Genomic DNA, 56,918 nt, shown 5'->3' with positions numbered 1-56,918 from the left:
TGCGCGACATGATCGACCCGAGGCGGCGTACGTGATGGACACGCGCGTTCCCCTGCTGTCCGTCGAATCGCTCGGCGTCGAGTTCCGCACGCGCGGCGGTATCGTCCATGCGCTCGAGGACATCTCGTTCTCCGTCGGCAAGGGCGAGACCGTCGGTATCGTGGGTGAGTCAGGGTCCGGAAAGTCGGTACTGTTCTATGCCGTTCTGGGCATTCTCGACGCGGCGGGCCGCATCACCGGCGGACGGGCGGTGTTCGGCGGGCTCGACCTGGTGCGCGCGAGTGCGGCGGATCTGGAGGAGATCCGCGGCCGCGAGGCTGCGATGATCTTCCAGAATCCCCGGGTCGCGCTGAACCCGATTCGCAAGGTCGGGCACCAGGTCGAGGACGTACTCGCGCGTCACACCAGCACGCCTTCCGCCGACCTGCGGCGCCGCGCGATCGAGGCGCTCGCTTCGGTGCGCATCCCCGATCCGGAGCGCCGCTACCATGCGTATCCGTTCGAACTGTCCGGCGGCCTGTGCCAGCGCATCATGATCGCGATCGCGCTCGCCTGTACGCCCTCGCTGCTGGTGGCGGACGAGCCGACCACCGGCCTGGACGTCACGACCCAGGCAGCGGTGATGGACCTGATCGGTGAACTGGCGCGCCAGCGCAACATGGCCACCGTTCTGATCACGCATGATCTCGGGCTGGCGGCGGAACATTGCGACCGGATCGTCGTGATGCATGCGGGCCATGTCGTCGAGACTGCGCCGACGACCGAGCTGTTCGCGCACCCGCGCCACCCGTATACGGCGCGTTTGATCGCCACGACGCCGCACGCCGGCAGCGACCTGCGTTCGCTGGCCGCGATTCCCGGTTACCTGCCTGACCTTCGGCGCAGCGACCTGCCGGCTTGCCGGTTCAGCGAGCGTTGCGAGCGTGCGGAGCCGGCGTGCGGCGAGCGTCCGCTGGCGCGGCTGGATACCGGCGGCGTGCATTCCGTTGCCTGCAGGAGGCCGTTGTGAGCGACGATACGCAGCCGCTGCTGCAGGTCGAGCAGGTGCGCAAGCTGTTCCCGCTGAAGACGGCGGGAAGCCTGGTACCGTTCCGTGCTGGCCGGCGTACGCCGCTTCTGCATGCCGTCGACGGCGTCGATCTGTCGATCGGCCGGGGCGAGAGCGTCGGCCTGGTGGGCGAATCGGGCTGCGGCAAGTCGACGCTGGTCCGCCTGATCACGCGTACCCTCGACCCGACCGAAGGCAGCATCCGCTTCCGGGGCGACGATATCGGTGGCATCCCGGCGAGCCGGTTCGCACGGGTGCCGCAGCGCAAGCTGATCCAGATGGTGTTCCAGGATCCGACCGACAGCCTCAACCCCCGCTACACCGCGTGGGACACGATCGCCGAGCCGTTGCGCCTGCTCGGCAACCTCTCCGGTGCCGCCCTGTCCGACCGGATCGAGACGATCGCGGCGCTGGTGCAGATGCCGCGCGAACTGCTCGGTCGCTTTCCGCACCAGTTGTCGGGCGGCCAGAAGGCGCGGGTCGGCATCGCGCGCGCGGTCGCCCTGGAGCCTTCGCTGCTGATCCTCGATGAGCCGACAGCCGCGCTCGATGTGTCGGTGCAGGCGGTGATCCTCCACCTGCTCGCCGACCTCCGGGAAAAGCTCGGCATGAGCTATCTGTTCGTGTCGCACGACCTCAACATCGTCCGCCTGCTGTGCGATCGGGTGATGGTGATGTATCTGGGCCGGATCGTCGAGTCGGGACCGGCGCGCCAGGTCTTCGAGGCGCCGCGGCATCCGTATACGCGGGCGCTGCTGTCGGCCATCCCGGGTCTCGGCGGAGAAGCGTCCCGGCGCATACGGCTGGAAGGGGACCCGACCAGCCCGGTGGATCCCGATCAGGGGCGCTGCCGTTTCCATGGCCGCTGCCCGAAGGGGCAGGATGCCTGCACGCGGTCGTCGCCATCGCTGGTGCAGATGGCACCAGGCCATGCGGTGGCCTGTCATTTCCCGGAACCTGGATGACGAGGTCGCAGGGATGAATGCTCCTGCCGGACAGCATCTGTCCGAGGTCGCCTACGAGCAGATCAAGCGCGATGTGTTCGAGTTCCGGCGCCTGCCTGGCGATCGCTTTACCGAGAATGAAGTCGCGCGTGAGCTCGGCATGTCGCGTACCCCGGTGCGCGAGGCATTGAACCGGCTGGCCCAGGAGGGGCACCTGTCGGTGGTGACGCGCAGCGGCTGGATGGTGCGACCACTCGATTTCGCACTGTTCGACCAGCTCTACGACACGCGTATCGTCCTTGAACTCGCGGCCGTGCGCCGGCTGTGCGAACAGGAGGGCGCCGAGGCGCTCGGCTCGCTGCGCGATGCATGGATGGTCCCGGCAGCGTCCCGCCTGTCCGACGAGCGTGCGGTGGCTACCCTCGACGAACAGTTCCACGAGCGGCTGGTGGTGGCGACCGGAAACCTGGTGATGGCGCAGATGCATCGCGAGGTCACCGAACGCATCCGAATCATCCGCCGGCTCGACTTCACCGAAGCAGGTCGCGTGGCGGTGACCTACGACGAGCATGCCCAGCTGCTGCGCAGCATCCTGCGGCGCAAGGGCGATGAGGCGTGCCTGCTGCTGAAGTCACATATCGAGACGAGCAAGCAGGCAGTGCGCAAGATCACGCTGCACCGCCTTTTCGTGGCCCGCAATGCAGGCGCGCCCGGGGGCACCGAAGGCGCCTGTCCGGGCGCGTATGGCGCACCACCGGTCGCGAGTCCGCGTCCGCCAGGTCAGACCGTATAATGACGGCATGGCGAAGAAGATCATCAAGCCGACGCCGGCGGATGCATCCGGCGAGGGGCCGCGCATCGCGCTGGTCACCGGTGCCAATCGCGGACTCGGCTTCGAGATCGCGCGCCAGCTTGCGCGGCGCGGGCTGAAGGTGCTGCTGGCGTCGCGTACTCTTGCCAAAGGGCGCGCGGCAGCGAAGCTGCTCGCGGTGGAAGGGCTGGACGTGGAGCCGGTCCGGCTCGACGTCACCGATCCCGACCAGATCAAGACGCTGGCGCGCGACCTGCGTACGCGGCTCGCGGGGCTGGACGTTCTCGTCAACAATGCCGGGGTGCTGCTCGATCCGCGGGGTGGCCGCTTCCTCGATTCGCGCCAGGCGACTTACGAGCGCACGCTCGCGACGAACGTGCTGGGCCCGCTGATGCTGTGCCAGGCCGTACTCCCGATGATGATCGAGCGGGGCTACGGCCGCATCGTGAACCTGTCCAGCGGGCTGGGGCAGCTCGACGAGATGGGCAGTGGAACACCCGCCTACCGCATCTCCAAGACCGCGCTCAATGCACTGACGCGCATCGTTGCGTCGGACACGCGCGGCAGCGGCGTGCTGGTGAATTCGGTCTGTCCCGGCTGGGTACGCACCGAGATGGGTGGTGCGGAAGCGCCGCGCACGGTCGCCCAGGGCGCGGATACCGCGGTCTGGCTGGCAACGCTGCCCGGCGACGGACCGAGCGGTGGTTTCTTCCGCGATCGCAAGCAGATCCCCTGGTAGATCGGAGCGAGCTGCCGCGCGATGGATGCCTCGATCCTGGTGGTGCTGGTCTGCGGTGCGATGTGGGTCGGCGTGATCGGCTGGGCAGTCGTGCGCTGGAGACGCTCGCGTGATGAGCGGGAGCGTGAACGGTCGCTGCGTTTCGAGCATCTGATCGGCCCTGCGTCCAAGAGCGGCGGCCGGCTGGCGCCGCACAGTGGCAGCGCAGGATTGCCGATATCCCAGGCCTCGACCCTGCAGGCGCCGCCTTTCCGGATACGCGATCGCCTGCTCGACAAGCCAGCGACGCTGGCGCTGTACGCGATACGGGCCGCCGTGCCCGACCATGAAGTGTTCGTCCGGGTCAGCCTGACCGAACTGCTCGACGTGCCGGGGGCCGTTCAGGGCTACGACCGTGCTCAGCGCCTGAAGAAGCTCGCGCCGCTGACGGTGGATTTCGCCGTGGCGAACAAGAAGATGCAACTGGTCGCGGTGATCGACCTCGAGGATATGCATGCGACGGTCGAGGAGCGCGCGCTGCTGCGGACGAAGGCGGAGTGCCTGCGCGAGTTGCCGATACGCCACCTCACGTTCTCGCGCGTCCGTCTGCCGAAGTACCAGGACATCCGGCAGCTCCTGCAGGCCCCGGGCTGAGACAGTGGCGGCCGGCACAGGCAGCTCTCCCCCGCCATCCGTGAAGCCGCGGGCACTGGCCGGTCTGCGTTCTGCCTCCGGTGGCGCCGGTCCCTGCGCACCGCGTTCCCGCATGGAGGAGGACGGCGTCATCGGCGACGGCGGCTCCAACGCGAGGTGCGGCCATGGCGGGAGCAGCGCGCGCGGGCAGCGATCGCTCGAGGCGTGACCGTGCACGCCGCTGTCCCGCTCGACCGCGATTGGCTGGCCTGGCGCCTCGCCGGCGCGGCGTCGCGCGAAGCGCTGGTACCTGGGGATGTGCGCGTGCCGGCGCCCGGTGCGGGGCAGTCGTCGCAGCCCGCCGGACCGGGGCATGCACCCGGTAACGAGGTAGCCTTCGAGAAGGCGCGTATCCCGGCCGCCGTGCTGGTGCCGCTGATACCGCGTCCCGAAGGCGTCGCCGTGCTGCTCACCGAGCGCGCCGGCCACCTGTCGCGGCATGCGGGACAGGTGGCGTTTCCGGGCGGGCGCTGCGATCCGGACGACGATTCGATCGTGCATACCGCGTTGCGCGAGGCACAGGAGGAAGTCGGTCTAGATCCTGCCCGCGTCGACGTGCTGGGGGTACTGCCGCAGTACCGGACGCGGACCGGGTTCCTGATCACCCCGGTGGTCGGCTGGATCGAACCGCCATTCAGCCTGTTGCCCGATCCCGGCGAGGTGGCCGATGTGTTCGAGATGCCGCTCGCGTTCGTGCTCGATCCAGCCAACCACGAACGGCACCATCGCGATGCCGATGACGGACGACGCTACTTCTACGTGCTGCCGTTCCAGGACCGTTACATCTGGGGGGCTACCGCCGCGATGCTGGTCAACTTCCATCACGTGCTGACGTCCGGCTGAGTGCCAGTGACATCGACCCGATGACCGCGGAAATCCTTTTCCTGATCGCCTGTGCAGGGCTGGGCGCGTTCTGGTTCGACTCGATGCGTGCCCGCGAGGCCGCCCTCGACAGTGCGCGCCGCTCGACGGAGGCTGCTGGCTGCCAGCTGCTCGACGCGACGGTTTCCCTCGCGTCAGTGCGGCCGGTGCGAGAGCAGGGGGGGATGCTGCGGCTGCGCCGGACCTACCGCTTCGAGTTCAGTGATGACGGGATGCGCAGGCTTCAGGGCTGCGTGACCCTGTCTGGAAGCCGACCAGAACGGGTCGAGCTCGAGCCGCACCGCGAGCAGCCGCCGACCTGGACGGTGGTCCGCGGTGGACGCGACCTCGACGACGAATCGTACTGAGGCGCGCCCCGAGGCGAACGGTCAGCCGAACGGCTTGCCGCCGAGGAGCGATTCGAGCCCCTGTGGCACCAGCGATTGCAGGTCGCCGACCGTGCCATCCGGTGTGAGCTTGTCGACCACATCGGGCAACAGCGAAGCGACCGACTGCGACGCCTGTTCCGGCGACGTCCCGATCTGCGCGGCGAGCGCGGAAATCCAGTCGCCGCCGAGCGCCTGCTGCAATTGCGCGGGATCTACCGGCAGGTTCGACCCGGTTCCGACCCAGGACGCCGCCTGCTCTCCCAGGCCGCCCTGCTGGAGTCGATCGATGAGGCCCTGCAGACCGCCCGGCTGCTGCAGCAGGCCCAGCGCCATCTGCAGCAGAGGATTCTGCTGTCCGCCGCCGCCCAGTTGCTGGAGGAGTTGGCCGCCGATGCCGCCGGCGAGTTGGTCGAGCAGTCCCATGCATGTCTCCTTCACGATGATGGTTCAGCGTCTCATGAATGCCGGGGTAGTTCAACCGTCCTGGTCATGCGCATGCCGGCGCCAGATCAACGCCATCGATGCCGTCACCACCAGGCCGAATACCATCACGGCGCCGTGCACGCCGATTCCCGCGCGGATCATCAGTGCGTAGGCGCCCAGCATCAGCAGGATGCTCAGGTTCTCGCTGAAGTTCTGCACCGCGATCGAACGGCCGGCACCCATCAGACGCTGGCCTCGATACTGCAGCAGGGCATTCATCGGCACGACGAAGTAGCCGCCGAACGCGCCGATCAGCACCAGCAGCGGGATCGCAGCCAGCGAGGAGGTGACGAAGGTCATCGCCAGCACGGCCAGGCCCATCGCGATGCCGACCGGCAGCACCTGCACCGATTGTTCCAGCCGCACCGCGCGCGCCGCTATCGCGGCACCCAGTGCAATGCCCACGGCTACGACCGCGGTGAGGCGCGTGGCTTCCTCGAGCGAGTAATCCAGCGCAAGGGCAGCCCATGCAAGGATGATCAGGCGCAGCGTCGCGCCGGCACCCCAGAACAGCGTCGTGACCGCCAACGACACCCGACCGAGCGGGTCGCGCCACAGCAGCCGGGAGCAGTGGACGAACTCGCGCACCAGCGCGACTGGCCCGGGGCCGCCCGGCCGGCGTGTCGGCTTCGCCGAGGGCACGTACAGGTTCGCGACCGCTGCTGTACCGTAGATCGCCAGCAGGAAGAGCAATGCGATCTTCGGCGCGCTATCGAGGTGCAACTGCAGCAGCGGCAGGTGCGACAGGCCGGCCCACGCGGCGAGCGCGCGGTCGCCGATCAGCGCGCTACCGAGGATCGCGCCGAGGACGATGGCGGCCACGGTCAGGCCTTCCATCCAGCCATTGGCCATCACCAGCCGCTCGGTCGGCAGCAGTTCCGTGAGGATGCCGTACTTGGCCGGCGAGTACATCGCCGCGCCGAGGCCCACCAGCGCGTAGGCGGCGAGCGGATGCCCACCCCACAGCATCGCCGCGCAGCCTGCCATCTTCAGGGCGTTGCTGATGGACATGACGCGGCCCTTGGGCATGCAGTCGGCGAGGGTTCCGACGAAGGGTGCCAGCAGGATGTAGGAGAAGACGAAGCATTGCTGCAGCACCGGGACCTGCCAGGCTGGCGCGGCCTGCTGGGACAGCAGTGCGATCGCCACGAACAGCAGCGCGTTGTCGGCCAGTGCGGAAAGGAACTGGGCTAGCAGCAGCGTGCGGAAGCCGCGTCGTGGCCGGGCGGGGCGGGCGTCCTTGGTCAGCGCCAGGGAACTGTGGTTGAATGGATCATCGTTTTCCGTTCCCGCTGCCATGGCCGATCGCCGTCTCCAGGTGTTCCATGCGGTTGCCCGCCTGATGTCCTTCACGCGCGCAGCCGAAGAACTCTGCATGACCCAGCCAGCGGTGACGTTCCAGGTGAAGCAGCTCGAGGAACAGTACAACACCCGGCTCTTCGATCGCAGCCACGGGCGCATCTCGCTGACCGCCACCGGCCAGATCGTGTTCGATTATGCGGGCCGTATCGTGAGGCTGAACGAAGAACTCGAAACCCGCATCGGCGAAACGACCGGTGGCGTACGTGGCCCCCTGATGCTCGGGGCGAGCCTGACGATCGCGGAGTTCATCCTGCCGCGCATCCTCGGCGAATTCAAGGCGCGCTACCCCGAGGTTCGTACGCAGATGACGGTAGCCAATTCCGAATCGATCGAAACGCGCGTGGCCGATCACGCGCTGGATGTCGGCCTGATCGAGTCGCCATCGACGTTGCCCAGCCTGACCACCGAGGTATGCTGCGAGGACGAACTGGTACTGATCTGCGCCGCATCGCACCCGTTCGCCAGCCGGGTTTCCGTGACGCCGCAGGATGTCGCAGCGCAACCGTTCATCAGCCGCGAGACGGGCTCAGGTACGCGCGAGTTCACCGACCAGTATTTCCGGCAGGCGGGTGTTGCACCCGACGATCTCAACCTGGTGATGGAGCTGGGCAGTCCCGAGGCGATCAAGGGGCTGGTCGAGACGGGACTTGGCGTGTCGATCATGTCTCGTGCGTCGATCGCCAAGGAATTGCGCCTGGCCTCGGTGGTCGCGCGGCCGCTCGAGCCGCCCCTGATCCGCATCCTGTCTCTGGTGCGCCCGAAGGACCGGTTCCAGTCGCGCCTGGTCGCCACCTTCATCGATTTTGCGCTGACTCGCATGAGGCAGTCGATGCGCGGGCACGACGAGGCACGGGCCGTGGCCGGCGCGAGGGGCGCCTGATGCCGCGCCCGCTGCAGGCCGTGATCGACCTGGCCGCGCTGGCTGCGAACCATGCGCTCGCCAGGGCGCTTGCGCCGCGCGCACGCGTGCTGGCGACGATCAAGGCGAATGGCTACGGCCACGGACTGCCCCGCGTCGAACGCGCGCTGGCCGATGCCGACGGCTTCGCGGTATGCGAGATCGACCAGGCGGCGGCGCTGCGCGAGCGGGCGCGCTCGGCACGCTGCGACCGGCCGGTACTGCTGCTAGAAGGCTTCTTCTCGACGCCGGACCTCCTGGTGTGCGCCAGCGAGGGCATCTGCCCGGTCGTGCACGACCAGGCCCAGGTCGATATGCTCGAACAGACGCGGCTGGAATCGCCGATCGATGTCTTCGTCAAGATGAACAGCGGCATGAACCGCCTCGGCTTCGCCCCCGAGCGATTCGGCGTCGCGGTCGAGCGGTTGCATGCGTCGCACTCGGTGCGCTCGATAACGCTGATGACCCATTTCGCGGCGGCCGACGAGGCCGAGGGCGTCGCAGCGCAACTCGAGGTGTTCGAAGCCCATGCCGCGCCGTTCGGCGCGCTGCGCCGGTCGCTGGCGAACTCGGCGGCGCTCCTGCGCTATCCGCAGACCCATGCCGATTGCGTACGGCCGGGCATCATGCTTTATGGCGTATCGCCGTTCGCCGATCGCACCGCGGCTTCGCTCGGCCTGCGTGCGGTGATGTCGCTCGAGGCAGAAGTGATCGCGGTACAGACGCTCGCCGCGGGCGACCGCGTCGGCTATGCGGGTGTCTTTCGCGCCGAGGCGCCGATGCGCGTTGGCATCGTCGCCTGCGGCTATGCCGACGGCTACCCGCGCCATGCGCCGACCGGCACGCCGGTGCTGGTCGACGGCCGGCGCAGCCGCACCCTTGGCCGGGTATCGATGGACATGCTGGCGGTGGACCTTACCGGCATGCCTGAGGCGGGCGTGGGTACGCCCGTCGTTCTCTGGGGAGGGGCACTGCCGGTCGAGGAGGTGGCGGCGGCAGCCGGCACGATAGCCTATGAACTGCTGTGCGCGCTGGCACCGCGCGTGCCCGTGCGTGAAGCGTTCCCCGATACCCCGACGGTCGCCACCGTCGAAGCGGGCTGAGCTGCCGCGGTGGCGCGCGACCGTACCCTCCATGTCTGCAGCGCCTGCGGTGCGCAGTCGACCAAGTGGCAGGGGCAGTGCCCGGGCTGCAACGAGTGGAACACGCTCGTCGAGACGGTTGTCAGCAGCCACCCCGGCGCGGCCGGAGGCAAGTCGGCTGCGGGCGCTGCCGGCAGTTCGCGTCCGGTGTCTTCGCTGTCGCAAATCACGCCACATGCCGAACCGCGCTTCGAAACCGGCAGCACCGAGCTCGATCGCGTGCTCGGCGGCGGACTGACCCGGGCTAGCGTGGTGCTGATCGGCGGCGATCCCGGGATCGGCAAGTCGACGCTGCTGCTGCAGGCCATGGCAACGATGTCGGCGAACCGCCGCTCCCTGTACGTGACCGGCGAGGAGTCGATGGAGCAGGTTGCACTGCGCGCACGCAGGCTCGGCGTCGATGCCTCCGACCTCGGGCTGCTCGCGGAGACGCAGCTCGAGAACATTCTGGCGACGCTTTCGGCCGAGCACCCTGACGTGGCGGTGATCGACTCGATCCAGACCGTCTATTCGGGGCAACTGATGTCGGCACCCGGATCGGTGTCGCAGGTGCGCGAATGCGCGGCGCAGTTCACCCGTTTCGCGAAGGCATCCGGCTGTGCGCTGGTGATGGTCGGCCATGTCACCAAGGAAGGCGCGCTCGCCGGTCCGCGCGTGCTCGAGCACATGGTCGATACGGTGCTCTACTTCGAGGGCGAGACCCATTCCAGCTTCCGGCTGATCCGCGCGTTCAAGAACCGCTTCGGTGCAGTCAATGAACTGGGCGTGTTCGCGATGACCGAGAAGGGGCTGAAGGGCGTCTCGAATCCTTCGGCAATGTTCCTGTCCCAGCACGAAGCGGAGGTGCCCGGTGCCTGTGTCACCGTGACGCTGGAGGGCACCCGGCCGCTGGCGGTGGAACTGCAGGCGCTGGTCGACGATGCGCACGGGTCGAATCCGCGTCGGCTGACCGTCGGCCTGGAAAACAACCGGCTGGCGATGCTGCTTGCCGTGCTGCACCGCCATGCCGGCATCGCCTGCAACGACCAGGACGTATTCGTCAACGCGGTGGGGGGCGTGCGGATCGGCGAGCCGTCCGCGGACCTGCCGGTGCTGCTCGCGATCGTGTCCTCGCTGCGTGGGCGAGCGGTGCCCGGCAAGCTGATTGCGTTCGGCGAGGTCGGACTGGCCGGCGAGATCCGCCCGGTGGTGCGCGGCCAGGACCGGATAAAGGAAGCGGCCAAGCTCGGGTTCACCCGGGCGATCGTGCCTGCCGCGAACCGGCCGAAGCAGCCGATAGATGGCATCGAGATCGTCGGCGTCAAGCGCATCGAGGAAGCGCTCGCGGCGCTGCGCGGCTGAACGATCGCGCCGACCCGGCTGGTGCGCGAGGCACGGCGCCGCCGTTCGGCACCGGCATTGCAGGCCGGGCGTCCGCGCGACCGGCTATAATCGCGGGCTGTCTTTGGTCTCCCGGGGGGCGGTTCCAGATGAAGGTGCTGGTCGCAGTCAAGCGCGTGGTCGATTACAACGTCAAGGTGCGGGTGAAGGCCGACGGTACCGGCGTGGACATCGCCAACGTGAAGATGTCGATGAATCCCTTCGACGAGATCGGTGTCGAAGAGGCGATCCGTCTCAAGGAAGCCGGTGCCTGCAGCGAGATCGTGGTCGTCTCGCTCGGCGTCCCGCAGTGCCAGGAGACCTTGCGCACCGCGCTTGCGATGGGCGCCGACCGTGCCATCCTGGTCGAGACCGATGCCGAACTGCAGCCGCTGGCGGTGGCGAAACTGCTCAAGGCGGTGGTCGATCGCGAACAGCCGAAGCTCGCGATCCTCGGCAAGCAGGCGATCGACGATGATGCGAATCAGACCGGACAGATGCTCGCCGCACTGCTCGACTGGCCGCAGGCCACGTTTGCCTCGAAGCTCACGATCGTCGGCGAGCGCGCCGAGGTGGTTCGCGAGATCGATGGCGGCCTCGAGTCGCTGTCGATCGGCCTGCCGGCGGTGATGACCACCGACCTGCGGTTGAACGAGCCGCGCTACGTCACGCTGCCGAACATCATGAAGGCGAAGAAGAAGCCGCTCGAGGTGCTGAAGCCCGATGCGCTCGGGGTTGACCCGGCGCCTCGGCTCGCCACGCTGAAGGTGGAAGAGCCGCCGAAGCGGCAGGCCGGCGCCAAGGTCGCCGATGTGAAGGAACTGGTCGCGAAGCTCAAGGGCGAAGCGAAGATCATCTGAGCGGGGACGAGACATGGCTATCCTGGTCGTTGCAGAACACGATGAGGGCGTGCTGAAGTCAGGCACGCTGAATACGATCACAGCGGCCACGCAGATCGGGGCCGACGTGACGGTGCTGGTCGCAGGCGACGGCAGCGCGGCGGTCGCGGCCGAGGCGGCCAAGGTCGCCGGCGTATCGCGGGTGCTTGTCGCCGACGCGCCGCATTACGGAAAACCGACGGCGGAAAACATCGCGGCACTCGTGCTGTCGGTAGCCGGGCACTACGGCCATGTAATGGCGCCGGCGACCAACTTCGGCAAGAACTTCATGCCGCGCGTTGCCGCGCGCCTGGACGTCGCGCAGATTTCCGAGATCTCCGCGGTGGTGTCGCCCGATACTTTCGTGCGCCCGATCTATGCCGGCAATGCACTGGCAACGGTGCAGTCGAAGGATGCGATCAAGGTCCTCACCGTCCGCCCGACGGCGTTCGAGCCAGCCGCCACCGGTGGCAGTGCGCCGGTCGAGGCGGTCGCCGCCGTCGCCGATACCGGACAGTCGACGGTCACCGGCCGCAACCTCACGAAGAGCGAGCGGCCGGAACTGGCAGCGGCACGCATCATCGTGTCGGGCGGGCGCGGCATGGGCAACGGCGAGAACTTCAAGCTGCTGGAAGCGCTGGCCGACAAACTCGGCGCAGCGGTCGGTGCCTCGCGGGCTGCGGTCGATGCCGGTTTCGTCCCCAACGACTACCAGGTCGGACAGACCGGCAAGGTGGTCGCGCCGGAACTGTACGTGGCTGTCGGCATCTCGGGGGCGATCCAGCACCTCGCCGGCATGAAGGACAGCAAGGTGATCGTCGCGATCAACAAGGACGCCGAGGCGCCGATCTTCCAGGTCGCAGATTACGGATTGGTCGCCGACCTGTTCCAGGCCGTGCCGGAACTCACCGCGGAACTGGGCTGACCAGGTCGAGCGTGCGTCTCGCCGCCGGGACGGATCCCGGCGGTGCCTTCGCGAAAGATGCCCGGATCAGCGTACCCCGGCCGGCCGGACCATCGTCGATCGTCACGCGGGCAGCGTGCACGTTGGCGATCTCTTGTACGATCGCGAGCCCCAGGCCGCTCCCGTCTCCGATCGTACCGGGAGCCCGGTAGAAGCGTTGGAACACCTGTTCACGCTGTCCTGACGGTATCCCCGGACCATCGTCGACCACGCTCAGCACGGCGTTGTCGGACTCTACTGCCGTGCGTACGGTGATCGAGCCACCTGCTGGCGTATAGCGGATCGCGTTCTCGATCAGGTTGTCGAGCAGGTCGCGCAGCAGCCGCGCGTCGCCGACGATCGGGGCCGCCTCCAGTTCGAAGCCGAGATCGAGATCCTTCGCGAGCGCGCGCGGCACCCAGAGGGACGCCGCATCCTGGGCGACCGAACGCAGGTCCAGGGCGCGTAGCGCGTCCGGTCGGTGCCCGCCGGGTTCGGCTCGAGACAGGGCCAGCAACTGGTTGGCGAGGTGCGCGGCGCGCACCGTCGCGCTGCGCAACTGGTGCAGGCTGCGCAGCATCGGTTCCGGCGCCGGTTGCCGCAGCGCGAGCTCGACCTGGGTCTGCAGCCCCGCCAGCGGCGTACGCAACTGGTGCGCGGCGTTGGCGGTAAAGCGCTGCTGGGCGTCGAGCGCGTCGCGCAGGTCGCCGAGGAGGTCGTTCAGGGTGGCGACCAGTGGCCGTACCTCGGTGGGCGCGTAGCTCCCGTCCAGTGGCCGCAGATCGCGCGCAGAGCGCTGGGCGATTTCCGAGCGCAACCGCTCGAGCGGCGCGAGGCTGCGCAGTATGCCGAACCAGACCAGAACCATCGCCATGGTTGCCACCATCAGGTCCGGGATCGTCTCGCCGATCAGTATCTCGCGCGTGAGGCGGTTGCGCTTGACCATCGTCTCGGCGACCTGGATGACGACCGGGCCGTTCGGCTGCGGTACGTACAGTGCGGCGATTCGCACTCGCTCCGCGTTGACCGTGCCGTCGTAGAACGTACGGTGCCCGACCGGTACCACCGGCGGCGGTGGCGGCAGTTCGGGCTGGCCGGCCAGCAGTTCGCCGTTCAAGCGCGAGACCGAGAAGTAGATCCGGTCGTAGCTGTCGATGCGCAGCACGTCCTGCGCCACTTTCGGCAGGTCGAGCACGGTGTTTCCGCTCTCGCTGTCGACATGCTCGGCCAGCGCCAGGGCCGGGTCGAGGAGTGCCCGGTCATAGGTTATCGTAGCGGAGCGCAGCGCAACCCAGTACGAGAACAGTGTCCCGGCGACCAGCAGCAGTGCGAGCGGGATCGCCAGCCAGATCAGCAGTTGCTGACGCAGGCTTTGCCCGCGCAGGCCCGCGACACCCTCCGGCGACCGCGCGGGATGTGCCGTATCGGGGCGTGCGGCGTTGCCGACTTCGCGCGGCCTGGTCTCCGGTTCCGACCGGTCAGCCGGGCTCATTCTGCTCTTCGAGCAGATAGCCGAACCCCCTTACCGTCCGGATGCGCACGCCGCCTGCTTCCACTTTCGCGCGCAGACGGGACATGTAGACCTCGATGGCATTCATCGACAGTTCCTTGTCCCAGTTCGACAAGGCCTGCATCAGGTTTTCCTTGGACACGACCTGGCCGGCACGCAGCATCAGATTCTCGAGCACGCTCCATTCGCGGCTGGTCAGGTCGATGGCCTGGCCGCTGAGGGTCGCCCGTCGCGCCACGGTATCGAGCAGCAGCGGCCCGTTGCGCAATTGCGGATTCTTGTTCGCCTGGCCCCGGCGCAGCAGCGCGCGCACCCGCGCTTCGAGTTCCGGCAGCGCGAACGGCTTGGGCAGGTAGTCGTCGGCACCCAGGTCCAGCCCGTGGACGCGATCCTCGATTGCGTCTCGTGCGGACAGCACGAGCACCGGCACGTACTCGGGCCGCTTGCGCAGCCGGCGCAGGACTTCGAAGCCGTCGATGCCAGGCAGGCCGATGTCCAGTACGATGAGATCGTAGCGCTCGCGCAGGAGGGCAGCTTCGGCGGCCTCGCCGGTCACCACATGTTCGACCCTCAGTTCGGACTCGGTGAGGATGCGTGTCAGTCCGTCTGCCAGCGTAGCATCGTCTTCAACGATCAGGATCTTCACGCAGCACCTCTCCCTGGGTAGTGTCAGTTGATCGACGGGATGATGCACCTGCTACCTTGCTGCAGGCTTTCTTGGCTGACGGCGGGCGGTGAGGCAGGTTCACGCACGGAGCGCAGACGCCGCGCCGATGACAACCAGCTTTCGATTGCAATGGATGTACCCGGCGGCTAACCTGACCATATCGTCATCAGAAAGGAACATCGTTCGTGCATCGTCGAGCAGGTTCGTGCCTGAAGCGCGGCGCCAGGGCGTTTGTGGGCATGCTGGCCGTGGTGCTGTCGGGTACTTGCATCGCCGGCGCGCCCCCGTTGACCCTGGTCGACGCGCTGGGGATGGCGGAACGCAGCAATGCCTCGCTGCAGGCGGTGATCGCACGTCAGGATGCCGCACGGGCTGCGTCCGTCACCGCGCGCCAGTTGCCGAACCCCGACATCGAGGTGATCGCAGGTCCGGTCCGACCGCGCAGCATCGGTGGGCCGGACGGACATGCACTGGCGATCAACTTCGGGCAGCCGCTCGACTATGCCGGACTGCGTGCGGTCCGCGCCAGGCTGGCCGATCTCGGCAGCGATGGCGCGGAGGCCGCCGTCCGCACCTTGCGGCGCTCGCTGTATGCCCGGGTACGCGTCCACTTCTACCAGGTGCTGCAGCGACAGGAGCAACTGCGGATCGCCGAAGAGGAACTCCTCGCGCTGCAGCAGATCCGTGAGCGGGTGAACCTTCGGGTGCAACTGGGCGAGGCGCCGCGCCTTGATCTGATCCGTGCCGACACCGAGCTGCTGAACGCCCGGCGCAACCGTGATTCTTCAATCGTCAGGGTGGAGCAGGCGCGGGGCGCGCTGGCTTCGCTGATCGGCATGCCGCCGGGCGAACTGCCGCGTATCGAGGGCGCGCTGCCCTCGCTCACCGCCGTGCCGTCGCTCGTGGAGATCCGCGACCAGGCTCTGCGCAGCAGTCCGGAGCTCGGGCAACTGGAGGCGGAACAGCGGCGGGCTCGCGCCAGGGTTGAACTGGAGCAGGGCCTGCGCAGACCACAGGTCCGGATGCTGGTCGGCCACGACACCGAGCCGGACCAGACCCGTTGGCGCCTCGGGCTTTCGGTGCCGTTGCCGCTGTTCAACCAGCGCCAGGGGCAGATCCTGGAAGCGCAGGCCGACGCCTCATTCGCCGATGCGCAGTTCGCGTCGCGCCGGCAGCAACTGCTTGGCGAGATCGACTATGCGATTGCCGGCTACTCGATCGCGCGGCAGCAGGTCGACGCCTTCGAGAGCGGGCTGATCCGCCAGGCCGAACAGACAGTGCGCGTGGCCGAGGCCGCCTACCGTTTCGGTGAGCGCGGGATCATCGACTACCTCGACGCACAGCGGACGCTGCGTGGCGTGCGCCAGGAATACATCAATGCGCTGTACGAGGCGCGCTACGCGCTGATCGAAGTCGAGCGCCTGGTGGGCGTCGACGTGCTCGGAGGAATCAAATGAGCATCTGTCCGGAACGACGCCTGCGAACAGGAGCCGTGCTGGCCTGCGTCGCGCTTTCGATGCTGGCCGCCTGCGGGCGCGAGGCCGCGAAGCCGGCCCCGGTCACTGCGGCCACGCGCGACCCGATGCACGTGAAGGTCGATGCGGAACTGTTGAAGCGGCTGCAGGTGGTCCCCGCATCGCGCGCCGAGATCCAGGAGTACTTCCGGGTGGCCGGCAGCGTGCAGGTCGACGAAGACCGCGTGGCCCGCATCGGCTCATCGGTGACCGGCCGGATCACGGATGCACCGGGCTCGCTCGGCCTCGACGTGCGCGTGGGCCAGACGCTCGCGACGCTCGACAGCGCGGAACTCGCCTCTGCCCAGCGCAACTTCCTGAAGGCCGGGCTTGACCTGGAACTCGTGCAGCGCGCGGTGGAAAGGGCGCGCCTGCTGGTCAATGCGGACGTGATCGGCTCGGCCGAGCTGCAGCGCCGTGAGAACGAGCAGTTTTCCGCGGAAGCGGAGCTGCGTACCGCGCGTGGCAACCTGCTGATCCTCGGCATGAGTGGACAGGCCATCGAGCGGCTCGAGAACACACGCGCGATCAGCCCGGTGATCTCGATCGCGTCCAAGCTCTCCGGCACCGTCATCGAGCGGCGCGTGACGGTCGGCCAGGTGGTGCAGCCGGCCGATCAATTGTTCACGATCGCTGACCTGTCCCAGGTCTGGGTGGTGAGCGAGGTGCCGGAGGAGCAGGCTTACGGCGTTCGCGTAGGCGATCCGGTCGAGGTGGTCATTCCGGCGCTGCGCGACCGCAGACTCGAGGGCAAGGTGACGTTCGTCGGCAACACGGTCAATCCGGAGACGCGCACGATCACCGTGCGTACCGTGCTGGCCAACGCGGATCGGTCGATCAAGCCGTCGATGCTCGCATCGATGGCGATCCGCGAGCCGTTGCGGCGGGCGCTGGCAGTGCCAGCCGCGGCGGTGGTACGCGACGGAAACCGTGACCATGTATTCGTGCAGGCAAAGCCCGGCCTTTTTCACCTGCGCCCGGTCAACCTCGGCCCGGAGAGTAACAACGGCCTGCGGCCGGTACTCGGCGGGCTGACCGAAGGAGAGTCCGTGGTCGTCGATGGTGCCTTTCACCTCAACAACGAGCGCAACCGCCAATGATCGAAGCGATCGTTCGTGCGAGCCTGCGGCAGCGGCTCGTGCTGCTGGTGATCTTCGTCGTGCTTGGCCTTTTCGGCGCGCGCTCGGTGCAGAAGCTGTCGCTCGACGCCTTCCCCGATGTCACGACCATCCAGGTGCAGGTGGCGACCGAGGCCCCTGGCCGCTCGCCCGAGGAGGTCGAACGGTTCGTCACCGTGCCGATCGAGATCGCGCTGACCGGCCTTCCCGGACTGCGCGAGATGCGTTCGCTCAATCGCGCGGGGCTGTCGCTGGTGACGCTGGTGTTCAGCGACGCGACCGACGTGTATTTCGCGCGCCAGCTGGTGCTCGAGCGCCTGATCGAGGTGCAGGCGAGGCTGCCGGGCGACACGGTGCCGGTGCTCGGGCCGGTGTCCACCGGCCTGGGGCAGGTCTATCAGTACACGCTGGAGCGGGCCGACGATGGCCGGCGCGCACTCACGCGCGCAGAACTCACCGAGCGGCGCATCGTGCAGGACTGGGTGGTACGTCCGATGCTGCGCGGCATCTCCGGCGTGGCCGAGGTCAATTCCCACGGGGGCTATGTACGGCAGTACCAGGTGCTCGCCGATCCGCAACGCATGCGCGGCTTCAACGTGCGCCTGGCCGAGATCTACACGGCACTGGAACGCAACAATGCGAACAGCGGCGGCGGGATACTGCCGCGCGGCGCCGAACAGTACCTGATCCGCGGTGTCGGTCTGGTGCGCACGCTGGAGGACATCGGCAACATCGTGATCAAGGAAATCGGCGGAACGCCGGTATTCCTGCGCAGCGTGGCCACGATCACCCTGGGCGAGGAGGTCAGGGTGGGCGCGGCGGTCAAGAACGGCGATACCGAGGCGGTGGCCGGCATCGTCATGATGATCCGTGGCGGCAATGCGCGCGATGTCGTCAGCCGGGTCAAGCAGCGGGTGGACCAGATCAACGAACAGGACCTGCTGCCCGGAGGCCTGAAGATCGTCCCGTTCTACGACCGCACCGAACTCGTCGATTCGGCCCTCTACACGATCGTCAAGGTGCTGCTCGAGGCGATCGTGTTCGTGGTGATCATCCTCATGGTTTTTCTCGGCGACATCCGGTCCAGCCTGATCGTCGTGGCGACGCTGCTGCTGACGCCGCTGTTCACCTTCATGGTGATGAACCAGTACGGCATCTCGGCGAACCTGATGTCGCTCGGCGGGCTGGTGATCGCGATCGGCCTGATGGTCGACGGTTCGGTCGTGGTGGTCGAGAACACGTTCAAGCGGCTGGGCGAGGCGCGCGACTCCGGCGAGAACCGGCTGCGTATCGTGCTGCGCGCCGCAGGCGAGGTGGGCGTTCCGGTGGTGTTCGGCGTAGGCATCATCATCGTCGTGTTCATGCCGCTGCTGACCCTGACCGACATGGAGGGCAAGATGTTCGGCCCGCTGGCGCAGGTGATCGGCATCGCGCTGGCGATCTCCCTCGTACTGTCGCTCACGCTCACGCCCATCCTCGCGTCGTACATGCTGAAGGGTGGTGCCGACCACGACACGCTCGTGATCCGGATGATCAAGCCCGGCTACCTGCGCCTGCTCGACTGGTCGGTCGCGCACGAAAAGTCGGTGGTCGCGATCGCGATCGGACTGCTCGCCGCTGCCGGCGCGGCGTTCCCGTTCCTCGGCACGGCCTTCGTCCCGGTGATGCAGGAGGGCGCGGTCACGCCGCAGATCATCCGCGTACCCTCGGTATCCCTGGAGGAGTCGCTGCGTACCGAGTTCGAGGCGATGAAGCTGGTGTCGCAGGTGCCGGGCGTGAAGATGGCGGTGTCCACCCTTGGCCGGGGCGAGAGCCCGGCCGACCCCGCCGGGATGAACGAATCGGGCCCGGTGGTGAGTCTGCTGTCGCCCGACGAGCGCCCGGAGGGTTTCAAGCGACAGTCCGACATCGAGCGCCGGATCCGCGAAGTCCTGTCCGTGCTGCCCGGCGTGCAATTGGTGATGAGCCAGCCGATCCAGGAGCGGGTCGACGAAATGGTCACCGGCGTGCGCTCGCAGGTTGCGATCAAGCTGTTCGGCGAGGACCTCGCCGTGCTGCGTCAGAAGAGCGAGGAGATCGCGCGCGTGCTCAACGGCATCGAGGGCACCCGCGACCTTCGGCTGGACAGGGTGAGCGGCCAGCCTTACCTGACCATCGACATCGATCGCACGGCGATCGCGCGCTACGGCATCAACGTGTCCGACGTGCACGACGTGATAGAGACGGCGATCGCCGGCCGCCAGGCTACCGAGGTGTTCGAAGGGGAACGCCGCTTCGCAGCCGTGGTGCGTTATCCGGAGCCCTACCGCGACAGCATCGAGGCGATCGGCAATATCCTGTTCACTTCGCCCAATGGTGCGATGGTGCCGCTCAAGAGCCTGGCGACGATCACGGTGGTCGACAGCGCACCGGTGATCGCGCGCGAATCGGGGCGCCGCCGGATCGTGATCGGGTCCAACGTGGCCGGTCGCGACCTGGGCGGCTACGTAGCCGAGGCCCAGACGCGCATCGCGGAAAAAGTCGACTTGCCGGACGGTTACACGCTGGAATGGGGCGGCCAGTTCGAGAACATGGAGCGGGCGCTGGGCCGGTTGTCGGTGATCGTGCCGATCACGGTCGCGACCATCTTCTTCCTGCTCTTCATCCTGTTCAAGTCCTTGCGCTGCGCAGCACTGATCATCCTCGTGCTGCCGTTTGCGTCGCTGGGTGGCATCTTCGGCCTGCTGCTGTCGGGCGAGTTCCTGTCGGTGCCGGCATCGGTCGGCTTCATCACGCTATGGGGGATCGCGACCCTGAACGCGGTGGTGCTGGTCGAGTACATCCGTCACCTGCGCGGCGAAGGGCTGGACGTTCGCGAGGCCGTGGTCGAGGGCTGCAAGGCGCGCCTGCGGCCGGTGCTGATGACTGCTTCGGTGGCGATGCTCGGATTGATCCCGATGCTGTTCGCCACCGGCCCTGGTTCTGAAGTCACCCGTCCGCTGGCGGTGGTGGTGATCTCCGGCCTGGTCACCTCGACGTTGCTCACGCTGGTTGTGGTTCCTGCCCTGTTCAAGTGGTTCGACGAGAAGCCGATCGAGGCGTGACCGCGAGGGCTGCCCGGGCCGATGACGGCGCCGGGCCTGTGCATGGCATGCTTCCGGAGAGGAGAGGCGATGAAGGAGATAAAGGCAATCGTGAGGCCGGCGCGGCTCGACCGGGTGAGCGACGCATTGCGCAAGCTGCCCGGCTTCCCCGGCATGAGCGTCGGCAAGGTCGAGGGTTGCAGTCGATTTCCGTCCGGTCAGAATCCGCGCAATCCCAAGGAGGCGCTGACCGAATTCTCCAGCAAGATGCGTATCGAGATGGTCTGTCCCGACGAGATGGTCGATCCGATCATGCGGCTGATCGCCGAACATGGGTTCACTGGCCAGGCGGGTGATGGTCTGGTCTGGGTGACCGATGTCCTGCACCGGGTACGTCTGGTCGAGAGGGAGCGCGACCTCGCGGCGATGGAAGCGTCCGCGTTACCCGGTACCGGCCCGTACTGACGGGCAGCGCCGGCTTTGGCTTGCCACCCGATTCAGTGGCGGGTGCGGCTGCCAGGTGACCGGGTGCCGCCGACGAAGAGCTGTGCCGCATCGACCGGATCGAAGCGGTACGCTCGATTGCAGAACTCGCAGGTCACCTCGATGCGCCCCTGCTCGGCGAGCACCGACTCGACCTCCTCCGGCCCGAGCATGGTGAGCATCGATTCGACGCGTGCCTTCGAGCAGGCGCATCGGAAGGCGAGTGGCTGGGGCTCGAACAGGCGGACGTCCTCTTCATGGAACAGCCGGCGTACGACATCCAGGGGCGCGAGGCCGAGCAGCTCCGCGGCTTCGACCGTACCGGCCAGCATGCAGACGCGGTCCCAGCGGTCGGCATCGTCGTCGGCCGACTCGGGCAGCCGCTGCAGCAGCAGGCCGCCGACCCGCATGCCGTCTGCCGCGACGGTGAGCGTGGTCTCTATCTGTTCGGAGTGCCTCATGTAGTGCATCAGCATCTCTGCCACGTTGTCGCCGACGACCTCGACCACGCCCTGGTAGCTCTGGGAGCCGTCCGGCTGTATCAGCGTGATCGCACAGCGCGCATCGCGCAGCAGGTCTGCAAAGCCGGCCTGCTCTGGCAGCGCATCCCACTTCGCGGTGGCCCGCAACGTGCCGGCGCTCGTGCATTCGACCACCAGCAGACGCAGTGGCCCGCTACCCTGCACCTGCAACAGCATCGCGCCGTCGAACTTGAGTGTCGCGGACAGCAGCGCGCTCGCCGCCATCATTTCGCCGAGCAGCGTCTGCAGCAGCGGCGGGTATTCGTGGCGCTCGAGCACCGCGCGCCATGTCGCGTCGAGCTGAACGATCTCGCCGCGAATCGGCGCACCTTCGAACATGAACCTGCGTATGGAATCGGACATCGTTGCCCCGTCGTTCAGCGGGTGCCGCCGCCGGCGGGAAGGTCGCCGCCCGGCTGTACCTCGGGCACCAGGACCAGCGCCGCCAGCGGCGGCAGTTTCAGCCACATCGATGCAGGCTGGCCCGACCATGGTTCGGTCGACGCATCGACAAAGCCCGCGTTGCCCAGGTTGCTGCCGCCATAGAGCGACGCGTCGGTATTGAGTATCTCCCGGTAGCGCCCCGCCTGCGGCACGCCGAGCCGGTGCGCGAGGCGCGGCACGGGGGTGAAGTTGAGCGCGACCACTGCATGACGGCCGTTGCGGGCGCGGCGGATGAATGTCAGCACCGACTGCTCCGCATCGTTGCAGTCGATCCACTCGAAGCCGGCGGATTCGAAATCGAGCTGGTGCAAGGCCGGTTCATCGCGGTAGAGCCGATTCAGGTCGCGCACCAGCGAATGGACGCCCTGGTGCCAGTGCAGCGAGAGCAACGGCCAGTCGAGCTCGCGCTGGGAGTTCCATTCGCGGCCCTGCCCGAACTCGTTACCCATGAAGGACAGCTTGCGCCCCGGGGTGGTGGACTGTAGCGCGAGCAGCAGGCGCAGGCCGGCAAAGCGCTGCCAGTCGTCACCGGGCATCCGGTCCAGCAGCGATCGCTTGCCGTGCACTACCTCGTCGTGCGACAGCGGCAGCAGGAAGTTTTCGCTGTACGCGTACAGTTGTCCGAAGGTGAGCCGGTCGTGGTGGTAGCGCCGGTGGACCGGATCGAGGCGCATGTACGACAGCACGTCGTGCATCCAGCCCATGTTCCACTTCATCGAGAACCCGAGCCCGCCGAGCCAGGTCGGGCGCGAAACCATGGGCCAGGAGGTGGATTCCTCCGCGATGGTCAGTGCACCGGGGAACTGCCCGTGCACCATCGCGTTGAGTTCGCGCAGGAAGTCGATCGCGCCGAGGTTCTCGCGGCCACCGAAGCGGTTGGGCAGCCACTGGCCGGGCTCGCGCGAATAGTCGAGGTAGAGCATCGAGGCCACCGCGTCCACTCGCAGCGCGTCGAAGTGGAACTCTGCGAGCCACCACGCAGCCGAGGAGAGCAGGAAGCTGCGCACTTCGTTGCGCTCGAAGTTGAAGACGCAGGTACCCCAGTCGGGGTGCAGCCCGAGGCGCGGGTCGTCGTGCTCGTACAGTGCGGTGCCGTCGAAGCGGGCGAGCGCGTAGGGGTCGCTGGGGAAATGCCCGGGCACCCAGTCGAGGATCACGCCGATGCCGGCGCGATGGCAGCAATCGATCAGGTACTTCAGGTCGTCCGCACTGCCGAAGCGACTCGTCGGCGCGAAATAGCCGACGCTCTGGTAGCCCCAGGATTCGTCGAGCGGGTGCTCGGTCAGCGGCAGGAATTCGATGTGCGTGTAGCCGAGGTCGCACACGTACGGCAGCAGCGTCTCGGCCAGTTCGCGGTAGCCGTAGAAGCGGCCGTCGGGATGGCGTCGCCAGGATCCGGCGTGTACCTCGTAGACATTCATCGGACGTTCCAGCCACGGCGTATCTGCCCGCTGTTTCATCCAGGTGCCGTCGCGCCATTCGTGGTTGCCGCGCGCCGGCGTGACGCTGGCGTTGCCGGGTCTGACTTCGCAGGCGCGCCCGTACGGATCGCTGCGGGTGAACACCGCGCCGGTGTCGCGGTTGCGGATCTCGAAGCGGTACAGCATGCCCGCCGGCAGGTCTGGCATGAACAGCTCCCAGACGCCGGAGGCACCGCGCGGACGCATCGGATGCACCATGCCGTCCCAATGGTTCCATTCCCCGACCAGACTGACCCGCTCCGCGTTGGGTGCCCACACCGAAAATCGATAGCCGGGAACGGCGCCGGCAGGCGCCGGCACGCAGCCGAGCGTCCGCCACGCCTGGGTCAGCCGTCCTTCGTTGAACAGGTACAACTCGTCATCGGAGATCTGTGCGGCGAACGAATACGGATCGCACCACTCGCGCTGCGTGCCGTCGTCGAAGGCTGCGCGCAGCCGGTACGGCCACGCCGGGGCGGTGCTGCCGTGCCACTCGAACAGGCCGCGTCTGTCGTGGCAGGCTAGCAGTTCGCCTGCGTCCCCCGCCGTGCCGCTCGCCTGCGCAGGCAGCAGCCGCACCTCGCGTGCCCGTGGTTCGTAGACGCGGACCACCCACTTCTTGCCGTCAGGATGCAGGCCGAGCAGGCTGAACGGATCATGCAGCCTGCCTTGCAGCAGGCGCTCGAACGCGCCCCCGGGGTCGTGCTGCGGGTTGTCGCAGGCCGGAAAGGTCGGAACCGGAGCCCGGTCCGGCGAATCCAACATTCCGTTGACTTGCGTCGGCAGGTCGTGTCTCATGGTCGCGCCTAGCATACAGGACTGTTCCGGGCCCTCCACCATGATGGTCACCCCAGAAAACAGAGAACGGGCCGCAGCTGCGATCGCGCTTGCTGAGGGAGCTTCTACCCCCCGTTTCGTGAGCCAGCTCACGAAGAATGCGTTCGCACTGATCCTCGCCGGCGGGCGGGGCTCGCGGCTGAAGCAGCTCACCGACTGGCGCGCGAAGCCCGGGCTCGCGTTCGGCGGCAAGTTCAAGATCATCGACTTCGCGCTGTCGAACTGCGTGAACTCCGGTGTGCGGCGCATCGGCATCGCCACCCAGTACAAGTCGCACAGCCTGATCCAGCACATCCAGCGTGGCTGGAGCTTTCTCGACGGCCGCTTCGACGAGTTCGTGCAACTGCTGCCGGCACAGCAGCGGGTGGAAGAGGCCTGGTATCGCGGTACGGCCGACGCGATCTTCCAGAACCTGGACATACTGCGCGAACATGCGCCCGAGCATGTCGTCGTGCTGGCCGGCGACCACATCTACAAGATGGACTACGGCAAGCTGCTCGCCTGGCACGTGAGCCGGCAGGCCGACCTCACCGTTGCCTGCGTCGAGGTGCCGCGCCTCGAGGCCCGCGGGTTCGGTGTGATGCATGTCGACGAGAACGACCGGGTCACCGAATTCCTCGAGAAGCCCGACGATCCGCCGTCGATCCCCGGCGATCCCGAGCACGCGCTCGCCAGCATGGGCGTGTACGTGTTCAACGCGGCCTTCCTGTACGAGCAGGTGGTCCGCGATGCCGACGAGCCGAAGTCGACTCACGACTTCGGCAACGACATCCTGCCGCATCTGGTGCCGCGCTATCGCGTGTTCGCGCACCGCTTTGCCGACAGTTGCGTGCGCGCGCCGGGCGAGTTGCCCTACTGGCGGGACGTCGGCACGATCGATGCGTTCTGGGAAGCGAACCTCGAACTGACGCGCGTCACGCCCGCGCTCAACCTTTACGACAGCCGATGGCCGATCTGGACCAACCAGGAGCAGTTGCCACCGGCCAAGTTCGTGTTCGACGAGGACGATCGGCGCGGCATGGCCGTTGATTCGTTGATTTCGGGCGGTTGCATCATCAGCGGCTCGCTGGTGCGCGGATCGCTGCTCTACTCCAGCGTGCATGCGCATTCCTATTCGTCGGTCGAGCACTCGGTGCTGCTCTCGGGCGTCGATGTCGGGCGGCATGCGAAGCTGCGCCGCGTGATCGTCGACGAGGGCGCCCGCATCCCCGAGGGCATGGCGATCGGCTTCGACGCTGCCGAAGACCGCCGGCGCTTCTACGTTTCCGAAGGCGGGGTGACGCTGGTCACCGCCGAGATGCTCGGTCAGCCGCAGCGCCGCGGGCGCTGAGCGGCAGATGGTCCAGCGTCTCGACCTCGTGCTGTTCTGGCACATGCACCAGCCGGACTACCGCGACGCGGCCACCGGCGAGTTCCTGCTGCCCTGGGTGTACCTGCATGCGCTGAAGGATTACAGCGACATGGCCGCCCACTTCGAGCGGCACCCGGCGATGCGCGCCGTGGTCAATTTCGTACCGGTGCTGACGCGGCAGGTCGACGACTACCTTGCCCAGTTCGCCAGTGGCGAGTTCCGCGATCCGCTGCTGCGTGCGCTGGCGATCGAGGATCCTGCGCAGCTCTGCGCGCGCGATCGGGCGCAGGTGCTGGACCTCTGCTTCCGCGCCAACCCGCGAACGATGATCGAACCGTTCGCCGGCTATGCACGGCTGGCCGAGCTGCACCGTCGCTGTACATCCGATGGCGTCGACCTTACCGACTATCTGTCCGGCAGCTACCTGACCGATCTGGTCACCTGGTACCACCTTGCCTGGACTGGCGAGACGCTGCGCCAGGAGCAGCCGTTGCTTCGCCGGCTCTTCGCCCAGGGGGCTGGCTACGGCCCCGGCGAGCGGCGCGCGCTGCTGTCCCTGGTCGGCCGCGAACTCGAGCGGGTGCTGCCGCGCTGGAAGGCGCTCGCCGAACGCGGACAGGTCGAGCTGTCCACCACCCCGGATTGCCACCCGCTGGCACCGCTGATGTTCGATTTCGGCGCTGCCCGCCAGGCGCAGCCGCGGGCTGCACTGCCGCGGTCGGTGGCCTATCCTGGCGGCGCGGAGCGGGTCGCGGCGCATGTCGATCGCGCATTCATCGAGCACGAGGCACGCTTCGGTACGCCTCCCACCGGGACCTGGCCGGCGGAAGGCGCACTGTCGTGCAGCGTCGTCGACGCGCTCGCGGCGCGCGGCAGCCGCTGGGCTGCCAGCGGCGAGGCGGTCCTGATGAACAGCCTGCGGATCGGGGGGGGCGAGGTACCCGACCGTGCTGCGGTCCTGTACCGACCCTACCGGATGTCCAATGCACCCGGAATGCAGCTGTTCTTCCGCGACGATCGGCTGTCAGACCTGATCGGGTTCGACTATTCGCGCCGCCACAGCGGCGAGGCAGCCGCTCAGTTCGTGCAGGAACTGGAGGCGATTGCCGCCAGCTGGGCAGGGGATGAACCGCCGGTGGTCAGCGTGATGCTCGACGGCGAGAATGCCTGGGAGCACTTTCCCTACAACGGACACTACTTCCTCGACGAACTCTACCGTCGGCTGTCGTCGCATCCGGTGATCCGGCCGACGACGTTCGAGGCATTGATCGCGCGCGACGTTCCTGCCGCGCCGCTGCCGGCACTCTGCGCCGGCAGCTGGGTCTACGGAGACTTCGCCACCTGGGTCGGCGCGCCGGAGAAGAATCGCGCCTGGGACCTCCTGGTGGATGCTCGAGCCGCGTACCTGCGGGTCGCCGGAACGTTGCCGGATACGCAGCGGAGCGAGGCGACCCGGCGGCTGTCGATCTGCGAAGGGTCCGACTGGTTCTGGTGGTTCGGCGATTACAACCCGCAGCAGACGATCGCGAGCTTCGATTCGCTGTTCAGACTGCATGTCACCCGGCTGTACGAATCGCTCGGCCTGCCAGCACCTGCAGCACTGTCGGAGCGGATCAACAGTGGTACCGTCGGTGGCGAGGCTGAAGGTGGCGGATCGATGCGCAGGAGCTCGGTGGGCTGATCCGCGCGCCCGCCTGGTCACTGCCGGCGTGTCGAGCGGATTCAGTTTGCAGCGACTGGCGCAGGATCGCGCCGGTAGATTCGGTAAAGTTCCCTGCGATCGCCCGGTCGTGCGCCTTCCCAGACCTTCACCCAGGGCTCGCCACGTGAATCGGCGTCTCCCGCCCATCCCTGCCAGAGCAAGACGTTGCATGCCTGCGCAGCGGACGGCGTGCGCTCGATGCGCTGCGTCTTCACGCCCGCGAAGTAGTCGAACAGCGCGCGCTGGCTCTCGCCCAAGGCCTGGCTGGCCACGCAGCCCTCGGCGGGCAGGTGCACCTTCACCGCCTCGATCATCCCGCGGTAGGTCTTGCCGTAGTCGATGAACGCGAGGAGGAACAGGTTGGTGAGCACCCAGAACAGCGTGATACCGGATGCCCAGTTGATGATCGCGCGACGGTTCGAACGCCCGATGCGCCAGACCAGCCCGATCCAGAGCAGCGTCGCCGTCGCGCCGACGACGAGCGTGAGCGGGTCGAATCGGGCGTCGAAGCCGGGGTGGAGCTCGGACAGGCGGGCCGCGAGTGGTGTCGGCCATCCGGTCATCAGCGCGATATAGACCGTCCACAGCACGATGGCCAGCAGACCGAAGGTCATGATGCCGAACCAGTCGAGGAAGTTCGCCGCGCTCCGCTTGAGGGCGTCGATGGAAGCGGCTGCCAGCAGCGACAGCGGCAGCAGCATCGGCATGGCGTAGAGCTCGCGCGCGTCGGCCGACAATGACAGCGTTACGAACGTCACGCCGAACAGCAGCACCGGAAGTTGCAGTTGCGGCGTCACGAACGCCTCGCGCCCCCGCTGCCAGAGTACCCATGCTGCCAGCGGCAGCGCTGGCCAGGCGTACCAGAGCAGCATCACGAAGTACTCGCCTGGCGCCGATTCCGGTCCGAGGTCGTTCAGCCCGAGAAAGCGGCCGAAATCGTTCGTCAGGAACCATTCGTCGAAGAGGTCGGGCGAGCGGGCGTGCAGCGCGGCCGGCCAGACCGTCATCCATGGCAGGATCGCCAGGCCTGCGGCCAGCAGCACGAGAAGGTATCCGCGCCTGCGCCAGGTCGAGAACGCGACGGGCAGCAGCAGTGCGCAAAGCCCCAGCAAGGCCGGGGCGAGCAGCCCCTTGGCCATGAAGCCGAGTCCGGCACCGGTCCCCAGGGCGATGCCGGCCAGCACCGGCCGACGGGCGCTCAGGCACAGTCCGTACAGACCGATCGCAAAACCGGCGAGCAGAGCGGTATCGGTGATCATCTGGTGTGCGCGGATCAGCAGTCCGACGCAACCGATCAGGGCGAGGGGCGCGACCCAGCCATGCTCGCGGCCGTAGAGTTCCCGTGCCGAAAGCGCGATGAAGAAGAGCACGATCGACAGGTAGAAGGCCGTGGCGAGGCGGGCTGCGTCGTGCACTTCGAGCACGCCGCCAAAGAGGGATGCAAATGCGGCCGCCGTGACGAAGAAGGCCGGTGGCTTCTCCATGAACGGCTCGCCGGCCAGCGTGGGTACCACCCAGTCCCCGGTCTGCAGGATGTGCAGCACCAGGCCGAACGTGTACGCTTCGTCGGGTTTCCAGGGATCGTGCGGAAACAGGCCGGTGAAGATCCAGACCGCGCACAGGGCGATCGTGAACAGCACATGGCGCCGGTCGTACGGCTCCGCGGACCGGGCGCCCGGTGCAGCGTACAGGCGATGATCAGGGACCATTCAGGACCATTCGGTATCCGGGCCATGACCGGAGGCCGGTCCTGGATGCCAAACCCCGTTCCGGAAGGGGGGGCGTGCGCCTCGTCGGACGGTTGTTCGCGCCAGGCCTGCGGGGCCGACGCGGGTATCGACTACAAAGTCCAGGGGAGGTGGACGGGCGACGCCGCCCGATCCATCTGCTCGATGCGCAGCGCATGCGGCCGCACCGTCCCGTTCCTCGTCAGGCCGCTTTCCTGGCGTACTTCTGGCGGAACTTCTCGACGCGGCCAGCCGTGTCGAGGATCTTCTGCTTGCCGGTGTAGAACGGATGGCAGGCAGCGCAGACCTCGACCTGCAGGTCCTTGGCGAGCGTCGAGCGCGTCTTGAAGCTGTTGCCGCAGCTGCAGGTGACCGCGATCTCGGAATACGTCGGATGGACTTCGGCTTTCATGGGGAGACCCTTCGTTCTCTGTTCTTCGGCACTCGGGCTGCCGCAAAACCGCGAATAGTAACAGGGGCATAGGCTTTTGGCCAATCCCCTCGCCGGCAGCCGGCGCGGCCGATGTCTACAGATGGCTGTCGATGAACGCGGTGAGTTGCGACTTCGACATCGCACCCACTTTCGTCGCCTCGACCGCGCCGCCCTTGAACAGCATCAGCGTCGGGATGCCTCGCACGTTGTATTTCGTCGGGACACCGGAATTCTGGTCGATGTTGACCTTCGCCACCTTGAGTCGGCCGGCGTATTCGCCCGCGACGTCGTCGAGCACGGGGGCGATCAGCTTGCACGGACCGCACCATTCGGCCCAGTAATCGACCAGGACGGGCGTTTCGGACTGGAGCACATCGTGTTCGAACGTGGCGTCGCTGACGTGAATGATCTGATCGCTGCTCATGGCAACCTCGTTGCGTTGTTGTACCGAATTCGGGACGTCGAAAGACGGGGCGCGAATGCGCTGCCTCGCTGCCCCGAAGCGTAGCCGAAAACACGCCCGCCGCGTGCAGGTGCCGGCAATCGGGCCCGCCCAGCCCGGTCGCTGATAACATAGTGCCCTGCCGAAGCATGGACCAGAGAGAGGATTGCCGCACCATGGCTTATGTCGTCACCGAAAGCTGCATCAAGTGCAAGTACACCGACTGCGTCGACGTGTGCCCGGTGGATTGTTTTCGCGAAGGTCCGAACATGCTGGTGATCGACCCGGACGAGTGCATCGATTGCACCCTCTGCGTCGCCGAGTGCCCGGTCGAGGCGATCTTCGCGGAAGACGACGTGCCGGACGGACAACAGGACTTCATCAAGCTGAACGCCGAACTGGCGAAAACGTGGAAGCCCCTGATCGAGAAGAAGGACGAACTGCCGGGGGCGGACGAGTTCTCGAAGCTGAAGGACAAGCGGCAGTATCTCGAGCGCTGACCGCGCCTCGTACCGGCCTCGGGTGCCCGGGCAGGGCGGCATGAGCGAGGGCTTCGGCGACCCGGCGGCGGCGCGGCCGATGGTGCTGCGCATGCCGTACTCCGGGTTCCTCCAGCACGCGGCGACAGCGATCGTCGAGCGGCACCGCGACTGCTGGCCCGATCTCTCGAGACTGCTGGTCCTGGTGCCCGACCTTCATGCGGCCGGGGATGTGGCGCGTGCCCTGTCTGCAGCCGGCGGTGGCGCCCTGCTGTTGCCGCGGATCACCACGCTGCATGCGCTTGCCGCGACGGCACCGGTCGCGCTGCGGGTGGTGCCACAGTCGGTGCGTGAAGTGGAACTGTACTCGGCGCTCGCGCGGCGCCAGCCATTCGCGGGCGCCGATGTCTGGGCACTCGCAGCGGAACTGGTCGCGCTGTTCGACCGGATGACTCTGGCGCGCAGCCCGGTCGCAGCCGACCTGCAGACGTTTACTGCAACGCTGCGCGAGGCTTATCGCGCCGGGCACAGCCGGGCGCTCGAGTACGAAGCCTCGCTCGTGCACGAACTCTGGTGGGCGCAGGTGGCCCATGCGGGCGACGTCGACCGTGTGCGTGCCGCCGGCGGCACGACCGGGCCAGCCGTCGATGCAGCCACCGCGCTGTCCCTGCGGCTCGCGGCGATCGCCGAAGCGATCGATACCCCGGTCCACGCACTCGCGCTGGAGGACGCGCAGGGCGTCGAGGCGGCGTTCCTCGATGCCTGTGCGCGGCGGGTGCCGGTGCTGCGCATCGAACCGGGCGGCATCGAGGGCGGCGATGCCCTGGACGCCACGCTCGACCTGGCATGGCCGCCTGCGACCGCCTTCGACGCCGGTGCGCCCGGCCTGTCGATGCGCGACCGGGCAGGGCGCCTGGCAGCGACGTTGCAGTGCAGCCCGCTCGCAGGACGGCTGCGGTTCGCCCCGGCCGCGTCGCTCGAACAGCAGGCCGCAGTGATCGATGTTGCCGTGCGCCGCGCGCTGCTGGATGGCCGCAGTCGCATCGGCGTGGTCGTTCTCGACCGGCTGGTCGCGCGCCGCGCGCGCGCGCTGCTCGAACGTGCCGGTGTACCGGTATCCGATGAAGCCGGGTGGCTGATGTCCACCACGGTTGCCGCCGCCTGTGTCGGTCGCCTCCTCGATGTGGTGGCCAGTCGAGGCTACCACCGCGACCTGGTCGACCTGCTGCGCTCGCCTTTCGTGTTCGCCGACCTCGCTGCCGAGCAACGGCAGGCCGCCGTGGCCTGCATCGAACGCACGCTGGCGCGCCATGACCTTGCGCAAGGCGTGGTCGCGATGATCCCGTTGCTGGCTGCGGTCGACGATCCGGCGGCGCCGCTGGCCCATGACCTGCTGGTGCGGGTGTCCGGAGCGATCGCGCTGCTCGACGGCGCCGCGAGGCGCCCGCTGGCGGCCTGGCTGGAGTCGCTGGCCGACGCACTGTCGGCCCTCGGTGCGCACGAGGCGCTTGCCGCGGATGCTGCCGGCAGCGACCTGCTCGAACTGTTTGCGGTGCGCCGGGCCGAACTCCAGTCGAACACATGGCGGGTGAACTTCGGGCAGTGGCGGTCGTGGATCGCGCGCACCCTGGAAGGCGCGACCTTCCGTCCGGACGAGGGGCGCGGGCCGGTGGTGTTCACCTGGCTCGCGGCGAGCCGCCTGCGCAGCTTCGACTGCCTGGTGTTCGCCGGCGCCGACGCCGGGCACCTGCCGGCGGACGATCCACCCGGCAGCTTCTTCAACCAGCAGGTGCGTGCGCGACTCGGCCTGCCGACGCGTGCGCGGCTGCATGCCGAACTCGAGCGCAGCCTGCGCCTGGCGATCGCCGCATCGCCCGAGGTGCTGGTGACCTGGCAGGCGCTGGTGTCCGGTGAGCCTGCGCTGCTCTCGCCGTGGTTCGCGCGGCTGCAGGCACTGCACCATCGTGCGTGGCCGCGCACGTCGCTGGTGTTCGATGCGGCTATCCTGCGCGCTGCGGTGGCAGCCCCGGCCGGTGAGGTTCCGGTGCAGGCGCCTGCGCCCGCCGGTGCGCCGGCTGCGATCGTCCCGCCCGCGCTCGCGCCGCGCCGCCTCTCGGTGAGCGCGTACGAGGTGCTTGTCGCCTGTCCCTACCGGTTCCATGCACAGCACCTGCTCGGGCTTCGCACCACCGACGAGGTCACCGAGGCGCTCGAGAAGTCCGACTTCGGTGAAATGATCCACGGCATCCTTGCCGCGTTCCATGATGAGGTCGCGAGCGTGACCGCACTCGGCGAGGCGCCGGCGATCGAGCGCCTGCAGGCACTGTCCGGCGAGCGCTTCGCGCAGGCGATGGAGCGCAATTTCCTCGATCGCGCATGGCTCGTGCGCTGGATGGCCAGCATCCCGGCGTATGTCGAATGGCAACTCGGCCGGGAGGCCGCCGGCTGGTCTGTGCGCGAGTCGGAGGCCGATCGCGTGCGCTCCGTCGAGACGCCCTCGGGACGCATGATCCAGTTGCGCGGTCGGCTCGACCGTATCGATGGTCGACCCGACGGCGCCGGTGGCTGGTTGTTGTCGGTGGTGGACTACAAGGCCCAGTCGAAGGATGTGCTCAGGAAGCGCGCCGAGGATCCTGCCGAGCATGTGCAGTTGCCGTCCTACGTGCTGCTGGCCGATGGCACCGCTGTCGAGACACTGTTCCTGTCGATCCACGGCGATTCGGTGACGGCGCTGCCGAGCCCGGGTGATCCGCAGCTGGCCGCACGGTCGAACCTCGAGCGGCTGGCACGGCTGGCCGACCGCATCCACGACGGTACCCCGATGCCCGCCAACGGCATCGAGGCGGCCTGCAGCCATTGCGACATGCGTGGCCTGTGCAGGCGCGACCACTGGTCGGCACCGGACGAAGGGACGGGACGATGAGCGACCAGCACGAACTGGTCCGTGCCGCGCTGGATCCGCAGCACTCGGCGGTCGTCTCCGCCTGTGCCGGCAGCGGCAAGACGTGGCTGCTCGTCTCGCGCATGTTCCGGCTGCTGCTCGACGGTGCGCCGCCCTCGTCGATCCTCGCGATCACCTTCACCCGCAAGGCTGCGCAGGAAATGACGGCACGGCTCGACCGGCTGCTGCAGGAAGCGGCGATGGCCGACGACGAAGTCCTCGACCGGCTGCTGCAGGAGCGCGATGTCGGACTGCCCGCCGATACCGTCGCGCGCGAGGCGCTGCGCGAGCGTGCACGCTGCCTGTTCGAACGCGTGCTGACGGCGGAGCCGCCGCTCACCGTATCGACCTTCCACGGCTGGTTCCTGCAACTCGTCCAGCGCGCGCCGCTCGAGGCCGGCACGCTGTCCGGGCATTCGCTGACCGACGAGGGCGCAGCGCTGGTCGCCGAGGCGATGCAGCGGTTCGGCGCGAAGGCGGCACGCTCGGCGCCGCTGGAGGCCGCACTCGACCAGTTGTTCGCCCGGTGCGGGCTCGAGCCGACGCAATCGATGCTGCGCTCCTTCATCGCAAATCGCGCCTCCTGGTGGGCGATGACGCGGGGCGAAGCCGAGCCGCTGCAGGCCGTCTTCGGCGTGCTCGCCGCGGCGCTGCCCGCGCCGCTGTGCGATGACCCTTCGATCGACCTGCTGCTGCCGCAACGCGGCGACGAAGGGCTGCTGCGCGACCTGAAGGCCTACCGGGAGCTGCTCACCCGCAAGAACACGGGCAAGAACGACAACCAGCGGGCGGCGCTGCTCGACGAGGCCGCAGCATGTGCAGACCCTGTGCGCTGGCATGGCCTGGTGCGTGCCGCCCTGTACACCAAGGGAGGCGACGGTGCCCCGTTCAAGTACGAGGCGAAGGACACGCGGCGCAAGCGCCTCGGGGTCGAAGGGGAGGCGCGGTTTCTCGACCTGTTCGCATCGATCACCGAGCGGCTCGATGCGCTGGCGGTGCTGCTGCGCGAGCAGCAGTCCTACCGCCTCAACGTGGCGACCTTTACTTGTGCGGTAGCGCTGCTGGCCGAGTTCGACGCGGTCAAGCAGCAGCGGCAGGCCATCGATTTCGCCGACCTCGAGCAGCAGGCCTGCCGCCTGCTGACCGACGACGACCATGCCGCCTGCGTGCATGCCCGGCTCGACGCGCGCTACCGGCACCTGCTGCTCGACGAGTTCCAGGACACGAACCCGCTGCAGTGGATGGCGCTGCGCGCATGGCTCGATGCGGCGCAGGCGGCGGGCGAGAAGCCCACGGTATTCCTGGTCGGCGACCCGAAGCAGTCGATCTATCGTTTCCGCGGTGCCGAGGCGCTGTTGTTCGATGCCGCGCGCGACTTCCTGGTGGCGCACTTCGACGCGCGCGTGCTCGACCAGGACCGCTCGCGTCGCTGCAGCGGTCCGGTGATCGACCTGGTCAACGCGCTGTTCGAGGGCCACGAGGTGTTCGCCGGTTTCCGGACGCACGAGGCGTTCGACCGGCGCAAGCCCGGATGCATCGAAGTGCTGCCGATGATCGGCAAGGCCGATCCGCAGGCGCGCACGCCGGCCGAAGCCGGCGACACGCTGCGCGATCCGCTCGACGGCCCGCGCGCCGAGGCAGAAGACCTGCGTGTCGCGCAGGAAGCGGCGCAACTGGTCGAGGGCCTGCGCCGCTGGCGGGGCCATGCGGTGATCGGCGAGGATGGCAACCCGCGCCCCGCGCGCTGGCGCGACATGCTGGTGCTGGTGCGCAAGCGCGGCCGGCTCGACGTCTACGAGCGCGCATTGCGCGATGCCGGTATCCCGTGCAGCAGTTCGCGCTTGGGCGGGCTGCTCGACACGCTCGAAGTCCGCGACATGGTCGCGCTGCTGCGCTTCCTGGTGGCGCCGCACGACGGGCTCGCGCTCGCACACGTGCTGCGCTCGCCGGTGTTCTCGCTGGCGGATGCCGACCTCGTCGAGATCGTGTCGTTCGGTGCCGTGCCGGCGGCAGACGGCAGCGTGCAGCCGTGCGCCCCGCGCGACCTGTACCGCAGGTTGTGCGAGCGCGCGGCGGCACCGGGCGCGGGTGCCTGCATCCGGCGGGCGGCCGCGCTGCTCGGGCGCTGGTTCGGGCTTGCGGGTACCCGGCCGGTGCACGACCTGCTCGATGCAGTCTTGTTCGAGGGCGACGTGCTGGCGCGCTACCGTGCAGCCGTGCCGGGCAGTGCCGCCGCATCGGTCGAGGCCAACCTGCATGCGATGATCGAGCATGCACTGTCCGCGGACGCCGGCCGTTTCCCGACGCTGGCGCGTTTCGTCGACGAACTGGGCGACCTGGCGAAGCTGCCGGCCCAGGAAGCGCTCGACGAGCCGGCGGCCAGCGACGCTGGCGAGGCGGTTCGCTTCATGACCATCCATGGCGCCAAGGGACTGGAAGCACCGATCGTCTGGCTGCTCGACACCGCATCGAAGAGCCCGCCGCAGCGCGGCTACCAGTCACTGGTCGAATGGCCGGCGGACCAACCGTCGCCGGTCCACTTCTCGTTCTGGACGCGAGAGGCATCGATGTGCGCCGTGCAGCGCGACGTGTTCGAACGGACGAAGGCACGCGCCGCGCGCGAGGAAATGAACCTGCTCTATGTCGCGGCAACGCGGGCGAAGCAGGTGCTGGTGGTCAGCGGCCATCATCGCAGCGGCTCGGACAATGCCTGGTATCCGCTGCTGCGCCAGGCGGTGCTCCGGCTGCGCGGCGACTCGGACGATCCTGGCGGCGTGCTCGGGTTCGGACCGGGCTTGCCGGTGGCCGTGCCGGTGCCATCCGGCATGGCTGGTGGCTCCTGCGTGGCGGACGAGGCCCCGCGCCTGCAGGCCGGGGCGTGGACTGCGCTCGATCCGGCCGGCGCCCCTGCGCCGGACCCGCGGATGAACAGGCCGCTGGATGTCTGTGTCCCGGCGGCAGCGTCGCCAGCCGTGCTCAACCGGGCAGGAGTCCGCTACGGAGAACGGTTCCATGCGCTGATGGAGCACCTGACGGAGTCGCCTCCGATGTGCGAGCCGATGCCCGGCGGGTCGATGGCCGCACGCCTCGCGCGCCTCGATGCGCCGATGCGCGAGCGGCTGCGCGAGGCCCTGGGCGCGAGCGCGTCCGAGTTCGATCGGTTGTGGCAGCAGGCGCTGCGCTTGCTGGCCAGTCCTTCGCTCGCATGCTTCTTCGATCCCGCGCTCTACCTGCGGGCGCGCAACGAAGTGCCCTACCTCGACGCGACCGGTGCCTTGCGCAGGGTGGACCGGCTGGTCGAGTTCGACGACGCGGTCTGGGTGATCGACTACAAGACCGGCGACCCGTCAGCGTTGGCGCCATGGCTCGATATGTACCTGGCGCAGGTCGGTGCGTATGCGGCCGCGATGGCGGCGCTGCACCCTGGCAAGGCCGTGTCCGCCGCACTGATGCTCGGCGATGGCTCCCTGGTGCGCTGGACGCCCCCCGTATAATCCATCCACATCGACGGATTCGACCATGCCTGGAACAGAAGCTGCCGCCGCGCCCGCTGGCGCTCCCGCCGCGCCGCGCCTGCTGAACGTGCTGGGCTGTGGCAAGGCAGGTCGTGCCATCGCGCGCCTGCTCCGCGACCGGGGACTGTGCACGCTTGGCCATATCGCGAACCGCAGCCTCGCGAGCGCCAGGTCTGCTGCGGAATTCATTGGCGCCGGCACGCCGCAAGCCGGCGTCGGCTGCATGGACCCTGCAAGCCTGTGGCTGGTCGCGACCGGCGACGATTCGATCGCGCCGACGGCAGTGGCGCTGGCCGCCAGCGGGCGCCTGCGCCACGGGGATATCGTGTTCCACCTGAGCGGTGCGACCGCATCGGTTGCCCTCGCGCCCTGCACCGAGGCGGGCGCCGCGGTCGCCAGTGTCCATCCGGTGAAGAACTTCAGCGACCCGCAGGCCAGCGTGCGCAGCTTCGACGGTACCTGGTGCGGTTGCGAGGGCGACCCTGCCGCGCTGGCATGGCTCCAGCCGGCGTTCGAATGCCTCGGCGCCCGGCCGTTCGCGATCGATGCACGCTACAAGGTGCTCTACCACGGCGGTGGCGCGTTCGCCTGCAACTTCATCCCGGTGCTGATGGAACTGGCGATGCGCTGCGAGGAGCGCGCCGGCATCCCGCGCGCGGTCGCGCTCGAAATGTTCGAGCCCATCGCACGCGAGACGCTGGATGCCGTGTTCCGGCAGGGCATCGCGCCGGCCCTCGCCGGACCGGTGTCGCGCGGCGATGCCGGGACCGTCGCACGCCATCTCGCCGCGATGGGCGAATGGGATCCGCAGGTTGCGCGGGTGTATGCGCACCTGGGCGATATCGCGGTCGACATCGTGCGCTCGCTCGGCCGCGTGGACGACGACCGCCTCGAAGCCACGCGCGCAGCGATGCGCTCGCTGGCCGGCCTTCCTGCTTCTACGGGCACACCATCATGAGCGACATCCACGCCGGCGCCGCCATCCGCACGAGAGTGCTGCAGGCGATCGCGGACAACCGGACGCCGGGACTGCATTTCGTCGGCCATTTCATGGGCACTGCCTGGGACGAGGTGACACCCGTACATGCACGCCTTTCCATCGAGACCGCGCCGCACTCTGCCGATGCCAGCGGCGAGGCCAACCTCGTGATGGTCACCACGCTGGTCGACATGGCCCTTGCGAACGCGATCCGCGCCGGCCTGTCGATGGAGGCCGGCATGAGGCTGGGCACGGTCAGCCTGCACATCGCATTCACCGGCGTACCGCTGGCCGGCCGGCTGGAAGCGGTCGCGCAGTGCGAAGGCTGGGTCGAAGGCGCACTGACGCGGCAGGGCATCGCGCACTGCCGCCTGAGCGCCAGCGGGCGCGTCGCCTGCATCGCTTCGGGGACCTTCATGGAACTGCCGCCGCCGGTCGGCGTCACGCTGGCGCCACTGCCCTGGCAGCCAGGGGGGATACCCCCGGGCGGCACCATCACCACGCGCGACCTCGATGCCCGTGAGCGCGGTATATGGAACCGGGTTGACGCGGCGCTCGGGCGTGCCGATGACCGCACCTCGTTCGTCGAGCACCTGTTCGCGCAGTTCCCGGTGCAGGATGGCACGGGTCGCGCGTACTGCCGGATGCCGATGGGACTGCATGCCGGCAACCGCGTCGGCCATGCACAGGGCGGCGTCACCTTTGCGCTGGCCGCGCGCACGGCCAGCGCCGCGGCTCCGGCAGGACACCGGCTGGTCGAGGCGTCGGCCTGGTACCTGAGCCCGGGGGAAGGGCGATCGTTGAAGGCGGTCGCGAAGGTGAGCCGTGCCGGGCGGCGGTTGTCGGTCGTGGACACCCTCGTCAGCGGGAAGGGCAACAGCCGAACGCTCGAGATGGTGTCCACGCACTGCGCGTGCGACGCCCCGCCAGCCGCGGGCGCCGGCGCGCCCGTCTGAACGCACGGCGCACTGGTCGCGCGCCTGCGCCCGTGGCACGATTGCGGATGGACTCCCTGCGCACCTACCTCGACCACTTCGTCGCCGACACGCTCGATCGTTGCACCCGCTGCGGCAAGTGCTACGAGGCCTGTCCGATGACCTCCTATGCCCCTGCACTGGCCGGTGCATCGCCGCCGTCGGTGGTCGACGGATTGCTGCCGCTGCTCGGGGGCGGGCAGGGGACGGACGAAGCCGTCGCCTGGGTCAAGGTATGCACGCAGTCGTCGCGCTGCACCGAGGCGTGTCCCGAGGGCATCAACGCGATGCTGATGGTGCGCGTGGCACGCATGGGGGCCCTCGGTTCCCTCGGCGGCGAGGCGCAGATGAAGACCACGGAAGACCCGCTGTTCTTCCGCAAGATCGAAGCGTTCGCCGCGACCCAGCTGACTGCCGAGGAGATCGAGCAGTGGCATCGCGCCAGCCCCCGGGAGCGTACGGCATCATGAGCGAGAAGGTCGTGTTCTGGTATGGCTGCAACGTGGTGCGCCACGGCGACATCATCCACGGGTCGATCGAGATCCTCCGCGCGATCGGCCTCGAAGTGGCGCCGGTCGGCGGGCCGAGCTACTGCTGCGGCACGTCCAAGGACGCCAACCTGCGCGCGGCCGATGGCATGGCGAAGCGTACCGTCGGCAAGTTCAATGACCTGGCGATCCGTCTGGCCGAGGATGCGCCGGCGGTTCCGGGGCCCCTGTCGTCGCCCGATCCCGCAGCCGCCCCGGCGACCGTCGTCACCTGGTGCCCGTCGTGCCATCGGCACATGAACCAGTTCATGGAGGGCTATACCGACCCGCAGTTTCCGATGTCGCATTTCACCCAGATCGTCCATGCGGGTCGCGAGCGGCTACGCGAACGGCTGGTACATCCGGTGAACCGGCGCGTCGTGCTGCACAGGCATTTCGGATTCCGCGAGGTCGACGTGAATCCGCTGGTCGAAGACCTGCTGCGCCTGATCCCCGGCCTCGACGTGGTCGAGACCGATGTCGCGGTGCCCGGCCACATGTGCTCGGCGCTCGTCTCGGTCCCGGCCGCGCTGAAGGATGTGACGCGCGGCGTCTGCGACCTCGCGCGCAATGCCCGTGCCGATGAAGTGGTGACGGTGTTCCATTCCTGCCAGCGGTTGCTTTGTGCGCTCGAGGGCAGCGAGCCTTTCCGCATCGTGAACTACGTGTCGCTGCTCTGCGAGGCGATGGGCCTGACGCTGGTCGACGAGTACAAGGCATGGAAACTCGCCGGCAGCGAAGAGGCGGTACTCGACAGCATCGGTGCCGGACGGATCGAGAAACTGGGCGAGGCGTTCGTGCGCGAACAACTGGTGCCCGAACTGCTGCGCGCGCCCGCTAAGTAGGCCTTCGGGCGCGTGACTGCCAGGCTATCGCGGTCCCGGTCGTTCGAGCTTCTTCGACGTCGGCGCGACCCGGTGGCCCGTCCTGTCGTTCAGCGAACCTTCAGTCTCCAAAGCGATACCACTTCGGCTGAGCGGGCTGAATGGAGCGGATCGCGCGGGTCGCCCGCCTTGGCATGCGTCGGCCGCGCATCGATGCGTTCCACCACTGCCAGGCCACCAGCGCCGATCATCGCCTCGAGTTCAGCCCTGCTGCGCAGGCCGAGGTGCTCGGCAAGGTCGGACAGCACGAGCCAGCCCTCGCCGTCGGGCGCGAGGTGGGCGGAAAGACCCGCAAGGAAGCCGCGCAGCATCCGGCTGTCCGGGTCGTAGATCGCATGTTCCAGCGCTGAACTCGGCCGCGCCGGCACCCATGGCGGATTGCAGACGATGAGGGGGGCTCGTCCGGGAGGGAACAGGTCGGTGTCCAGCACCTGCACCCTGCGCTCGAGGCCCAGCCGCGCCAGGTTCTCGCGCGCGCAGGCGATGGCGCGCAAATCCTTGTCGGTCGCAACGATCCGCTCGACGCCGCGGCGCGCGAGCACGGCCGCCAGCACGCCGGTGCCGGTGCCGACGTCGAAGGCGAGCGGCACTCCACCTGTTGGCAGCGGCGCCATGGATACCAGCTCGACATACTCGCTGCGGACCGGTGCGAATACACCGTAATGCGGATGGATACGTTCGCCCATGGCGGGGATCTCCACCCCGTTCCGGCGCCATTCATGCGCTCCGATCAGGCCGAGCAGCTCGCGCAGGGAGGCGACATAAGGCTCGTGCGCCGGGCCGTAGGCCTCCTCGCAGGCTGCGGCCACGTCGGGTGCCCGGCGCAGCGGTATCACATGCCCCGGTTCGAAAGGAATCAGCAACATTCCCAGGGTGTGCGCGCGCTGGGCCTGTGCCATCCGGTGCCGATGGAACGCCTCGGCCGGCGTGGGCGCCGTTGCTGGCGCATCGGTGGCAGCGGTCAGTGCCGACTTCGCCCGGTCACGAGCCTTCGCCCGTGCGCGCGCCTTGACCTTCGCCGGCTTGCGATCGACCCGGCGTGCCAGCGCGATCAGCAGGTGGCGCGCATTCTGGAAGTCGCCCTGCCAGACCAGCGCTGTGCCTTCGCTGGCCAGCCGATAGGCGGTGTCGGCGGGTGTAGTGTCGTCGACGGCGACTACCCGTCTTGGCGGCGCAGTGCCGTTCTCCGACCGCCAGCGGACCGATTGCGGCCCATCGGGCCCGTTCCAGGCGAGTACGGGATGGCCAGCAGCGGGAATTTCGTGAGAGATCGTCATGCCCCGAGTATGCGCGATGTGCACGAGGCCCGGATGCTGGACAAAAGACAGGCGCATGAGCATGATCGTCGGCACAGGAAAAATGACCCTCAGGAGGATGCGGATGCCATCTGGAAGACCTGTTGCCGCTGTCGTGCGGCCCATTCTGCTTTCGCTGCTCATGGCCTTCGGCGCGGTGCTGCCCGCGGCGCACGCGCAGCTCCAGTTCCCGGTCAAGCCCATCCGGCTGATCGTCGGCAGCGCAGCCGGGTCGGGTCCGGACATCATCGGGCGGGCGATGGCCGATCGGCTCGGCGAGACGTGGGGTCAGCGGATGATCGTCGACCCGCGCCCGGGTGCTGCAGGCGCCATCAGCGCAGACCTCGCGATGGCGGCGGTACCGGACGGCTACACGATGATGATGCTCACGTCGCAGTTGTTCGTGGCATCGCAGGTACTGACCGGGCTGAAGTTCGACCTGGGCCGCGATTTCCAGTCGATCGCGTTGATCGGTACCGTGCCGTTCGTCCTGCTGGCGAACACGCAGGTGCCGGCGAAGACGCTGAGGGAACTCGTCGAACTCGCCCGCAAGGCGCCTGGCACGCTGCGTTACGGCTCCGCCGGCACGGGTGCGTCCGAGCATCTGTCGGGCGTTCTGCTCACGCAGTTGACCAGGACCGACATGCTGCACGTCCCCTACAAGGGAGTGCCACAGGCGATCGCTGATGCGATGGCCAACGAGGTGCAGGTCACGTATGCGGTGGTGCCGGCTGCAATGCCGCACGTGCAGTCGGGCCGGTTGCGCGCACTCGGCGTGACTACGCCCGCGCGCGCGCCGCTGCTGCCCGATGTGCCGTCCATCTCCGAAGTGGTGCCGGGCTATGCGATGTACGGCTGGTACAGCATCGTCGCGCCTACCGGGACGCCCACTGCGGTACTCAACCAGGCCAGCGCTGAAATGGTGCGAGTGATGAAGGAGCCCGCGTTCGGCGAGCGCCTGAGAGCGCTCGGCGTCGACCTGGTCGCCGGCGACCGGCAGGTGCTCGACAAATGGCGTTCCGAGGAACTCCAGCGCATTCGTGCGGTGGTCAAGATGGCGGGCGCAAGGCAATAGAGCATCCGCAGCGTCTGTCAACCCGGTTTCATCGTCCCCGATTCCGTCCGAGCCAGATAGTGGCTGCGAGCGACGCGAACATCACGCTCAGGATCACCCGCATCATCGGCCATGGCGCGTCGGGAGCTGCTTCGCCCGGCCACCCGGCGTAGGCCATGATTGCCCAGTAGAGGGAAAAAGCCAGGCTGGTGACGGCGGCAATCTGCGGACGGGTCATCGCGGGTACATGAGTGCAGGGTGGCGGGACGACAGGAGAGTGGCTGAGCCGCGCGCGCTTCGCAAGGCCCTTGCCGAACGGCGGCCGATCGGCGATGGAAAAGGTTCGTCCCTGCAGTCAGGCAAAGGAGTCAAGATGGGTCTGATCGAGTCCAGGCTGGCCAGCATGGGTCTGTCCCTGCCGGCTACGCATCCGTATCCGAGTCCAAACCGAACGGCCGCAGTACGCGTCGGGAATATCCTGTTCCTGTCGGGACACGGCACCGGACGGCAGGAGATGGCTCTCGGCATCAGGCAGTATGGCAAGGTCGGTGGCGATGTGACCGAGGCGGAAGCGCAGCTGTGCGCAAAATCGGTCGCGCTGGCGATGATGGCATCGATCAAGGCAGAGGTCGGCGACCTCGACAAGGTCCGCCGGGTCATCCGCCTGTACGGCATGGTCAACAGTGCGCCCGGCTTCGATCGGCAGTTTTCGGTGATCGACGGCGCGTCCGATCTCTTCTACGAACTGTGGGGGCCGGAGTTCGGTCGGCATGCCCGCGCGGCCGTCGGCATCGCAGAGTTGCCACGCGGTGCGGTGCTCGAGATCATGGGCGAGTTCGAGCTGCATCCCGAATAGGCGGAGCCCTGTCGCGGTCCGGGTCGTGTGTCGGCCCTGCGACCGGGGTATCGCGGTGGCCTCAGGTCGATGCACCGGCATCGAAGGCCGGGTCGAGCGGCACCTGCAGTCCGGTGGCGAGGTGGTTGGTCTTGCCGGCGAGCGAGACGATGGCCAGCAGCTCCGCATGCTGCGCGTCTGTCATGCCCTTCGCGCGCGCCGCAGCGGTATGCGAATGCACGCAGTAGCTGCAACCGTTCGCGATCGATACCGCGACATAGAGCATTTCCTTGACCAGTGGGTCGAGCTGCGTCTGTGCAGCCATCAGACCCTTCACCTCGGCCCAGGTGTTCTCGAGCAGTGCCGGGTCGAAGGCCAGCGTGCGCCAGAGATTGTTCACGAAATCGGTCTTTCGCGTGGCACGGATGTCATCGAACACGGCCTTCACGCGCGGGTCCATTTCAGGGTCGAGCGGCTGCCGGACGGTCGTCATTGGGTAAGGCTCCTGGGCTGCGATCGGTTGAGACAGGGAGTCGGGCGAGGGTAACAAACGCAGCCCTGGTGAGGCGACGAAACGCACCGCCTGCCTGCAGGCCGCTGGTAGGGGATGCAGGCATCGGGCAAACGCACAGCGTGCGGATCTGCGGCACGTGCGGTTGACGTCGCAACGACGCCCGCACGATACTTCTGCTCCCTCCCTACATGCCAGGATGCACGCCTTCCATGAACCAGGCCGCACAACCCGTTGTCACCGAACATTTCCTGCTGGAGAAAGACGTCGATGTCCCGATGCGCGACGGGGCGCGGCTGAAGGCGGACGTGTTCCGGCCCAAGGACGGGGGCAGGGTTCCTGCGCTGCTCAATTTCGGGCCCTACCAGAAAGACAAGCCGTGGACGCCGCCGGCGAACCTGGAGGAGAAGCCGAACGAGTGGATGAACTGGGAGACGGTCAATCCCGAGTGGTGGGTGCCACGCGGCTATGCCTCGGTGCGTGTCGATGCGCGCGGCACCGGCCAGTCGCCCGGACAATACGACCCCTGGTCGCGCGCCGAGTCGGTCGACTTCCATGACGCGATCGAATGGGCGGCTGCGCAGCCCTGGTGCAACGGCAATGTCGGGCTGTCGGGCATCTCGTACTACGCGATCAACCAGTGGTTCGCCGCCAACCAGCAGCCACCGTCGCTCAAGGCGATCGTGCCCTGGGAAGGTTTCGCCGACATCTATCGTGATGCGCTCTACCACGGCGGTATCCTGTCGCTTTTCATGACCAACTGGTTCACTGCGCACCTGCTGCACCACACCCTCGGACGCGCCTCGCATATCCATCCCGATACCTGGCAGAAGAACACGCTGCACTTCTGGCTCACCAACAACCTGGACAGCGGCGCGTTCCACGGTGCGCAGGCGCGCTGGGAGGACATCAAGGTGCCGTTCCTGTCGGTGGGCAACTGGACCGGCATGGGCCTGCACCTGCGCGGCAACACCGAGGCCTACATGCTGTCGAAGTCTCCGCACCGCAAGCTGCGCATGCAGGGCGGCACGCACGTGCACCCGTACTACTCCGAGGACGGGCGCCAGGACCAGATCCGCTTCTTCGACTACTGGCTCAAGGGCGTGCAGAACGGCGTGATGGACGAGCCGCCAGTCAAGCTGGCGATCCGCAAGGGCGGCGACAGGTACGACTGGCGCTTCGAGCACGAATGGCCGCTCGCGCGCACCCAGTGGACCAGGTTGTACTTCGACCTGGCACAGCCGTCGGTGGACGACGTGCCCCTCAGCGGTACGCTGGTTGGCAGCAACCCTGCGAAGACCAGCGAGTACACCTACGCCGCTACCGGTCTCGGCTCGATGGGATCTACCTCTGCGGCGTCGGCCCAGGTGATGGGCGGGGGCATCAAGCCGGGTATGGGCGTTGCCCTGGTCACGCCGCCGATGCCGGAAGACATGGAGGTTACCGGGCCCCTCGCGGCCACCCTCTGGGTGTCGAGCAGCAGCGAGGACATGGACCTGTTCCTTACCCTGCGCCATTTCGACGCCGATGGTAACGAACTGATGGAGACCGGCCAGCAGGGTACGCCGGTGCCTGTGGCCAAGGGCTGGCTGCGCGTGTCGCATCGTGAACTCGATACTGAACGGTCGCTGCCCTACCGCCCCTACCACCGGCACAAGCGGCGCCTGCACCTGAAGCCCGGCGAGATCGTGCAGGTCCAGGTCGAGATCTGGCCGACGTCGATGGTGTTCGCGAAGGGCAGCCGTCTGCGGCTGGACGTGCAGCCGCGCGACGGCGTCGGCAGCCAGTCGTACATGCATTACCACGCCGACTACAACACCGGCACCAACACGCTCTATGCCGGTGGCGAGCGCGAGTCGTTCCTGCTGCTGCCGGTGATTCCGAAGGCGGGCTGACCGGTTGCAGGTGACCCGAGCCTGGTCGTGGACGCCGACCTGGCTCGGGCTTCGTACCCTCAAGACCCGCAGAAGGCGATCCGGATCGGCATGTTTCCTCACTCGATCGAATGGATGCCGGACATGTTGCCTCTGGTGTCGACCGGCAGGCCATGCTTACCAGTGCGTCGGCGACGCCGACTGCGCCGTCCTGCCGTGCTGCCGGGGCGCCTCGATGCGATGCGTCTCGAAGCGCACCGGCAAGCCCCCGCGCGGCCGTCCGATCGGCAGGTAGGCGTAGTCGTCGCGGAAGCCGGGTGCAACCGTCCATCGGGCGCGTTCGCGCAACGACTGCAGCACGGCCTGCACCTGCATCTCGGCGAAGTTCATCCCGACACACATGTGGGCGCCGCCGCCGAACGGCGTCCATGCAGCCGGATGCCGGCGCTGCTCGGCGCGTGCCGCACCGAAGCGGTCCGGATCGAACCGGTCCGGGTCCGTCCACCAGCGCGGGTCACGCTGCACGAACAGCGGCGCCACGATCAGCCGCGTGCCGGCCGGAATGCGGCAGCCGTGGAGTTCCACCTCGCGCATGGCCATCCGGGCGATCGTCGGCAGCGGGGGATACAGCCGAAGGGCTTCGCGCAGGATATTCGCGCCTTCATCGTTCAAGTTGCGCTGTTGCCAGTCCGGCTGTTCGCCTAACGCCATCACCACCGTGGCCAGTGCGCTGGTGGTCGTGTCGTGCGCCGCCATCAGCATGAACACCATGTGGTCGATGACCTCCGCATCGGTATATGGTCGCCCGTCCTCGTCGCGCTGCCGGCAGAGCAGGGAGAACAGGTCGTCGCCGTCGCCGTCGCGGCGCGCTGCGATCCGCTCCGAAAGGAAGCGAACCAGCCGCATGCGCGCATGAAGACCACGCCGGTAGGCCCCCCCAGGCAGTGGGTAACGGACCATTGCTGCCGAGGCCTGCACCAGGTCGATGAAGTCGCGTGCGACGGTGTTGATCTCGTGCTGCAACCGCATGCCCAGGAACAGGCGTGCCCCGATGTCCAGGGTCAGGCGCTTCACGCAGCCGTGGAATTCGACATGGCCGCGCTGCAGCCAGTCGTCGATCGCAGTGTCGATGATCGGCTGCATCTGCAGGCGGTGCTGTTCGAGGCGTTCGCGCCTGAACACAGGCAGCATCAGGCGGCGATGGCGGCGATGGTCCGGGCCATCGCGCAGGATCAGTCCGCCGGGAAACAGTTCCCCGAGCAATGGCGTCCAGCCGCCAGCGGCGGAGAAGGCGTCGTCCCTGTCGAAAAGGGTGCGTTCGTTGGCCTCGGCGCCCAGCGCCAGCAACTGTGTGCGGCCGAACACGAAGATGCGTGTGACCGGCCCGCGCCGCTCGTGCACCCCGCGCAGGAAGCCGAGCGTGTCGCGCAGGAAACGCAGGTCGGCCAGGATCGGCGGATGGCCGCAATGGGGCAGGTGCGCGAGCGAAGGCGTCATCGGGTGCACGGGCTGCGGCCCTGCCGCATCACCGGTGGGAAGGCAGCACCCGCCCGGGTACCGGCACCGGCGCGGTGAGGATGCAGCCGGCTTCGGAGTCGACGATGTACAGCGTGCGCAGGTCCGCGCCGCCATGGGCGACGTTGGTCACGACCTCGCTGCGTGGGGAATCGATGCGCAGCACCGGCTCGCCGCGCCGGTCGAACAGCCACACTGCGCCCATGTCGGGGTGCGCCACTGCAAGTCCGTCCTCCGCATCGATCGCCATGCCATCGGGGCCGCGTCCACCGGACAGCTGTAGGAACATGCCCATGCGCGCGACGCCGCCGGAAGGATTCTGCCGGGTCGGTGCGAGCAGCGGCAGGCGCCAGACCGCATTGGCCCGCGTCACCGCGACATACAGGGTCCGCTGTGCACCATCGAGTACCAGCCCGTTCGGGCTCGGCAGGTTGCCGGCGAGCCGGTCGAGCGCGCCATCGGCACGCAACCGGTAGACGCGGCCGGTCGGGTCGTCGAGTGCGGTCTGTCCCTGGTCGGTGAAGTACAGGTCACCGTTGTCGGCGAAGGTCAGGTCGTTGATGCCCTTGAATCGCTCGGCGCGGTAGCCATCGACCAGTACCCGCACCGTGCCGCGCAACGGGTCGAGCTCGAGCAGGCCCTGTCGATAGTCGGCGACGAGGATACGACCATCGGCATCGATGGCCAGTCCGTTCGGCTCGCCATCGTACTCGGCCACCAGCGTGAAGCCGCCGCCGGCATCGACGCGGAAGATGCGTCCGAACGGGATGTCCGTGACGTACAGGTTGCCGGCGCGGTCGAAGGCCGGTCCCTCCAGGAAGCAGCCGTGCTTCGGCACGCTGCGCCCGGATGCCATGCGTTCGGCGCACAGCCGCTTCGCCCGGAAGGTCGCCGGCAACTCTGCGAAGACGCTGGCGGTGATGCGCGGTGGCGGCGCGAACAGTGTGCTCATCGGTATGGATGCCTAGTTCGTCGGATCAGAAGTGCGGCACTGCGTCCATCTCCCTGCGCCGTTCGGCCCCCTGCGGAGCCGGGGTGCCGCCCAGCAGGTCGGCCTTGACCTGCCGGATGTCCTCCAGGTGGGAGCGCAGAAGGCTCGCCGCCTGCTCGCGCCGGCCGTCCTCGATCAGGTCGAGAAGCTGCAGGTGTTCGCGCGCGGCGGCGACGAACGCGCGCGTGTTGCCGAACGGCCGGTAGACGATCAGCCGGCGCAGCCGGTTCGCACGCTGGCTCGCCTCGATGAAGAACGGGTTGCCGCAACAGCCGACGATCGTCGCATGGAAGCGCGTGCCGATGTCGAACCATTCGTTGCTGGTGAGCCGTGGCGGCCGCGGTCCCACCAGTTCGCGCTGTTCGGCGCGCACCTTCGCGAACGCGGTGGCATCGACCCGGTATCCGGGTTCCAGCAGCGCCGCCGGCTCGATGGCCAGCCGGAAGCGGTAGCTCGCCGCATGTGCCTGCGCCGCATCGAGCACCGGCAGGAAGCGCCAGCCGTAGCCGGGCCGGCGTTCGATCCAGCGCTCCTGAGCCATGCGCGTGAGGTTCTGGCGAAGGACCGCGCCGGTCACACGGTAGCGTTCGGCGAGCAGGGTCTCGGTGACGAACTCCGGCAGGCGCCCCGCCAGCCGGTCGGCTGCGATCTGCAGGTAAGGCCTGGCTGCTTCAGGCTCGGCCAGCGATCGTGCGGTACGCGCGTGGGCGTCGCGGTCGCCGGTCACCACGAAGCCGCGATTGAGTTCGCGTGCCGCCACGCCACCTTCCTCCAGCAGTTGCAGCGCTCGCTCGATCGGCGACCTGGATACGTCATGGCGCAGCGCGAGCTCGGCACTCTTCAGGCGTGCACCGGCCGGCAGCGTGCCGGCGCCGATCTCGGCCAGGATGCGGCGCGCAATGCGCCTGACCAGCGGCGTGGACGGGTGGGACATCAGGCCATCGTGCTCGGCAGGGATCGGTGCATCGGAGGGCGGCTGGCAGCTTCGCGCTTCAGGCTGCGTCGAAGGCCTGTCCACGACCATCGGGCAGCGCGACCTTCGCGCCGACAGCTTCCTCGGCCAGCGCACGGATCACGTCTGCGGTGACCGGGATGCCGCTGACCGCGCGCCGGGCCGCGGTGCGCGCCTCGGGCTCGCCCGGGATCAGGATCTCGTCGCAGCCTTGCGCGCGCGGCATCGCCTTCACGCGAGCGACCATCTCGTCCATCCGGTCGCGGTACTGCTGCATCGGCATGAACAGGTCGGGACGGAAGGCGATGAACAGGTGGCCGACGTCCTGCGGGCCCGAGAAGTCGAAGTACAGGCTCTTCACGCCGGCGGCGAACGCCGAGCCGGTGAGCACGCCCGAGAAGATGTCCATCATGAATGCAATGGCGGACCCCTTGACGCCGCCGAACGGCAGCAAAACGCCCTCGAACGCTGCCTGCGCGTCGGTGGTCGGCCGGCCTTCGTTGTCCAGCGCGAGCCCGAGCGGGATCGGTTCGCCCTTGCTCGCCGCCAGGCGGATCTTGCCGCGCGCGATCACGGTCATCGCCAGGTCGAGTACGTAATCGCCCCGCTTGCCGCCGGGCGCGCCGACGGCGAGCGGGGCGGCCCCGTGGAAGTTGGTGCGTCCGCCCCAGGCCGGCATGGCCGGGGACGAATTGGTGAAGGCCATCGACACCATGCCGGCGTCGATCGCCTGCATCACGTACAGGGCGGCCATGCCGTAGTGCGTGCTGCGCCGGATGCCGGCCATGCCGATGCCGGTGGTGCGGGCGATGGCGATGGCCTCGTCCATCGCGCGATGGCCGACCACGAAGCCGATGCCGTCGTCGCCGTCGATCGAGGCCACGGCCGCTGCCGGGCGATCGATCTTCAAGGTCGGCGTCGGGTTGATCGCCTTCGCGCGCAGCCGCTTGCAGTAGATCGGGATGCGCGCGACACCGTGCGAGGCGAGGCCGCGCAGGTCGGCGGCGACCAGGTCGCGGGCGACGATGGCGGCATCCTCGGCCGGAAGGCCGTGCGCGATGAACATTCCGGTGCCAAAGGAAACAAGCTCGTCGGAGCTGAAGTATCGTGTGCTGTCGGTCATGGGTAGTACGGACCCGGAGGGAGCAGTCGGCCCGGCGGGCATCGATGGCGGTGTTTCAGTTTGCATTTGTGCGCTTGAAAATGCAAACTTGCTCCAGGTCAACGGGAGGAATGCATGTTCGAAGGTTTTCGGGAAATGATGGTGCCGACCAGCGATCCGGACTGCCGGATCAAGCTGCGCGTCGGCGGCAAGGGTCCGGCGATCCTGCTGCTGCACGGTAATCCGCTCACCCATGTCACCTGGTACAAGATCGCGCCGCGCCTGGCCGACCGCTATACCGTCGTCTGCGCAGACCTGCGCGGCTATGGCGACAGCGACAAGCCGCGCGGCCTGCCCGACCACACGAACTACTCGTTCCGGCGGATGGGCCAGGACATGATCGACGTGATGAAGGTGCTGGGCTTCGACGAGTTCATGGTGGCGGGACACGATCGCGGCGCGCGTACGGCGCACCGGATGGCGCTCGATCATCCCGAAAAGGTGAAGAAGTTCGCCAGCATCGAGATCATCCCGACGCACTGGCAACTCAACAACATGAAGTGGACCTACGCCGCCCATTCGTACCACTGGTTCTTCTTCGCCCAGCCGTTCGACTTCCCGGAGAAGCTGCTCGAAGGCAAGGAGGAGTACTACATCCGCCGCAAGTTCGCTAAGCAGGGCGAGGGCAAGTTCAGCGAAGAGACGATGGCCGAGTACGTGCGCTGCTGCACGCCCGAGCATATCCACGGCATGTCGGAAGACTACCGGGCCACCCTTTCGGTCGACTTCCCGCTCGATACCGCCGACTGGGAGGCGGGCAGGCGCGTCACCTGCCCGATGCTCGTGATGTGGGCCGAGAAGAGCCACACCCAGCGCGAGTTCAGCGCAGTCGATGCCTGGCCGCACTATGCGACCGACATCCGAGGCTTCCACAAGCTGCAGTGCGCGCACTATCCGATGGAAGAGGCGCCGGACGAGACCTACGAGAAGCTCGCCGCCTTCTTCGACGAATGAGCTTCGGACGGGCAGTGCGCTCCCGCACTGCCATGGAACGCGGTCGCCGGGCCGGGCTCGGCAGGGTGACCGGGTCCGGCGCGCAGACGCCGGACACAAAGGAGGATTCGATGAACGCTGATCCGATGCGCACTCCTGTGCGCCCTATGTTGCCGGTGGCAGCCAGTGCGATCGCGATCGCCGCCGCGCTGGCGCTGCCGCCGGTCCCGGCCGCGGCCCAGAGCTATCCAGCGCGTCCGGTTCGCCTGATCGTGCCGTTCGCGCCGGGCGCTGCCTCGGACATCACCGGTCGCCTGGTCGCGCACAAGCTGGGCGAGGGCTTCAACCAGTCGTTCGTCGTCGACAACCGGCCCGGCGCAGGCGGCAACATCGGCCATGACATGGCGGCGAAGGCACCGCCCGATGGGTACACCATCGTGCTCGCCAACGAATCGCTGGCGATCAATGCATCGCTCAGCCGTAAGCTGCCCTTCGACACGCTGCGCGACCTGGCTGCGATCAGCCTGGTGACGATCAATCCGCGCGTGTTCGTCGCCTCGGTCGCCTCGCCGTTCGAGTCGATCAAGGACGTCGTGGCGGCGTCGCGTGCGAAGCCGAACAGCATCCGCTACGGCTCGTCGGGCATCGGCACCGGCCCGCACCTGGCCGGTGCGATGCTGTCCAATCTGGCGAAGATCGAGATGATCCACGTGCCGTACAAGGGAGCGGCGCCGGCGCTGGCCGACGTGCTCGGCGGACAGATCGAGATGATCGCGACCACCATCCTGTCGTCGCAGCCGATGATCCAGTCCGGCAAGCTGCGTGCGCTGGCCGTCACGTCGGCGAAGCGCTCCGGCATCCTGCCGAACGTGCCGACGGTCGCCGAGAGTGGCGTGCCCGGTTTCGAGGCGACGTCGTGGCTGATGCTGCTCGGGCCGGCGAAGATGCCGCGCGCGGTGGTGGCGCGCCTGCACGAAGAGACCGCGCGCTTCATCGAGCAGTCCGACGTGCGCAAGCGGGTCGCGGCCGATGGCGGCGAGCCCGTGGGTTCATCGCCGGAGCAGGCTGCGGCGTATCTCAAGGGCCAGGTCGACCGCTGGGGGCAGGTGATCCGCGCCGCAGGCGTGCAACCGGAGTCCTGAGCGATGACGGCCGGGGCCGAGCGACCAGGCATGCTGCCGCGCGTCCTTCTGACCGGTGCAGGCGGTGGCATCGGACGATGCCTGCACCAGGCCTTCGCCGGTCGCTATCCGCTGCTGCGTCTGGCCGATCGGGTGCCGGTGGCGCCGCGGCATGCAACCGACCAGGTGATCACCGGCGACCTGCTCGATCCCGCGGTCGCATCCGCGGCGGTGCAGGGCATCGACTGCGTCGTCCACCTGGCGGGCATCCCGAAGGAGGACGGCTGGGACCGGATACTGCCGGACAACATCGTGGCGACGCTCGGCCTGTTCGAGTCGGCCCGTGCGGCCGGCGTCCGGCGCTATGTGTTTGCCAGTTCGAACCACGCGATCGGCTACCACGATGCGACGCGCGAACTGGGTATCGACGAGCCGGTGCGGCCCGATTCGCGCTACGGCGTGTCGAAGGTGTTCGGCGAGGCGCTGTGCCGGATGTTCACCGACAAGTACGCAGTCGATGCCTGCTGTCTGCGCATCGGATCGTTTCGCGAGCGGCCGGAGGATGCGCGCCAGCTGTCGACCTGGATCGGCCATCGCGACATGGCGGCACTGGTGCGCTGTGCGATCGAGGCGCCCGCATACGGTTTCGCGATCGTCTACGGCGTGTCGGCGAACCGCCGGACGAAGTGGCACAGCCCCGATGCGGCGCGCATCGGCTACGTGCCGGTCCAGGATGCGGAGCAGTGGGCGGCCGAACTGGAGCAGGCCACGCTCGGTGCGCCCGACAGCCCGGCCGTTCGCTTCCATGGCGGCAGCTACTGCGCCGCCGAGTACGTTCCGACCGAAGGAGCATCGACGCGATGAATGGCTCGATATCGAACAGGCTGTGCGGCGCGCTGGCGGCCGCTTCGCTGTTGCCGGCCGGCGTGGCCTGGGCGCAGGCGCCCTATCCGTCGAAGCCGGTGCGCTTCCTGGTCGGTTTCGCGCCGGGCGGCGGTACCGACATCATGGCCAGGGCGGTGGCGGTACGCCTGGCCGAGGCGCTGAGCCAGCAGGTGGTGGTCGAGAACCGTCCGGGCGCGAACGCGAACCTGGCGGCCGAGATCGCAGCCAAGGCGGCACCCGATGGCTATACCGTCCTGTTCATCTCGGTGTCGCACGCGGTCAGCAAGTCGCTGTACCGCAACCTGAAGTACGACCTCGAGCGCGACTTCATTCCGCTCGCCGGCATCGGTTCGGTGCCGCAGGCACTGGTGGTGACACCGTCGCTGCCGGTGAAGTCGGTGAAGGAACTGATGGCGCTGGCGCGCAAGCGGCCAGGCGAGATCGCCTACGCTTCTTCCGGCGCAGGCAGCCCCGAACACCTCGCCGGCGAGATGTTCGCGATGATGGCCGGGGTGAAGATGCTGCACGTGCCGTTCAAGGGCGGTGCGCCCTCGGCGGCGGCCATCGTCGGCGGTGAGGTGGTGGTCGGCTTCAACACCATGCCGGTCGCGTTGCCGCACATCCAGTCCGGCCGCATGCGGGTGCTCGCCACCACCGAGGAGCGCCGCGCCGGCGTGCTGCCGGAGGTGCCGACCATCGCCGAGGCGGGCGTGCCGGGCTATGCGGCATCGACCTGGTACGGCGCGATGCTGCCCACCGGCACGCCGCGCGAGATCGTGCTCAGGCTGAACACCGAGATCAACAAGGTGCTGCAGCTCGCCGACGTGCGCGACCGGCTGCTGGGGCTGGGCGCGGTCACCCTCGGTGGCACGCCCGAGGCGTTCGGGCAGCTGATCGCCACCGATATCGCGAAGTTCGCGAAGGTGGTGAAGGCGGCGAACATGCAGGTCGAATGACGGACAGCGGGAGGCGGGTCATGCAGGCAGGGGGGATGCGATCGATGCGCGCGGAAGCGGCAGGTGCAGGGTTTGCGGCAGCAGCGGCCGCAGCGGTCTGCGTTGCCATCGGAGCCCTCATGGCCATGCCGGTGCTTGCGCAGTCTGCCCAGGCCTGGCCCGTCAAGCCGGTGCGGGTGATCGTACCGTTCGCCCCCGGCGGCGGCAGTGACATCATCGCCCGGCAGGTGTCGTTCAAGTTGCAGGAGCAGTACCGACAGTCGTTCGTGATCGAGAACCGGGGCGGGGCCGGTGGGCTGATCGGCATGGAACTGCTGGCCAAGGCGCCTGCGGACGGCTATTCGATCATCATCATGTCGGGCAGCTTCTCGACATCGGCCGCGCTGCAGAAGCCGGCGTTCGACCCGATCCGCACCATCCGCGGCGTGGCCGAGATCGGCTACGTGCCGTTCGTCCTGGCCGTGCATCCGTCGCTGCCGGTGAAGACGATGCCCGAGTTCTTCCGGCTTGCGCGCAACCGGCCGGGCGAACTGTGCTACGCATCCAGCGGCATCGGCGGCATCACCCACCTGGCCACCGAGATGATGGCCGCGCAGGCGAAGGTTCGCTTCACCCATGTGCCTTACAAGAGCACCGGCTCTGCGATTGCCGACCTGATGTCGGGTGCCTGCCAGTTCATCCTCGGCAGCCTGCCGCCGGTGCTGCCGCTGATCCAGTCGGGCAAGATGCGGGCGCTGGCGGTGAGCACGGCAGAGCCGTCCGCCGCGCTGCCGAACGTGCCGCGCATTTCGGATACGCTGCCGGGCTTCGAGGTAGACCTCTGGTTCGGGCTACTGGCGCCGCGCGACACGCCGAGGCCGGTGGTGGACAGCCTGAACGAGGCGGTGAACCGGTCGCTCAAGGATGCCGACCTGCAGAAGCAGCTGGCGGACCAGGGCATGGTCGTCTCTGGCGGCTCGCCCGAACGGTTCGTGAAGCGTATCGAATCCGAATACCGTCGTTGGGCGGCGGTGGTCGAGCAGGCGAAGATCAAGGCCGAATGAACAGTGCCGCATCACGGCGCAGGCCACCACGGCCGGCATATCGGAAGCAACCACAACCGCCGGCATGCCGGCTGATGGAGCAGAGATGAACATCGTCGTGATGCCCGGTGACGACATCGGGCCGGAGATCGTCGAGGCCGCCATGCAGGTGGTGCATGCGGCCGAGCGCCGATTCAGCCTCGGCCTGTTGTTCGAGACGGTCGATGTCGGCATGCCGAGCTTTCGCAAGGTCGGGTCCACGCTGACCGACGAGGCGATCGAGAAAGCGGTGGCGGCCGACGGCGTGATCCTCGGTCCGTGCGGGATGACGCTCTATCCGCCGCGCGACAAGGGCGGCATCAACGTGCCGGGCACCATCCGCAAGCGGCTCGACCTCTATGCGAACCTGCGACCGGCGCGCTCGCGTGCGGCGGTTCCCGACGCACGGCGCGGCATGGACCTTCTCGTCGTACGCGAGAACACCGAAGGCTTCTATTCCGATCGCAACATGTTCATGGGCATCGGCGAGTTCATGCCCACGCCAGACCTCGCGATCTCGGTGCGCAAGATCACCCGCAATGCGTCGCGCCGCATCTCGCGGGTCGCGTTCGAGTGGGCGCTGCGCCGTCGGAAGAAGGTCACGGCGGTGGGCAAGCAGCATGTGCTGCAGATGTCCGACGGGCTGTTCATGGAGGAGGCCTACGCCGCCGCGAAGGCCAATCCCGGCGTGGAATTCCACGAGTTCGATGTCGATGCGATGGCCGCCGAACTGTACAGCCGCCCGGAGCGGCACGACGTGGTGCTGCTCACCAACATGTTCGGGGACATCCTGTCCAATGCCGCGGTCGCGATCTCCGGCGGCCTCGGGTTGGCGGCGGCGCTCAATGCCGGCGACGACCACGCGGTGGCGAATGCGGGGCACGGGTCGGCGCCGGACATCGCGGGCAGGGGCATCGCCAATCCCACCGGGATGATCCTGTCGACCGCGATGCTGTTCGAGTGGCTCGGGGTGAAGCATTCGAAGCCCGTGCTGGTCGAAGCCTCGCAGGCGATCACCGCGGCAGTCGATGCGGCACTGGCCGACGACGGTGCACGCACCGGCGACCTCGGCGGCCGTGGCAACACCCGGTTGTTCGCCGAGCGGGTCGTCGCGGCGCTCGCTTGAGCGGGACGATGGGCATGGCGCCATCGCCGGGCCTGCAGCTGGGCTGCATCGCGGACGATTTCACCGGGGCCACCGACCTCGCCAGCACGCTGGTCGCGCAGGGCATGCGCACGGTCGTGCTGCTCGGCGAGCCGGCCGCAGACATGCCGGTGCCGCAGGCCGATGCACTGGTGGTCGCACTGAAGTCGCGCTCGATCCCGGCAGCCGACGCGGTTGCCAGCTCGCTCGTGGCGCTGCGCTGGCTGCGGGCGGCCGGGTGCCGGCAGTTCTTCTTCAAGTACTGCTCGACCTTCGATTCGACCGACGCAGGCAACATCGGCCCGGTGGCCGAAGCGCTGCTCGATGCGCTCGACGCGCGGTTCACGCTGGCCTGTCCGGCGTTCCCGGCCAATGCCCGCAGCGTCTACCGAGGCTACCTGTTCGTCGGCGACCGGCTGCTGTCGGAGTCGGGCATGCGCGACCATCCGCTCAATCCGATGACTGATCCGTCGCTGGTGCGAGTGCTGTCGCGCCAGATGCGCGGCGAGGCTGGGCTGGTCGGCTACGAG

General features: G+C 68.0%; 52 protein-coding genes (2 of these 52 only partly in view). 36 read left to right on the top strand and 16 right to left on the bottom strand.

All coding sequences use genetic code 11. The annotated features are described in order from the left end of the window. The 8 genes from ING98_10390 to ING98_10355 form a co-directional block, all read left to right on the top strand. Positions 1-35, top strand: partial view of an ABC transporter permease gene (locus ING98_10390; protein ID MCA3102274.1) — the final stretch only. The gene continues 817 nt to the left of window position 1, outside the view; only the last 35 of its 852 coding nucleotides appear in the window; its start codon lies off the left edge, out of view; its stop codon occupies positions 33-35. Next, complete coding sequence (locus tag ING98_10385; protein ID MCA3102273.1) at positions 35-1,009, top strand: ABC transporter ATP-binding protein; 975 nt, start codon at positions 35-37, stop codon at positions 1,007-1,009. Before ING98_10390 ends, ING98_10385 begins: the two co-directional genes overlap by 1 nt. Beyond that, positions 1,006-2,013 (top strand): ABC transporter ATP-binding protein, encoded by a 1,008-nt coding sequence (locus ING98_10380; protein ID MCA3102272.1) that lies wholly within the window; start codon positions 1,006-1,008, stop codon positions 2,011-2,013. Before ING98_10385 ends, ING98_10380 begins: the two co-directional genes overlap by 4 nt. Positions 2,014-2,026: 13 nt before the next feature. Continuing rightward, positions 2,027-2,785, top strand: coding sequence for a GntR family transcriptional regulator (locus ING98_10375; protein MCA3102271.1), 759 nt, complete (start codon positions 2,027-2,029; stop codon positions 2,783-2,785). Positions 2,786-2,792: 7 nt separating this feature from the next. After that, the gene (locus ING98_10370) at positions 2,793-3,542 is read left to right on the top strand and encodes an SDR family oxidoreductase (GenBank protein ID MCA3102270.1); all 750 of its coding nucleotides are present in this window, start codon (positions 2,793-2,795) and stop codon (positions 3,540-3,542) included. Positions 3,543-3,563: 21 nt separating this feature from the next. Next, entirely contained in the window at positions 3,564-4,175 is a 612-nt protein-coding gene (locus ING98_10365) for a DUF2726 domain-containing protein (GenBank protein ID MCA3102269.1), read from the top strand. Between the two features lie 192 nt (positions 4,176-4,367). Next, a complete protein-coding gene (locus ING98_10360; protein ID MCA3102268.1) occupies positions 4,368-5,057 on the top strand; it encodes a CoA pyrophosphatase in 690 nt (229 codons plus the stop codon). Between the two features lie 20 nt (positions 5,058-5,077). Beyond that, positions 5,078-5,443, top strand: a complete 366-nt coding sequence (locus tag ING98_10355) for a DUF3301 domain-containing protein (protein MCA3102267.1) — start codon at positions 5,078-5,080, stop codon at positions 5,441-5,443. A gap of 21 nt (positions 5,444-5,464) precedes the next feature. Here the strand turns inward: ING98_10355 and ING98_10350 are convergent, their stop codons facing one another. Together ING98_10350 and lplT are read right to left on the bottom strand one after the other, a co-directional pair. Then, positions 5,465-5,887 carry a DUF937 domain-containing protein gene (locus ING98_10350; protein ID MCA3102266.1) on the bottom strand — a complete coding sequence of 141 codons (423 nt, stop codon included), beginning with the start codon at positions 5,885-5,887 and terminating at the stop codon, positions 5,465-5,467. Positions 5,888-5,938: 51 nt separating this feature from the next. After that, positions 5,939-7,246: a lysophospholipid transporter LplT gene (lplT, locus tag ING98_10345; GenBank protein MCA3102265.1), complete on the bottom strand. Its 1,308-nt coding sequence runs from the start codon at positions 7,244-7,246 to the stop codon at positions 5,939-5,941. Here lplT and ING98_10340 point away from each other — a divergent pair. The 5 genes from ING98_10340 (at position 7,245) to ING98_10320 (ending at position 12,511) form a co-directional block, all read left to right on the top strand. Further along, complete coding sequence (locus ING98_10340) at positions 7,245-8,189, top strand: LysR family transcriptional regulator (GenBank protein MCA3102264.1); 945 nt, start codon at positions 7,245-7,247, stop codon at positions 8,187-8,189. The two genes, lplT and ING98_10340, sit on opposite strands and share 2 nt — an antisense overlap. Beyond that, on the top strand, positions 8,189-9,310 hold the full coding sequence (alr, locus tag ING98_10335; GenBank protein ID MCA3102263.1) for an alanine racemase: 1,122 nt from the start codon (positions 8,189-8,191) through the stop codon (positions 9,308-9,310). The genes ING98_10340 and alr overlap by 1 nt, the downstream gene beginning before the upstream one ends. 9 nt (positions 9,311-9,319) lie before the next feature. Beyond that, positions 9,320-10,690 carry a DNA repair protein RadA gene (gene radA / locus ING98_10330; protein MCA3102262.1) on the top strand — a complete coding sequence of 457 codons (1,371 nt, stop codon included), beginning with the start codon at positions 9,320-9,322 and terminating at the stop codon, positions 10,688-10,690. 128 nt (positions 10,691-10,818) lie between these two features. Beyond that, entirely contained in the window at positions 10,819-11,568 is a 750-nt protein-coding gene (locus tag ING98_10325; GenBank protein ID MCA3102261.1) for an electron transfer flavoprotein subunit beta/FixA family protein, read from the top strand. A gap of 13 nt (positions 11,569-11,581) precedes the next feature. Beyond that, positions 11,582-12,511: an electron transfer flavoprotein subunit alpha/FixB family protein gene (locus ING98_10320; GenBank protein MCA3102260.1), complete on the top strand. Its 930-nt coding sequence runs from the start codon at positions 11,582-11,584 to the stop codon at positions 12,509-12,511. Here the strand turns inward: ING98_10320 and ING98_10315 are convergent. After that, complete coding sequence (locus tag ING98_10315; protein ID MCA3102259.1) at positions 12,492-14,021, bottom strand: sensor histidine kinase N-terminal domain-containing protein; 1,530 nt, start codon at positions 14,019-14,021, stop codon at positions 12,492-12,494. The two genes, ING98_10320 and ING98_10315, sit on opposite strands and share 20 nt — an antisense overlap. Beyond that, positions 14,008-14,685 (bottom strand): response regulator, encoded by a 678-nt coding sequence (locus ING98_10310; GenBank protein MCA3102258.1) that lies wholly within the window; start codon positions 14,683-14,685, stop codon positions 14,008-14,010. Before ING98_10310 ends, ING98_10315 begins: the two co-directional genes overlap by 14 nt. A gap of 206 nt (positions 14,686-14,891) precedes the next feature. Between ING98_10310 and ING98_10305 the strand changes: the two genes are divergently transcribed. From ING98_10305 to ING98_10290, 4 genes are all read left to right on the top strand, one after another. Then, positions 14,892-16,163, top strand: a complete 1,272-nt coding sequence (locus ING98_10305; GenBank protein MCA3102257.1) for a TolC family protein — start codon at positions 14,892-14,894, stop codon at positions 16,161-16,163. After that, positions 16,160-17,320 (top strand): efflux RND transporter periplasmic adaptor subunit, encoded by a 1,161-nt coding sequence (locus ING98_10300; GenBank protein ID MCA3102256.1) that lies wholly within the window; start codon positions 16,160-16,162, stop codon positions 17,318-17,320. Before ING98_10305 ends, ING98_10300 begins: the two co-directional genes overlap by 4 nt. Next, positions 17,317-20,421, top strand: a complete 3,105-nt coding sequence (locus ING98_10295; protein MCA3102255.1) for an efflux RND transporter permease subunit — start codon at positions 17,317-17,319, stop codon at positions 20,419-20,421. The genes ING98_10300 and ING98_10295 overlap by 4 nt, the downstream gene beginning before the upstream one ends. Before the next feature lie 69 nt (positions 20,422-20,490). Then, the gene (locus ING98_10290) at positions 20,491-20,865 is read left to right on the top strand and encodes a P-II family nitrogen regulator (protein ID MCA3102254.1); all 375 of its coding nucleotides are present in this window, start codon (positions 20,491-20,493) and stop codon (positions 20,863-20,865) included. 32 nt (positions 20,866-20,897) lie between these two features. Here ING98_10290 and hslO read toward each other — a convergent pair whose 3' ends face one another. Both hslO and glgB read right to left on the bottom strand, forming a co-directional pair. Continuing rightward, entirely contained in the window at positions 20,898-21,767 is an 870-nt protein-coding gene (gene hslO / locus ING98_10285) for an Hsp33 family molecular chaperone HslO (GenBank protein MCA3102253.1), read from the bottom strand. 14 nt (positions 21,768-21,781) lie between these two features. Then, positions 21,782-24,073 carry a 1,4-alpha-glucan branching protein GlgB gene (gene glgB / locus ING98_10280; protein MCA3102252.1) on the bottom strand — a complete coding sequence of 764 codons (2,292 nt, stop codon included), beginning with the start codon at positions 24,071-24,073 and terminating at the stop codon, positions 21,782-21,784. Positions 24,074-24,149: 76 nt separating this feature from the next. Here glgB and glgC point away from each other — a divergent pair, with 76 nt between their 5' ends. Then, positions 24,150-25,475: a glucose-1-phosphate adenylyltransferase gene (glgC, locus tag ING98_10275; GenBank protein MCA3102251.1), complete on the top strand. Its 1,326-nt coding sequence runs from the start codon at positions 24,150-24,152 to the stop codon at positions 25,473-25,475. A 43-nt stretch (positions 25,476-25,518) separates the two neighbouring features. Beyond that, positions 25,519-27,177 (top strand): glycoside hydrolase, encoded by a 1,659-nt coding sequence (locus ING98_10270; GenBank protein MCA3102250.1) that lies wholly within the window; start codon positions 25,519-25,521, stop codon positions 27,175-27,177. 41 nt (positions 27,178-27,218) lie between these two features. Here ING98_10270 and ING98_10265 read toward each other — a convergent pair whose 3' ends face one another. The 3 genes from ING98_10265 to trxA all read right to left on the bottom strand — a co-directional run bounded on the left by ING98_10265 (position 27,219) and on the right by trxA (position 29,782). Next, entirely contained in the window at positions 27,219-28,907 is a 1,689-nt protein-coding gene (locus tag ING98_10265; GenBank protein ID MCA3102249.1) for a glycosyltransferase family 39 protein, read from the bottom strand. Positions 28,908-29,127: 220 nt separating this feature from the next. Further along, complete coding sequence (gene rpmE / locus ING98_10260; GenBank protein MCA3102248.1) at positions 29,128-29,337, bottom strand: 50S ribosomal protein L31; 210 nt, start codon at positions 29,335-29,337, stop codon at positions 29,128-29,130. A 115-nt stretch (positions 29,338-29,452) separates the two neighbouring features. Further along, complete coding sequence (gene trxA / locus ING98_10255) at positions 29,453-29,782, bottom strand: thioredoxin TrxA (GenBank protein ID MCA3102247.1); 330 nt, start codon at positions 29,780-29,782, stop codon at positions 29,453-29,455. Between the two features lie 194 nt (positions 29,783-29,976). Between trxA and ING98_10250 the strand changes: the two genes are divergently transcribed. The 7 genes from ING98_10250 to ING98_10220 are packed head-to-tail and all read left to right on the top strand — an operon-like array spanning position 29,977 to position 40,060. Beyond that, positions 29,977-30,300, top strand: coding sequence for a ferredoxin family protein (locus ING98_10250; protein ID MCA3102246.1), 324 nt, complete (start codon positions 29,977-29,979; stop codon positions 30,298-30,300). A gap of 40 nt (positions 30,301-30,340) precedes the next feature. Continuing rightward, positions 30,341-33,202 carry a PD-(D/E)XK nuclease family protein gene (locus ING98_10245; GenBank protein MCA3102245.1) on the top strand — a complete coding sequence of 954 codons (2,862 nt, stop codon included), beginning with the start codon at positions 30,341-30,343 and terminating at the stop codon, positions 33,200-33,202. Continuing rightward, positions 33,199-36,714 (top strand): UvrD-helicase domain-containing protein, encoded by a 3,516-nt coding sequence (locus tag ING98_10240; protein ID MCA3102244.1) that lies wholly within the window; start codon positions 33,199-33,201, stop codon positions 36,712-36,714. Before ING98_10245 ends, ING98_10240 begins: the two co-directional genes overlap by 4 nt. A gap of 25 nt (positions 36,715-36,739) precedes the next feature. After that, positions 36,740-37,693, top strand: a complete 954-nt coding sequence (locus ING98_10235) for a DUF2520 domain-containing protein (GenBank protein ID MCA3102243.1) — start codon at positions 36,740-36,742, stop codon at positions 37,691-37,693. After that, positions 37,690-38,670 carry a hypothetical protein gene (locus ING98_10230; GenBank protein MCA3102242.1) on the top strand — a complete coding sequence of 327 codons (981 nt, stop codon included), beginning with the start codon at positions 37,690-37,692 and terminating at the stop codon, positions 38,668-38,670. Before ING98_10235 ends, ING98_10230 begins: the two co-directional genes overlap by 4 nt. A gap of 47 nt (positions 38,671-38,717) precedes the next feature. Beyond that, the gene (locus tag ING98_10225) at positions 38,718-39,158 is read left to right on the top strand and encodes a (Fe-S)-binding protein (GenBank protein ID MCA3102241.1); all 441 of its coding nucleotides are present in this window, start codon (positions 38,718-38,720) and stop codon (positions 39,156-39,158) included. After that, positions 39,155-40,060: a (Fe-S)-binding protein gene (locus tag ING98_10220; GenBank protein MCA3102240.1), complete on the top strand. Its 906-nt coding sequence runs from the start codon at positions 39,155-39,157 to the stop codon at positions 40,058-40,060. The genes ING98_10225 and ING98_10220 overlap by 4 nt, the downstream gene beginning before the upstream one ends. 89 nt (positions 40,061-40,149) lie before the next feature. Here the strand turns inward: ING98_10220 and ING98_10215 are convergent, their stop codons facing one another. After that, entirely contained in the window at positions 40,150-41,376 is a 1,227-nt protein-coding gene (locus ING98_10215) for a class I SAM-dependent methyltransferase (GenBank protein MCA3102239.1), read from the bottom strand. 103 nt (positions 41,377-41,479) lie between these two features. On the opposite strand from ING98_10215, the gene ING98_10210 reads away from it, so the two are divergent. Beyond that, the gene (locus ING98_10210) at positions 41,480-42,469 is read left to right on the top strand and encodes a tripartite tricarboxylate transporter substrate binding protein (GenBank protein MCA3102238.1); all 990 of its coding nucleotides are present in this window, start codon (positions 41,480-41,482) and stop codon (positions 42,467-42,469) included. A gap of 28 nt (positions 42,470-42,497) precedes the next feature. Here ING98_10210 and ING98_10205 read toward each other — a convergent pair whose 3' ends face one another. Then, positions 42,498-42,686, bottom strand: a complete 189-nt coding sequence (locus tag ING98_10205) for a hypothetical protein (GenBank protein MCA3102237.1) — start codon at positions 42,684-42,686, stop codon at positions 42,498-42,500. A gap of 135 nt (positions 42,687-42,821) precedes the next feature. Here ING98_10205 and ING98_10200 point away from each other — a divergent pair, with 135 nt between their 5' ends. Then, on the top strand, positions 42,822-43,304 hold the full coding sequence (locus tag ING98_10200; GenBank protein ID MCA3102236.1) for a RidA family protein: 483 nt from the start codon (positions 42,822-42,824) through the stop codon (positions 43,302-43,304). 61 nt (positions 43,305-43,365) lie between these two features. On the opposite strand, the gene ING98_10195 is transcribed toward ING98_10200, so the two are convergent. Beyond that, complete coding sequence (locus ING98_10195; protein MCA3102235.1) at positions 43,366-43,776, bottom strand: carboxymuconolactone decarboxylase family protein; 411 nt, start codon at positions 43,774-43,776, stop codon at positions 43,366-43,368. Between the two features lie 230 nt (positions 43,777-44,006). Here ING98_10195 and ING98_10190 point away from each other — a divergent pair, with 230 nt between their 5' ends. Next, entirely contained in the window at positions 44,007-45,689 is a 1,683-nt protein-coding gene (locus tag ING98_10190; GenBank protein ID MCA3102234.1) for a CocE/NonD family hydrolase, read from the top strand. Positions 45,690-45,845: 156 nt separating this feature from the next. On the opposite strand, the gene ING98_10185 is transcribed toward ING98_10190, so the two are convergent. The 4 genes from ING98_10185 to ING98_10170 are packed head-to-tail and all read right to left on the bottom strand — an operon-like array spanning position 45,846 to position 50,249. After that, on the bottom strand, positions 45,846-47,165 hold the full coding sequence (locus ING98_10185) for a cytochrome P450 (protein ID MCA3102233.1): 1,320 nt from the start codon (positions 47,163-47,165) through the stop codon (positions 45,846-45,848). 28 nt (positions 47,166-47,193) lie between these two features. Beyond that, positions 47,194-48,126 carry an SMP-30/gluconolactonase/LRE family protein gene (locus ING98_10180; GenBank protein MCA3102232.1) on the bottom strand — a complete coding sequence of 311 codons (933 nt, stop codon included), beginning with the start codon at positions 48,124-48,126 and terminating at the stop codon, positions 47,194-47,196. 34 nt (positions 48,127-48,160) lie between these two features. Further along, positions 48,161-49,108 (bottom strand): GntR family transcriptional regulator, encoded by a 948-nt coding sequence (locus tag ING98_10175; protein ID MCA3102231.1) that lies wholly within the window; start codon positions 49,106-49,108, stop codon positions 48,161-48,163. Between the two features lie 58 nt (positions 49,109-49,166). After that, complete coding sequence (locus ING98_10170; protein ID MCA3102230.1) at positions 49,167-50,249, bottom strand: Ldh family oxidoreductase; 1,083 nt, start codon at positions 50,247-50,249, stop codon at positions 49,167-49,169. A gap of 135 nt (positions 50,250-50,384) precedes the next feature. Here ING98_10170 and ING98_10165 point away from each other — a divergent pair, with 135 nt between their 5' ends. The 7 genes from ING98_10165 to ING98_10135 all read left to right on the top strand — a co-directional run. Further along, entirely contained in the window at positions 50,385-51,242 is an 858-nt protein-coding gene (locus ING98_10165) for an alpha/beta hydrolase (GenBank protein MCA3102229.1), read from the top strand. 110 nt (positions 51,243-51,352) lie between these two features. Next, the gene (locus ING98_10160; protein MCA3102228.1) at positions 51,353-52,363 is read left to right on the top strand and encodes a tripartite tricarboxylate transporter substrate binding protein; all 1,011 of its coding nucleotides are present in this window, start codon (positions 51,353-51,355) and stop codon (positions 52,361-52,363) included. A gap of 3 nt (positions 52,364-52,366) precedes the next feature. Beyond that, positions 52,367-53,206: an NAD(P)-dependent oxidoreductase gene (locus ING98_10155; GenBank protein ID MCA3102227.1), complete on the top strand. Its 840-nt coding sequence runs from the start codon at positions 52,367-52,369 to the stop codon at positions 53,204-53,206. Next, positions 53,203-54,183 (top strand): tripartite tricarboxylate transporter substrate binding protein, encoded by a 981-nt coding sequence (locus tag ING98_10150; protein MCA3102226.1) that lies wholly within the window; start codon positions 53,203-53,205, stop codon positions 54,181-54,183. Before ING98_10155 ends, ING98_10150 begins: the two co-directional genes overlap by 4 nt. Positions 54,184-54,302: 119 nt before the next feature. Further along, the gene (locus ING98_10145) at positions 54,303-55,226 is read left to right on the top strand and encodes a tripartite tricarboxylate transporter substrate binding protein (GenBank protein MCA3102225.1); all 924 of its coding nucleotides are present in this window, start codon (positions 54,303-54,305) and stop codon (positions 55,224-55,226) included. 85 nt (positions 55,227-55,311) lie between these two features. Continuing rightward, positions 55,312-56,370, top strand: coding sequence for an isocitrate/isopropylmalate dehydrogenase family protein (locus ING98_10140; GenBank protein MCA3102224.1), 1,059 nt, complete (start codon positions 55,312-55,314; stop codon positions 56,368-56,370). 8 nt (positions 56,371-56,378) lie between these two features. After that, positions 56,379-56,918 carry the start of a four-carbon acid sugar kinase family protein gene (locus ING98_10135; GenBank protein MCA3102223.1) on the top strand. 741 nt of this gene lie beyond the right edge of the window, so only the first 540 of its 1,281 coding nucleotides appear in the window; its start codon is at positions 56,379-56,381; the stop codon falls past the right edge of the window.

This window comes from Rhodocyclaceae bacterium (assembly GCA_020248265.1).
Taxonomy (GTDB): domain Bacteria; phylum Pseudomonadota; class Gammaproteobacteria; order Burkholderiales; family CAIKXV01; genus CAIKXV01.
The sequence above is the reverse complement of the archived record's forward strand: the minus strand, read 5'-3'. Positions and strand labels throughout refer to the sequence as shown.

Excerpts from the sequence above, each read along its gene's own strand:
- ING98_10385 (MCA3102273.1), top strand. The coding sequence starts at position 35 with ATGGACACGCGCGTTCCCCTGCTGTCCGTCGAATCGCTCGGCGTCGAG.
- ING98_10200 (MCA3102236.1), top strand. The coding sequence starts at position 42,822 with ATGGGTCTGATCGAGTCCAGGCTGGCCAGCATGGGTCTGTCCCTGCCG.
- ING98_10230 (MCA3102242.1), top strand. The coding sequence starts at position 37,690 with ATGAGCGACATCCACGCCGGCGCCGCCATCCGCACGAGAGTGCTGCAG.
- ING98_10375 (MCA3102271.1), top strand. The coding sequence starts at position 2,027 with ATGAATGCTCCTGCCGGACAGCATCTGTCCGAGGTCGCCTACGAGCAG.
- ING98_10270 (MCA3102250.1), top strand. The coding sequence starts at position 25,519 with ATGCACCAGCCGGACTACCGCGACGCGGCCACCGGCGAGTTCCTGCTG.
- ING98_10320 (MCA3102260.1), top strand. The coding sequence starts at position 11,582 with ATGGCTATCCTGGTCGTTGCAGAACACGATGAGGGCGTGCTGAAGTCA.
- ING98_10225 (MCA3102241.1), top strand. The coding sequence starts at position 38,718 with ATGGACTCCCTGCGCACCTACCTCGACCACTTCGTCGCCGACACGCTC.
- ING98_10155 (MCA3102227.1), top strand. The coding sequence starts at position 52,367 with ATGACGGCCGGGGCCGAGCGACCAGGCATGCTGCCGCGCGTCCTTCTG.
- ING98_10295 (MCA3102255.1), top strand. The coding sequence starts at position 17,317 with ATGATCGAAGCGATCGTTCGTGCGAGCCTGCGGCAGCGGCTCGTGCTG.
- ING98_10210 (MCA3102238.1), top strand. The coding sequence starts at position 41,480 with ATGCCATCTGGAAGACCTGTTGCCGCTGTCGTGCGGCCCATTCTGCTT.
- ING98_10140 (MCA3102224.1), top strand. The coding sequence starts at position 55,312 with ATGAACATCGTCGTGATGCCCGGTGACGACATCGGGCCGGAGATCGTC.
- ING98_10185 (MCA3102233.1), bottom strand. The coding sequence starts at position 47,165 with ATGACGCCTTCGCTCGCGCACCTGCCCCATTGCGGCCATCCGCCGATC.
- trxA (MCA3102247.1), bottom strand. The coding sequence starts at position 29,782 with ATGAGCAGCGATCAGATCATTCACGTCAGCGACGCCACGTTCGAACAC.
- ING98_10370 (MCA3102270.1), top strand. The coding sequence starts at position 2,793 with ATGGCGAAGAAGATCATCAAGCCGACGCCGGCGGATGCATCCGGCGAG.
- ING98_10300 (MCA3102256.1), top strand. The coding sequence starts at position 16,160 with ATGAGCATCTGTCCGGAACGACGCCTGCGAACAGGAGCCGTGCTGGCC.
- glgC (MCA3102251.1), top strand. The coding sequence starts at position 24,150 with ATGGTCACCCCAGAAAACAGAGAACGGGCCGCAGCTGCGATCGCGCTT.
- ING98_10245 (MCA3102245.1), top strand. The coding sequence starts at position 30,341 with ATGAGCGAGGGCTTCGGCGACCCGGCGGCGGCGCGGCCGATGGTGCTG.
- ING98_10145 (MCA3102225.1), top strand. The coding sequence starts at position 54,303 with ATGGCCATGCCGGTGCTTGCGCAGTCTGCCCAGGCCTGGCCCGTCAAG.
- ING98_10195 (MCA3102235.1), bottom strand. The coding sequence starts at position 43,776 with ATGACGACCGTCCGGCAGCCGCTCGACCCTGAAATGGACCCGCGCGTG.
- ING98_10150 (MCA3102226.1), top strand. The coding sequence starts at position 53,203 with ATGAATGGCTCGATATCGAACAGGCTGTGCGGCGCGCTGGCGGCCGCT.
- ING98_10265 (MCA3102249.1), bottom strand. The coding sequence starts at position 28,907 with ATGGTCCCTGATCATCGCCTGTACGCTGCACCGGGCGCCCGGTCCGCG.
- alr (MCA3102263.1), top strand. The coding sequence starts at position 8,189 with ATGCCGCGCCCGCTGCAGGCCGTGATCGACCTGGCCGCGCTGGCTGCG.
- hslO (MCA3102253.1), bottom strand. The coding sequence starts at position 21,767 with ATGTCCGATTCCATACGCAGGTTCATGTTCGAAGGTGCGCCGATTCGC.
- ING98_10315 (MCA3102259.1), bottom strand. The coding sequence starts at position 14,021 with ATGAGCCCGGCTGACCGGTCGGAACCGGAGACCAGGCCGCGCGAAGTC.
- ING98_10240 (MCA3102244.1), top strand. The coding sequence starts at position 33,199 with ATGAGCGACCAGCACGAACTGGTCCGTGCCGCGCTGGATCCGCAGCAC.
- ING98_10340 (MCA3102264.1), top strand. The coding sequence starts at position 7,245 with ATGGCCGATCGCCGTCTCCAGGTGTTCCATGCGGTTGCCCGCCTGATG.
- ING98_10355 (MCA3102267.1), top strand. The coding sequence starts at position 5,078 with ATGACCGCGGAAATCCTTTTCCTGATCGCCTGTGCAGGGCTGGGCGCG.
- ING98_10220 (MCA3102240.1), top strand. The coding sequence starts at position 39,155 with ATGAGCGAGAAGGTCGTGTTCTGGTATGGCTGCAACGTGGTGCGCCAC.
- ING98_10165 (MCA3102229.1), top strand. The coding sequence starts at position 50,385 with ATGATGGTGCCGACCAGCGATCCGGACTGCCGGATCAAGCTGCGCGTC.
- ING98_10365 (MCA3102269.1), top strand. The coding sequence starts at position 3,564 with ATGGATGCCTCGATCCTGGTGGTGCTGGTCTGCGGTGCGATGTGGGTC.
- ING98_10190 (MCA3102234.1), top strand. The coding sequence starts at position 44,007 with ATGAACCAGGCCGCACAACCCGTTGTCACCGAACATTTCCTGCTGGAG.
- rpmE (MCA3102248.1), bottom strand. The coding sequence starts at position 29,337 with ATGAAAGCCGAAGTCCATCCGACGTATTCCGAGATCGCGGTCACCTGC.
- ING98_10235 (MCA3102243.1), top strand. The coding sequence starts at position 36,740 with ATGCCTGGAACAGAAGCTGCCGCCGCGCCCGCTGGCGCTCCCGCCGCG.
- ING98_10170 (MCA3102230.1), bottom strand. The coding sequence starts at position 50,249 with ATGACCGACAGCACACGATACTTCAGCTCCGACGAGCTTGTTTCCTTT.
- ING98_10215 (MCA3102239.1), bottom strand. The coding sequence starts at position 41,376 with ATGACGATCTCTCACGAAATTCCCGCTGCTGGCCATCCCGTACTCGCC.
- ING98_10290 (MCA3102254.1), top strand. The coding sequence starts at position 20,491 with ATGAAGGAGATAAAGGCAATCGTGAGGCCGGCGCGGCTCGACCGGGTG.
- ING98_10175 (MCA3102231.1), bottom strand. The coding sequence starts at position 49,108 with ATGTCCCACCCGTCCACGCCGCTGGTCAGGCGCATTGCGCGCCGCATC.
- ING98_10205 (MCA3102237.1), bottom strand. The coding sequence starts at position 42,686 with ATGACCCGTCCGCAGATTGCCGCCGTCACCAGCCTGGCTTTTTCCCTC.
- ING98_10325 (MCA3102261.1), top strand. The coding sequence starts at position 10,819 with ATGAAGGTGCTGGTCGCAGTCAAGCGCGTGGTCGATTACAACGTCAAG.
- ING98_10350 (MCA3102266.1), bottom strand. The coding sequence starts at position 5,887 with ATGGGACTGCTCGACCAACTCGCCGGCGGCATCGGCGGCCAACTCCTC.
- glgB (MCA3102252.1), bottom strand. The coding sequence starts at position 24,073 with ATGTTGGATTCGCCGGACCGGGCTCCGGTTCCGACCTTTCCGGCCTGC.
- ING98_10250 (MCA3102246.1), top strand. The coding sequence starts at position 29,977 with ATGGCTTATGTCGTCACCGAAAGCTGCATCAAGTGCAAGTACACCGAC.
- lplT (MCA3102265.1), bottom strand. The coding sequence starts at position 7,246 with ATGGCAGCGGGAACGGAAAACGATGATCCATTCAACCACAGTTCCCTG.
- ING98_10160 (MCA3102228.1), top strand. The coding sequence starts at position 51,353 with ATGAACGCTGATCCGATGCGCACTCCTGTGCGCCCTATGTTGCCGGTG.